Source organism: Agromyces bracchium, from assembly GCF_009709675.1.
Lineage (GTDB): Bacteria > Actinomycetota > Actinomycetes > Actinomycetales > Microbacteriaceae > Agromyces > Agromyces bracchium.
Genome location: NZ_WMLB01000010.1, coordinates 55,346 through 110,596, shown reverse-complemented (window position 1 = coordinate 110,596; position 55,251 = coordinate 55,346). Strand labels below are relative to the sequence as shown.

At 72.2% G+C, this 55,251-nt stretch carries 53 protein-coding genes (2 of these 53 only partly in view); 34 read left to right on the top strand and 19 right to left on the bottom strand.

Annotated elements, in window-relative coordinates; all coding sequences use genetic code 11:
- Positions 1-707, top strand: partial view of an alpha/beta fold hydrolase gene (locus GJ743_RS03625; protein WP_155050574.1) — the 3' portion only. Its footprint begins 118 nt before the window's first position; 707 of the gene's 825 nt are visible here — the last part of the coding sequence; its start codon lies off the left edge, out of view; it ends in the stop codon at positions 705-707.
- A 32-nt stretch (positions 708-739) separates the two neighbouring features.
- Positions 740-1,585, top strand: coding sequence for an alpha/beta hydrolase (locus GJ743_RS03620; protein WP_155050573.1), 846 nt, complete (start codon positions 740-742; stop codon positions 1,583-1,585).
- Here GJ743_RS03620 and GJ743_RS03615 read toward each other — a convergent pair whose 3' ends face one another.
- Positions 1,586-3,127, bottom strand: coding sequence for a multicopper oxidase family protein (locus tag GJ743_RS03615; RefSeq protein ID WP_155050572.1), 1,542 nt, complete (start codon positions 3,125-3,127; stop codon positions 1,586-1,588).
- Positions 3,111-3,599, bottom strand: coding sequence for a hypothetical protein (locus tag GJ743_RS03610; protein WP_155050571.1), 489 nt, complete (start codon positions 3,597-3,599; stop codon positions 3,111-3,113). The genes GJ743_RS03615 and GJ743_RS03610 overlap by 17 nt, the downstream gene beginning before the upstream one ends.
- 199 nt (positions 3,600-3,798) lie before the next feature.
- On the opposite strand from GJ743_RS03610, the gene GJ743_RS20080 reads away from it, so the two are divergent.
- From GJ743_RS20080 to GJ743_RS03595, 3 genes are all read left to right on the top strand, one after another.
- Positions 3,799-5,943 carry an ATP-binding protein gene (locus tag GJ743_RS20080; RefSeq protein WP_155050570.1) on the top strand — a complete coding sequence of 715 codons (2,145 nt, stop codon included), beginning with the start codon at positions 3,799-3,801 and terminating at the stop codon, positions 5,941-5,943.
- Complete coding sequence (locus GJ743_RS03600) at positions 5,936-6,625, top strand: response regulator transcription factor (RefSeq protein WP_155050569.1); 690 nt, start codon at positions 5,936-5,938, stop codon at positions 6,623-6,625. Before GJ743_RS20080 ends, GJ743_RS03600 begins: the two co-directional genes overlap by 8 nt.
- A 165-nt stretch (positions 6,626-6,790) precedes the next feature.
- Entirely contained in the window at positions 6,791-11,386 is a 4,596-nt protein-coding gene (locus tag GJ743_RS03595) for a family 43 glycosylhydrolase (protein WP_155050568.1), read from the top strand.
- An 84-nt stretch (positions 11,387-11,470) separates the two neighbouring features.
- Here GJ743_RS03595 and ectB read toward each other — a convergent pair whose 3' ends face one another.
- The gene (gene ectB, locus GJ743_RS03590) at positions 11,471-12,745 is read right to left on the bottom strand and encodes a diaminobutyrate--2-oxoglutarate transaminase (protein WP_155050567.1); all 1,275 of its coding nucleotides are present in this window, start codon (positions 12,743-12,745) and stop codon (positions 11,471-11,473) included.
- 124 nt (positions 12,746-12,869) lie between these two features.
- Entirely contained in the window at positions 12,870-13,478 is a 609-nt protein-coding gene (locus GJ743_RS03585; RefSeq protein ID WP_155050566.1) for a GNAT family N-acetyltransferase, read from the bottom strand.
- Positions 13,479-13,648: 170 nt separating this feature from the next.
- Between GJ743_RS03585 and GJ743_RS03580 the strand changes: the two genes are divergently transcribed.
- Positions 13,649-15,139 carry an HNH endonuclease signature motif containing protein gene (locus GJ743_RS03580; protein ID WP_155050565.1) on the top strand — a complete coding sequence of 497 codons (1,491 nt, stop codon included), beginning with the start codon at positions 13,649-13,651 and terminating at the stop codon, positions 15,137-15,139.
- Positions 15,140-15,206: 67 nt separating this feature from the next.
- Here the strand turns inward: GJ743_RS03580 and GJ743_RS03575 are convergent, their stop codons facing one another.
- The 3 genes from GJ743_RS03575 to GJ743_RS03565 all read right to left on the bottom strand — a co-directional run bounded on the left by GJ743_RS03575 (position 15,207) and on the right by GJ743_RS03565 (position 17,591).
- A complete protein-coding gene (locus GJ743_RS03575; protein ID WP_155050564.1) occupies positions 15,207-16,148 on the bottom strand; it encodes a hypothetical protein in 942 nt (313 codons plus the stop codon).
- Between the two features lie 217 nt (positions 16,149-16,365).
- The gene (locus GJ743_RS03570; protein WP_155050563.1) at positions 16,366-17,037 is read right to left on the bottom strand and encodes a hypothetical protein; all 672 of its coding nucleotides are present in this window, start codon (positions 17,035-17,037) and stop codon (positions 16,366-16,368) included.
- 98 nt (positions 17,038-17,135) lie between these two features.
- Positions 17,136-17,591, bottom strand: coding sequence for a hypothetical protein (locus tag GJ743_RS03565; RefSeq protein WP_155050562.1), 456 nt, complete (start codon positions 17,589-17,591; stop codon positions 17,136-17,138).
- 150 nt (positions 17,592-17,741) lie between these two features.
- Here GJ743_RS03565 and GJ743_RS03560 point away from each other — a divergent pair, with 150 nt between their 5' ends.
- Both GJ743_RS03560 and GJ743_RS03555 read left to right on the top strand, forming a co-directional pair.
- Positions 17,742-18,323, top strand: a complete 582-nt coding sequence (locus GJ743_RS03560) for an SRPBCC domain-containing protein (RefSeq protein ID WP_155050561.1) — start codon at positions 17,742-17,744, stop codon at positions 18,321-18,323.
- Positions 18,320-18,637 carry an ArsR/SmtB family transcription factor gene (locus GJ743_RS03555; protein WP_155050560.1) on the top strand — a complete coding sequence of 106 codons (318 nt, stop codon included), beginning with the start codon at positions 18,320-18,322 and terminating at the stop codon, positions 18,635-18,637. Before GJ743_RS03560 ends, GJ743_RS03555 begins: the two co-directional genes overlap by 4 nt.
- Before the next feature lie 39 nt (positions 18,638-18,676).
- Here the strand turns inward: GJ743_RS03555 and GJ743_RS03550 are convergent, their stop codons facing one another.
- A complete protein-coding gene (locus GJ743_RS03550) occupies positions 18,677-19,369 on the bottom strand; it encodes a TetR/AcrR family transcriptional regulator (protein ID WP_155050559.1) in 693 nt (230 codons plus the stop codon).
- A 101-nt stretch (positions 19,370-19,470) separates the two neighbouring features.
- Between GJ743_RS03550 and GJ743_RS03545 the strand changes: the two genes are divergently transcribed.
- Complete coding sequence (locus GJ743_RS03545; protein ID WP_230386426.1) at positions 19,471-20,523, top strand: NAD(P)-dependent alcohol dehydrogenase; 1,053 nt, start codon at positions 19,471-19,473, stop codon at positions 20,521-20,523.
- 102 nt (positions 20,524-20,625) lie between these two features.
- Positions 20,626-21,372 carry a DUF4386 domain-containing protein gene (locus GJ743_RS03540; protein ID WP_155050558.1) on the top strand — a complete coding sequence of 249 codons (747 nt, stop codon included), beginning with the start codon at positions 20,626-20,628 and terminating at the stop codon, positions 21,370-21,372.
- A 21-nt stretch (positions 21,373-21,393) separates the two neighbouring features.
- Here GJ743_RS03540 and GJ743_RS03535 read toward each other — a convergent pair whose 3' ends face one another.
- On the bottom strand, positions 21,394-21,774 hold the full coding sequence (locus tag GJ743_RS03535) for a YciI family protein (RefSeq protein ID WP_155050557.1): 381 nt from the start codon (positions 21,772-21,774) through the stop codon (positions 21,394-21,396).
- Between the two features lie 7 nt (positions 21,775-21,781).
- Complete coding sequence (locus GJ743_RS03530; protein ID WP_155050556.1) at positions 21,782-22,249, bottom strand: VOC family protein; 468 nt, start codon at positions 22,247-22,249, stop codon at positions 21,782-21,784.
- 82 nt (positions 22,250-22,331) lie between these two features.
- Between GJ743_RS03530 and GJ743_RS03525 the strand changes: the two genes are divergently transcribed.
- Both GJ743_RS03525 and GJ743_RS03520 read left to right on the top strand, forming a co-directional pair.
- Positions 22,332-22,841, top strand: coding sequence for a recombinase family protein (locus tag GJ743_RS03525; protein ID WP_328288742.1), 510 nt, complete (start codon positions 22,332-22,334; stop codon positions 22,839-22,841).
- 19 nt (positions 22,842-22,860) lie between these two features.
- Complete coding sequence (locus tag GJ743_RS03520; RefSeq protein ID WP_155050555.1) at positions 22,861-23,949, top strand: winged helix DNA-binding domain-containing protein; 1,089 nt, start codon at positions 22,861-22,863, stop codon at positions 23,947-23,949.
- Between the two features lie 15 nt (positions 23,950-23,964).
- Here the strand turns inward: GJ743_RS03520 and GJ743_RS03515 are convergent, their stop codons facing one another.
- Entirely contained in the window at positions 23,965-24,720 is a 756-nt protein-coding gene (locus GJ743_RS03515; protein ID WP_155050554.1) for a FadR/GntR family transcriptional regulator, read from the bottom strand.
- A 200-nt stretch (positions 24,721-24,920) separates the two neighbouring features.
- Here GJ743_RS03515 and GJ743_RS03510 point away from each other — a divergent pair, with 200 nt between their 5' ends.
- The 11 genes from GJ743_RS03510 (at position 24,921) to GJ743_RS03460 (ending at position 37,320) form a co-directional block, all read left to right on the top strand.
- Positions 24,921-26,231: an ABC transporter substrate-binding protein gene (locus tag GJ743_RS03510; protein WP_196216902.1), complete on the top strand. Its 1,311-nt coding sequence runs from the start codon at positions 24,921-24,923 to the stop codon at positions 26,229-26,231.
- Between the two features lie 82 nt (positions 26,232-26,313).
- Complete coding sequence (locus GJ743_RS03505) at positions 26,314-27,177, top strand: carbohydrate ABC transporter permease (protein WP_155050552.1); 864 nt, start codon at positions 26,314-26,316, stop codon at positions 27,175-27,177.
- Complete coding sequence (locus GJ743_RS03500) at positions 27,170-28,075, top strand: carbohydrate ABC transporter permease (RefSeq protein WP_328288741.1); 906 nt, start codon at positions 27,170-27,172, stop codon at positions 28,073-28,075. Before GJ743_RS03505 ends, GJ743_RS03500 begins: the two co-directional genes overlap by 8 nt.
- A gap of 9 nt (positions 28,076-28,084) precedes the next feature.
- The gene (locus GJ743_RS03495) at positions 28,085-29,236 is read left to right on the top strand and encodes a mandelate racemase/muconate lactonizing enzyme family protein (RefSeq protein ID WP_155050551.1); all 1,152 of its coding nucleotides are present in this window, start codon (positions 28,085-28,087) and stop codon (positions 29,234-29,236) included.
- A gap of 19 nt (positions 29,237-29,255) precedes the next feature.
- Positions 29,256-30,218 (top strand): MBL fold metallo-hydrolase, encoded by a 963-nt coding sequence (locus tag GJ743_RS03490; RefSeq protein ID WP_155050550.1) that lies wholly within the window; start codon positions 29,256-29,258, stop codon positions 30,216-30,218.
- Complete coding sequence (locus tag GJ743_RS03485; protein WP_155050549.1) at positions 30,215-31,312, top strand: Gfo/Idh/MocA family protein; 1,098 nt, start codon at positions 30,215-30,217, stop codon at positions 31,310-31,312. Before GJ743_RS03490 ends, GJ743_RS03485 begins: the two co-directional genes overlap by 4 nt.
- Positions 31,309-32,580, top strand: a complete 1,272-nt coding sequence (locus GJ743_RS03480; RefSeq protein WP_328288740.1) for a CaiB/BaiF CoA transferase family protein — start codon at positions 31,309-31,311, stop codon at positions 32,578-32,580. Before GJ743_RS03485 ends, GJ743_RS03480 begins: the two co-directional genes overlap by 4 nt.
- Positions 32,580-33,737 carry a type 2 periplasmic-binding domain-containing protein gene (locus tag GJ743_RS03475; RefSeq protein ID WP_155050548.1) on the top strand — a complete coding sequence of 386 codons (1,158 nt, stop codon included), beginning with the start codon at positions 32,580-32,582 and terminating at the stop codon, positions 33,735-33,737. The genes GJ743_RS03480 and GJ743_RS03475 overlap by 1 nt, the downstream gene beginning before the upstream one ends.
- Positions 33,737-34,516, top strand: a complete 780-nt coding sequence (locus tag GJ743_RS03470) for an enoyl-CoA hydratase/isomerase family protein (RefSeq protein WP_155050547.1) — start codon at positions 33,737-33,739, stop codon at positions 34,514-34,516. The genes GJ743_RS03475 and GJ743_RS03470 overlap by 1 nt, the downstream gene beginning before the upstream one ends.
- Positions 34,517-34,564: 48 nt before the next feature.
- Positions 34,565-35,749, top strand: coding sequence for a fumarylacetoacetate hydrolase family protein (locus GJ743_RS03465; protein ID WP_155050546.1), 1,185 nt, complete (start codon positions 34,565-34,567; stop codon positions 35,747-35,749).
- 65 nt (positions 35,750-35,814) lie between these two features.
- On the top strand, positions 35,815-37,320 hold the full coding sequence (locus tag GJ743_RS03460; RefSeq protein WP_155050545.1) for an aldehyde dehydrogenase (NADP(+)): 1,506 nt from the start codon (positions 35,815-35,817) through the stop codon (positions 37,318-37,320).
- A 59-nt stretch (positions 37,321-37,379) separates the two neighbouring features.
- Here GJ743_RS03460 and GJ743_RS03455 read toward each other — a convergent pair whose 3' ends face one another.
- From GJ743_RS03455 to GJ743_RS03440, 4 genes are all read right to left on the bottom strand, one after another.
- Positions 37,380-38,324 carry a sugar kinase gene (locus tag GJ743_RS03455; protein ID WP_328288739.1) on the bottom strand — a complete coding sequence of 315 codons (945 nt, stop codon included), beginning with the start codon at positions 38,322-38,324 and terminating at the stop codon, positions 37,380-37,382.
- A 104-nt stretch (positions 38,325-38,428) separates the two neighbouring features.
- Positions 38,429-39,040: a bifunctional 4-hydroxy-2-oxoglutarate aldolase/2-dehydro-3-deoxy-phosphogluconate aldolase gene (eda, locus tag GJ743_RS03450; protein WP_230386422.1), complete on the bottom strand. Its 612-nt coding sequence runs from the start codon at positions 39,038-39,040 to the stop codon at positions 38,429-38,431.
- Positions 39,037-39,795 carry an SDR family oxidoreductase gene (locus tag GJ743_RS03445; protein ID WP_155050543.1) on the bottom strand — a complete coding sequence of 253 codons (759 nt, stop codon included), beginning with the start codon at positions 39,793-39,795 and terminating at the stop codon, positions 39,037-39,039. Before GJ743_RS03445 ends, eda begins: the two co-directional genes overlap by 4 nt.
- Complete coding sequence (locus GJ743_RS03440) at positions 39,792-40,841, bottom strand: zinc-dependent alcohol dehydrogenase (RefSeq protein ID WP_155050542.1); 1,050 nt, start codon at positions 40,839-40,841, stop codon at positions 39,792-39,794. Before GJ743_RS03440 ends, GJ743_RS03445 begins: the two co-directional genes overlap by 4 nt.
- A gap of 148 nt (positions 40,842-40,989) precedes the next feature.
- Here GJ743_RS03440 and GJ743_RS03435 point away from each other — a divergent pair, with 148 nt between their 5' ends.
- Positions 40,990-41,961, top strand: a complete 972-nt coding sequence (locus tag GJ743_RS03435) for an aldo/keto reductase (RefSeq protein ID WP_155050541.1) — start codon at positions 40,990-40,992, stop codon at positions 41,959-41,961.
- Positions 41,962-41,965: 4 nt separating this feature from the next.
- Here GJ743_RS03435 and GJ743_RS03430 read toward each other — a convergent pair whose 3' ends face one another.
- Positions 41,966-42,682: a FadR/GntR family transcriptional regulator gene (locus GJ743_RS03430; protein WP_155050540.1), complete on the bottom strand. Its 717-nt coding sequence runs from the start codon at positions 42,680-42,682 to the stop codon at positions 41,966-41,968.
- 65 nt (positions 42,683-42,747) lie between these two features.
- Between GJ743_RS03430 and GJ743_RS03425 the strand changes: the two genes are divergently transcribed.
- The 5 genes from GJ743_RS03425 (at position 42,748) to GJ743_RS03405 (ending at position 46,176) form a co-directional block, all read left to right on the top strand.
- Positions 42,748-43,611, top strand: a complete 864-nt coding sequence (locus GJ743_RS03425) for an amidohydrolase family protein (protein ID WP_155050539.1) — start codon at positions 42,748-42,750, stop codon at positions 43,609-43,611.
- On the top strand, positions 43,608-44,462 hold the full coding sequence (locus GJ743_RS03420) for a fumarylacetoacetate hydrolase family protein (RefSeq protein ID WP_155050538.1): 855 nt from the start codon (positions 43,608-43,610) through the stop codon (positions 44,460-44,462). The genes GJ743_RS03425 and GJ743_RS03420 overlap by 4 nt, the downstream gene beginning before the upstream one ends.
- A complete protein-coding gene (locus GJ743_RS03415; RefSeq protein ID WP_155050537.1) occupies positions 44,459-45,226 on the top strand; it encodes an SDR family NAD(P)-dependent oxidoreductase in 768 nt (255 codons plus the stop codon). Before GJ743_RS03420 ends, GJ743_RS03415 begins: the two co-directional genes overlap by 4 nt.
- On the top strand, positions 45,223-45,612 hold the full coding sequence (locus GJ743_RS03410; RefSeq protein ID WP_155050536.1) for an L-rhamnose mutarotase: 390 nt from the start codon (positions 45,223-45,225) through the stop codon (positions 45,610-45,612). The genes GJ743_RS03415 and GJ743_RS03410 overlap by 4 nt, the downstream gene beginning before the upstream one ends.
- A gap of 129 nt (positions 45,613-45,741) precedes the next feature.
- Positions 45,742-46,176 carry a hypothetical protein gene (locus GJ743_RS03405; protein ID WP_155050535.1) on the top strand — a complete coding sequence of 145 codons (435 nt, stop codon included), beginning with the start codon at positions 45,742-45,744 and terminating at the stop codon, positions 46,174-46,176.
- Between the two features lie 210 nt (positions 46,177-46,386).
- Here the strand turns inward: GJ743_RS03405 and GJ743_RS03400 are convergent, their stop codons facing one another.
- Positions 46,387-48,402, bottom strand: a complete 2,016-nt coding sequence (locus GJ743_RS03400) for an acyl-CoA dehydrogenase family protein (RefSeq protein WP_328288738.1) — start codon at positions 48,400-48,402, stop codon at positions 46,387-46,389.
- Positions 48,403-48,564: 162 nt separating this feature from the next.
- Here GJ743_RS03400 and GJ743_RS03395 point away from each other — a divergent pair, with 162 nt between their 5' ends.
- Positions 48,565-49,155, top strand: coding sequence for a carboxymuconolactone decarboxylase family protein (locus GJ743_RS03395; protein ID WP_155050534.1), 591 nt, complete (start codon positions 48,565-48,567; stop codon positions 49,153-49,155).
- A gap of 10 nt (positions 49,156-49,165) precedes the next feature.
- On the top strand, positions 49,166-50,077 hold the full coding sequence (locus tag GJ743_RS03390; protein ID WP_155050533.1) for an RNA polymerase sigma-70 factor: 912 nt from the start codon (positions 49,166-49,168) through the stop codon (positions 50,075-50,077).
- 25 nt (positions 50,078-50,102) lie between these two features.
- On the opposite strand, the gene GJ743_RS03385 is transcribed toward GJ743_RS03390, so the two are convergent.
- Positions 50,103-50,807 (bottom strand): TetR/AcrR family transcriptional regulator, encoded by a 705-nt coding sequence (locus tag GJ743_RS03385; RefSeq protein ID WP_155050532.1) that lies wholly within the window; start codon positions 50,805-50,807, stop codon positions 50,103-50,105.
- A 101-nt stretch (positions 50,808-50,908) separates the two neighbouring features.
- On the opposite strand from GJ743_RS03385, the gene GJ743_RS03380 reads away from it, so the two are divergent.
- Complete coding sequence (locus GJ743_RS03380; RefSeq protein WP_230386421.1) at positions 50,909-51,925, top strand: NAD(P)-dependent alcohol dehydrogenase; 1,017 nt, start codon at positions 50,909-50,911, stop codon at positions 51,923-51,925.
- Between the two features lie 57 nt (positions 51,926-51,982).
- Here the strand turns inward: GJ743_RS03380 and GJ743_RS03375 are convergent, their stop codons facing one another.
- On the bottom strand, positions 51,983-53,575 hold the full coding sequence (locus tag GJ743_RS03375) for a PucR family transcriptional regulator (protein WP_155050531.1): 1,593 nt from the start codon (positions 53,573-53,575) through the stop codon (positions 51,983-51,985).
- Positions 53,576-53,670: 95 nt separating this feature from the next.
- On the opposite strand from GJ743_RS03375, the gene lysA reads away from it, so the two are divergent.
- Together lysA and GJ743_RS03365 are read left to right on the top strand one after the other, a co-directional pair.
- A complete protein-coding gene (gene lysA, locus GJ743_RS03370; RefSeq protein ID WP_155050530.1) occupies positions 53,671-54,981 on the top strand; it encodes a diaminopimelate decarboxylase in 1,311 nt (436 codons plus the stop codon).
- 116 nt (positions 54,982-55,097) lie between these two features.
- A protein-coding gene (locus GJ743_RS03365) for a transporter substrate-binding domain-containing protein (RefSeq protein WP_155050529.1) crosses the window boundary here: on the top strand, positions 55,098-55,251 show its 5' portion. Its footprint extends 797 nt past the window's final position; the window shows 154 of its 951 coding nt (coding positions 1-154); its start codon is at positions 55,098-55,100; its stop codon lies beyond the right edge, outside the window.

The window sequence follows — 55,251 nt, the reverse complement described above, 5'->3', positions numbered from 1 at the left end:
CCGCACGGTTCCTCGCCGAGCACGGCCACCGCGCGATCGCGCACGACCGCCGCGGCCACGGGCGCTCGAGCCGCACGTGGGACGGCAACGAGATGGACACGTACGCCGACGACCTCGCGTGCCTCCTCGACCACCTCGAGCTCTCCGACCTCACGCTCGTCGGCCACTCGGCTGGCGGCGGCGAGATCGTGCACTACCTCGGCCGGCACGGCAGTGCGCGCGTCGCGAAGCTCGTGCTCGTCTCGGCCGTGCCGCCGCTGATGCTCCGCACCGACGACAACCCGGAGGGCCTGCCGATCGACGTGTTCGACGGCATCCGCGCGGACGAGGCATCCGACCGCGCGCAGTTCTACCGCGACCTCGCCGACGGGCCGTTCTTCGGCCACAACCGCAACACCGACATCTCGCAGGGCACGCGCGACGCGTTCTGGCTGCAGTCGATGGCCTGCGGGCACCGCGCCGCGTACGAGTGCGTTGCGGCGTTCTCGGCGACCGACTTCCGCGACGACCTCGCGAAGGTCGACGTGCCGACCCTCGTGATCCACGGCGACGACGACCAGGTCGTGCCGTTCGAGGTCGGCGGCAGGCGCTCGGCCGCGATGGTCGACGGCGCCACCCTGCTCGTCTACGAGGAGGGCGCGCACGGCCTGCCCGACACCGATCGCGACCGGTTGCACGCCGACCTGCTCGCGTTCATCGACTCCTGAGCACCCGACACCATCCCGGAAAGGAACCCATCATGACCGACCAGACCACCCCCGCACCCGACGCCCCCGACACGGTCGTGCTCGTGCACGGCCTCTGGATGACCCCGCGCAGCTGGGAGGGCTGGAAGGCCCACTTCGAGGCGAAGGGCTTCACCGTGCTCACCCCCGGCTACCCGGGCTTCGAGATCGAGGTCGAGGCGCTCCGCGAGAACCCCGACGTCATCGCGAACCTCACCGTGCCCGAGACCGTCGACCATCTCGCCGGCGTCATCGAGGCGCTGCCGAAGCCGCCGATCATCATGGGGCACTCGTTCGGCGGCACGCTCACCCAGTTGCTCCTCGCACGCGGGCTCGGCGCCTCGGCCGTCGTGGTCGACTCCGCGCCCACCGAGGGCGTGCGGGTCACCCCGCTCTCGCAGGTGAAGTCGCTCTTCCCCGCGCTGAAGAACCCCGCGAACCGGCACAAGGCCGTCGCCTTCACGCCCGAGGAGTTCCACTACGCGTTCGCGAACACGCTCACACGCGAGGAGTCCGACGCGGTGTGGCAGAAGTACGCGATCGCGGCGCCGGGCAACTGGGTGTGGGCGTACGGCCTCATCGCGAACTTCAAGCCCGGTATGCAGGAGACCTGGGTCGACTACGCGAAGGACCGGGCTCCGCTGCTCTTCATCGGCGGCGAGAAGGATCACATCATGCCGCCGTCGGTGAACCGGTCGAACGCGAAGCACTACGCGAAGTCGCCGGCGGTCACCGAATACGTCGAGTTCCCCGGCCGCTCGCACTGGATCTGCGCCGAGCCCGGTTGGGAGGAGGTCGCCGACCACGCGCTCGAGTGGGCGCTCGCGCACGCGCGGCCGGTCACGGTCGCGACGGCCTAGTCAGTCCGGCCGATTGCCGGACTCGGGGCCGATCGTGAACGGGGTCGTGACGCCCTCGTACATCACGTGCGCGATGAGCCCGTCGACCGCGTGCTGCAGCGTGTGGCAGTGGTCGCTCCAGATGCCGGGGTTGTCGGCGATGAACGCGATGTCGTAGCTCTCGCCGGGGTGCACGTCGAGCGAGTCGACGATCCACGGGCTGCCGGATGCCGCGACGCCGTCGCGCGCGAGCACGACGACGTGGTGCCCGTGCAGGTGCATAGGGTGCACCTCGCCCGAGTCGTTGCGGATCCGCATCGCGACCACGTCGCCCTCGGCGACCTCGAACATCGGCACGTCGGGGAACAGGCGGCCGTTGATCGTCCAGAAGTAGCCCGGGCGACCGTCGATGAGGCCGGGCCGGCGGCCGATGGCGTACTCGTAGCTGCGGTCGGGCGCGGTGGGGTCGAAGTCGATCGCGCCCGGGTCGGGCGTGCCGTAGCCCAGCAGGTCGAGGGTCTCCGACGGCTGCGGGGCGGATGGCTCAGGGGCGGTCGGGTCCCCGATGAGGAGGCTCCGCGCACCGCCCGTGCGCAGGCGCAGCACGCTGCCGTCGGGCGGCGCCGTGACCGCGACATCCGCTCGCCCGCCGGCCGGCACCAGCAGGCGCTCGCCGTCGACGTCGGTCGGCCCGTTCACCTCGCGGCCGTCGATCGCGACGACGCGGAACGGCGACGACGCCCAGACGGCCGCCGTGCCGGAGTCGGTGTTGATCACCCGGACCCGGACGGTCGTGCCGGGCGCCGCCGCGACGCGCTCGTCGAGGGCGCGGCCGTTCAGCGTGTGCTGCCCGCCGTAGACGTGCAGCAGTGCGGTCACGTCGAGGTCCGCCGGGGCGGCGTCGGCCGGGTCGGCGCCGGCGGCATCCGCCGGATCGGCCGAGTCGGCCGGGTCGACCACGATCGCGCCCAGGAGCCCGCGGACGACCTGGTCGTGCGAGACCTGGTGGGAGTGGTACCAGTAGGTGCCCGCGTCCTCGACGACGAAGCGGTAGGTGAACCGGCCGCCGATGGGCACCGCGTCCTGCGTGATGCCCGCGACGCCGTCGGCCGCGTTCGGCACGTCGATGCCGTGCCAGTGCAGCGTCGCGCCATCCGCCACCGACTCGTTCTCGAGCGTCACGTCGACGAGGTCGCCCTGCGTGGCCCGGATCTCTGGGCCCGGCGAGGTGCCGTTCACGGTGAATCCCTCGACGGGGTGTCCGCCCTCGACCTCGATGGTCTCGGCGCGCGCGACGAGGTCGACGTGCACGTCGGCCGGGCGGTCGGGATCCGCCACGAGCTCCGTCACGTCGACCCCGCCGCGGGTTCCGAGGTCCGAGGCGGTTCCGGATGCCGCGGCGCCGTGCGCGTGCGCGGCGCCGCCGTGCGCACCGGCGCCCATGTCCATCACGGAGTACTCGCCGAGCAGCGTGGAACTCCACGCGAGCGCGCCGGCGCCGAGCGCGGTCACGACCGCGACGGCGACGACGCCGCACCGCAGGCGGTCACGCCGCGACGGCATCGGTGGTCGCCCCCTCGTCGGCGACCGGTGCGTCGGCGGCCGTGGCCGGGCGGCCGGCTCGCGCGCGCAGCGCCGCGATCGACGCGGCCGCGACCACCGCGAGCGCGTTCGCGCCGTGGATGAGCCCGAGGTAGGGCACGTCGGTGATCGAGAACCCGAGCGTGACCTGCAGCGCGACGAGGCCGAACGTGATCGCCGCCCAGAGCTTCGCGCCGCGCACGCGGACGAAGAACGAGACCACGAGCAGCACGAGCGCGACCAGCGGGATCACGATGCCGCCGACGAGGCCGTGGATCAGGAACCCCATCTCGCCGACCCCCGCGGCCTGGAAGCTCTCGAGCAGCGCCTTGTCGACGACGCCGCCCTCCGAGACGAGGTTCAGCATGCCGCCGAACGCGAACGCGATCGCGGCGGCCTGGACGACGACGGCGCCCGCGACGGTCCAGGCGAGGCCGGTGTAGAGCTTCTGCATGGTTCGACTCCCTGTTCGTGCGGGCCGCCCGGTCGCGGCATCCGCTCGAAGGACAGGGTTCTCGCACAGGCCGCACGCCGGATCGCGGGGAACCGGAGCCTGCCTGGCGGCGGCCCGCAGAACGGGTGGGGGCCAGCCTCCAAGGGCGGACGCGGAGGACCCCCTCCCGTGGAGGCGCCGACAGGAGGACCATGGAGTCGTGGAGCGCAGGTGGGTGTGCCTTGCCGTACTCGGCCCGATCGGCGTCGCGTCGCTGGTGTACGTCGTCGTCGTGCGCGGAGTCATCGAGGCGAACGTCGATCACGGCCTCGGCTGGCCGCTGCTCGGCATCCTCCCCTTCTTCGTCTTCGGGATGTGGCTGCTCACGGTGTCGTCGTCGCGCACGGCGGTGTTCATCGCGCTCGCCGCGACGGCGCTGCTCGCGGGTTCGGCGTACGAGACGTTCGTGCAGCGGAACGCGGAGATCGTCGCCGAGCCCTGGTTCCCGCTGTTCAACGTGCTCGGGCTGACGGCCGACGGGCTGGCCACGGCGGCGTTCCTCGTGGTGTTCGCGACCTTCCCCGACGGCGTTCCGGAGCAGCGGTGGCAGCGCGCGGTGATGCCCCTCCTGTGGCTGCCGGCCCTGGCCGGGGTGCTCACGCTCGTGACCAGTCCGTACGTGGTGACGTCGCCGTACCTCGGCATCAGCGGCGAGGCGATCCCGAACCCGTTCGCCGTTCCGTGGCTGGAGTGGGCGGCACCCGTGGTGTTGGCCGCATCGGTGCAGGCGTGGGTCGCGATGGCGCTCGGGCTCGCCGTCATCGGGACGCGCGCGCTGTTCGGAACCCCGGACGTGCGAGCCCGGACCCGCGTGATGGCGCTCACCATCGCGGCCTCCGGGGTCGCGTTCGCCCTCTGGACGTTCGTCCCGGGCTTCCCCGGCGTCGAACTGCTCGTGTACGCCTCGCTCATCGCCCTCCCGATCGCCGCGATCCACGGGATCTTCCGCTACGGCGCGTTCGAGATCGCGCCCGGCGATCGCGGCCGGCTCGTCGCGCGATCGTCGAACCTGCTCATCACCGTGGTCTACGCGGCCGCGGTCGCGACGCCGGCCGTGCTGCTCACGCCTCCGCTCCGCGCCGCCCCGGCGATCCTGCTGACCACGGCGGTCGCGGTCGCGCTGCTGCCCGTCCGCAGCTGGCTCCAGCGCCGCCTCCACCGGGCCCTGTTCGGCGACCGCGATCGCCAACTCGCGATGCTCGCCGACCTCGGCACGCAGCTCGAGCACGCCGGCGAGCCGCGCGACCTCCTGGCCAGGCTCGCCGAGGCGGTGCGCCTCGGGCTCGACGCGTCGTGGGTGCGCATCCGCACGTCGACGACGGATGCCGCGGCCGACCCGGACGCCGTCGGAACCGGCTACGGCGTCGCCGAGGCCCTGCCCGACGTCGTCGCAGGAGACGCCGAGGCCGGGACGCCGGGCCCGGTCGAGACGTGCGACCTCCTGCACGGCGACGAGGTGCTCGGGCGCATCGAGGTCGGTCCGCGCCGGCGCGGCGACTACTCGGAGGACGAGCGGACGCTGCTGCGCACGGTCGCCGGCCAGGCCGCGGCATCCGTCGCCACCCTGCGCCTGACCGCGCAGCTCGCCGCGCAGCTCGACGAGCTGACCGCTTCGCGCGAGCGGCTCGTCGCGGCGCAAGACGACGAGCGGCGCCGGCTCGAACGCGACCTGCACGACGGGATCCAGCAGGACGTGGTCGCGCAGATCGCCGGCCTCCGGCTCGCCCGCAACCGGCTGCAGCGCGGTGAGCTGACCCCGGCCGAACTCACGGAACTGCAGGACCAGGCCCGTGCCACGCTCACCGACCTGCGCGAGCTCGCCCGCGGCATCCACCCGCCCGTGCTCAGCGACAACGGCCTCGTCGCGGCGGTCGAGTCGGGCGTCGCGCGGTTCCCGATCCCGCTCGAGGTCGAGGCGGATGCGGCGCTGCGTGCGGAGCGGTTCCCCGACGACGTGGAGACGACGGCGTACTACGTGGTGCGCGAGGCGCTCGCGAACACCGCGAAGCACGCGCACGCGCGGCATGCCAGCGTCGCCCTGAGCCGGAAGAACGGCACGCTGCGCATCGCCATCAGCGACGACGGGTGCGGGATCGACGAGGCGGCGGGTGGGGGTGCAGAGGGAGCGAGCGGCGGACCCCCTGCGGCGGTGCTGCGCGCGTCGCACGGCGGACTCGCGAACATCCGCGACCGGGTCGCGGCGCTTCGCGGCACGGTGCGCGTCGGTCCGAACGACCCGGCGGGCACGCGCGTGCTCGTCGAACTGCCGGTGACCGACCGGGGCGCAGGGGCATCCGATGGATGAGGCCGGCACGCTCCGCGTCGTGATCGCCGAGGACAACTACCTCGTGCGAGAGGGCGTGCGCCGGCTCCTGGAGGACTCGGGCGAGGTCGACGTCGTCGCGTCGGTCGGCAACGGCACGGAGCTGCGCGATGCGGTGCGGCGGATGTCTCCCGACGCGGTGCTCACCGACATCCGGATGCCGCCGGGCCATCACATGGAGGGCATCGAGGCCGCGCACGACATCCGAGCCTCCTCGCCGGAGACGGGCGTCGTCGTGCTCTCGCAGCACGCCGACGAGAGCTACGCGATGGCGCTGTTCGCCGACGGATCGGCGGGGCTCGGCTACCTGCTGAAGGACCGCATCGGCGACCTCGAGGACCTCGTGCACGCGCTGCGCGAGGTGCGCGCGGGCGGTTCGGTCATCGACCCGCAGATCGTCGACACGCTCGTGCGGCGCCGCAGCGCGGCCGCGTCGAGTCCGCTCTCGGCGCTGTCGCCGCGCGAGCTCGAGGTGCTGCGCGAGATGGCGCGCGGCCGCACGAACGCGGGCATCGAGCAGGCGCTCTTCCTCTCGTCGTCGACCGTCGAGAAGCACGTCAACGCGATCTTCACGAAGCTGCGGCTGCCCGAGACGGGCGTGCACCGACGGGTCGCGGCCGTCCTCGCGTTCCTGCAGGACGGGAACGACTCGCCCGACGCCTGATGTGAGGGTTCACATCCGTCGTGCAAACCGGACGGATCTCCCCGGTCGCATCGCTTGTATTTTCGGGCTTCGCCCGTTGTGCAGGTCAATTGTGAGCGATAACATCACGCACTGACACTGTCTGCGACCCGGCCGCGATGCCGGGACCGTCCGGAGGAATGCGCGATGAAGCTCACCGTTCGACGAACACTGGCGGGGGTGACCGCGGCGCTCATGGGCGCCTCGGTCGCGATCGCCTCGACCCCGCCCGCGCTCGCCGCGGTCGACGACCGACTGGTCGCCCACTACGCCCTCGACGAGACCGCCGGCACCGTCGCGGCCGACCTCTCCGGCAACGGTCGCGACGCGACCTTCGCCGGCGGCCCGACGCTCACGGGCGGAGAGGGCGTGCGGCTCGACGGCGTCGACGACCACGTCCGGCTCCCGAACGACCTCCTCGCGGGCCTCACCTCGATCACCGTCAGCACCGACGTGCTCATCCGGTCGTCGCAGGCCACGCCGTACTTCATCTACGGCCTGGGCAACACCACCTCGGGTGCGGGCAACGGCTACCTGTTCTCGACGGGCAACGCGTACCGCTCCTCGATCGCCTCGGGCAACTGGTCGACCGAGCAGACGGTGAACAGCGGAGCGAACCTCGCTCGCGGGGTGTGGAAGACCATCACGTACACGCTCGACGACGCGACGAACACGGCCCGCATCTACCTCGACGGCGTGCAGGTCGCGCAGAACACGAACGTGACCATCACGCCCGGCTCGATCGGCGGCGGCGTCACGACCGCGAACCACCTCGGTCGCTCGGTGTACACCTCCGATCGGACGCTCGCCGGAAGCCTCCGCGATTTCCGGATCTACGACACCGCGCTCTCGGCGTCCGAGGTCGCCGCGCTCGCGCCGAGCGCCCAGACCCGGGTGGACCGCGACCTCGCCGTGCTCGACCTCGGCGACCTGTCGGCGGTCGAGGCGGATGTCGCGCTGCCGACGAGCGGCGTCAACGGCTCCGCGATCTCGTGGGAATCGAGCGACCCCGCGGTGATCTCCGCGACGGGTGCGGTCACCCGCCCCGCGGCATCCGCCGGCGACGCCGCCGTCACCCTCACGGCGACGCTCTCGTCTGGTGATGCGACGGCCACCGCCGCCTTCGAGGCGACCGTGCTCGCGGAAGCCGACGACCAGGGCATCGTCGACGAGGCCGCCGCCGCACTCGAGGTCGTCAACCTCGACGACGTGCGCGGCAACCTGACGCTCCCCGGTGCCCCGGCCGGTACCGGGATCGCGTGGTCGTCGTCCGACCCGTCCATCGTCGCGATCGACGGCGTCGTGGACCGGCCCGCCGTCGACACCGAGGTCGTGCTCACGGCGACGCTCACCCGCAACGCGGCATCCGCCACCCGCGAGTTCACCGCGACCGTGCGCGCGGCGATCGACCTCGACCCGCTCGAGGGCTACGCGTTCGCCTACTTCACGGGCAACTCGCTGGCGGGCGAGAACATCTACTTCGCCGCGAGCGAGGGCAACGACGCACTCGACTGGACCGAGCTCAACGGGGGACAGCCGGTGCTGACGTCGAAGTACGGCACGAAGGGCCTGCGCGACCCGTTCCTCATCCGCTCGCCCGAGGGCGACACGTTCTACCTCATCGCGACCGACCTCTCGATCGGCAGCGGCACGAGCTGGGATTCCTCGCAGCGCCAGGGATCGCAGTACATCGAGGTGTGGGAATCGCACGACCTCGTGAACTGGTCGGAGCAGCGGCACGTGAAGGTCTCGCCCGACACCGCCGGGAACACGTGGGCGCCCGAGGCGTACTACGACGGGTCGATCGGCGCGTACGTCGTGTTCTGGGCGTCGAAGCTCTACGCCGAGGACGACCCGGGCCACACCGGGAACACCTACAACCGCATGCTGTACGCCACGACGCGCGACTTCGTCACGTTCAGCGAGCCGCAGATCTGGCAGGACGGCATCTCGCGCATCGACTCGACCGTGATCAAGGCCGGCGACACGTACCACCGGTTCACCAAGGACGAGGGCGCGGGCACCACGGGCTGCAGCGACATCATCCAGGAGACCTCGACCGAGCTGCGCGCACCGCTGACCTCGTGGACCATGATCGACTCCTGCATCGGCCGTGACGCCGGCACGAGCGCGGTCGAGGGTCCGACGGTGTTCCAGTCGAATCCCGGCGACGTCAACGGCGAGAAGACCTACCTCTTCGTCGACGAGTACGGCGGCCGCGGGTACATCCCGCTCGAGACCGCCGACCTCTCGAACCCCGACTGGCAGGTCTCGCCGCAGTACGACCTGCCCGCGAGCCCGCGCCACGGCACCGTCGTGCCGATCACCGCGGCCGAGCTCGAGCGGCTGCACGACGGCCCGCCGCCCGTCGAGTCGAACGAGGAGGGCGAGATCGTCCGCTACGACTTCACCGACGGCTCGGGCACGGTGCTCGCCGACCGCTCCGGCAACGGCAAGGACGGAACGATCGTCGGCGGCGCCGCCTGGCAGGACGGCGGCTCGCTCCGCCTCGACGGCTCGGACGACTACGTCGACCTGCCCGACCACCTGCTGACCGGCGTCGAGGATGCCACGATCGAGGCCGAGGTTCGGATCGACCCCGCGCAGTCGGGCAACTACTTCATCTACGGCCTGGGCAACACGGATGCCTCGGGCGTCGGCAACGGCTACCTGTTCACGACCGGTGACTCGGCGTATCGCACGAGCCTCGCGACGGGCAACTGGTCGACCGAGCAGACGGCGAACGCAGGGACGGCGCTGCCGCGCGACCGCTGGGTGCACCTGACCTGGACGCTCGAGGGCACGACGGCGACGCTGTACCTCGACGGCGTGCAGGTGGCCAGGAACCCGAACGTGACGAGCGACCCCGGCGACATCGGGGGCGGCAGCACGTTCGCGAACTACCTCGGGCGCTCGATGTATGCCGCGGACGGGCGATTCCGCGGCGAGTTCCGCGAGTTCGCGCTCTACGACCGCGCGCTCTCGCCGAGCGAGGTGCTCACCCGTTCGGGCAACACCGGGGCGCTCGCCGGCGTGACCCTCGCCGAGCCCGACGCGCTGAAGATCGCCCCGATCGTCGACGCGACGGCCCGCACGGTGGTGTTCCCGGTCGTGCCGGGTACGGATGTCTCGGCGCTCGCCCCGGTCTTCGACACCGCCGACGGCGTGACCGCCTCGCCCGCCGCGGGCACCACGGTCGACCTCGCCGATCCCGTCGAGGTCGTGCTCACGGCGGCGGACGGCTCCGCCGCGACCTGGACGTTCGAGGCCCGCGTCATGGCGAGCCCCGTGCTGCCGGGCCTGTACGCCGACCCGAACATCGCGGTGTTCGGCGACACGTACTACCTGTACGCGACGAGCGACGGCTACGCGGGCTGGGGCGGCAAGGACTTCTACGTGTGGACGTCGAAGGACCTCGTCGACTGGGAGCGCTCGGCGGAGCCGATCCTCACGCTCGACGGCGCGAACGGCGACGTGCCGTGGGCGACCGGCAACGCGTGGGCGCCGACGATCATCGAACGGGACGGGAAGTACTACTTCTACTTCTCGGGTCACAACGCCGAGCTCAATCGCAAGACGATCGGCGTCGCCGTGGCCGACGACCCCGCGGGCCCGTTCGTCGCGCAGCCGACGGCGATGATCACCAACGGCGAGGCGGTGAAGTCGGGCCAGGCCATCGACCCGGCCGCGTTCCGCGACCCCGTCACCGGGAAGCACTACCTGTTCTGGGGCAACGGCAGCCCGGTCTACGCCGAGCTGAACGACGACATGGTCTCGATCAAGCCGGAGACGATCCGGACGATGACCGGGCTCACGTCGTACCGCGAGGGCTCGTTCGTGAACTACCGCGACGGGCTGTACCACCTCACGTACTCGATCGACGACACCGGCTCGGAGAACTACCGCGTCGGCTACGCGACCGCGACGAGCGTCGACGGTCCGTGGACGTATCGCGGCGTCATCCTGCAGAAGGACCTGTCGCTCGGCATCAAGGGAACGGGCCACAACTCGGTGCTGAACATCCCCGGCACCGACGACTGGGTGATCGCCTACCACCGGTTCGGCATGCCGGGCGGTGACGGCACGCACCGCGAGACGACGATCGACCGGCTCGAGTTCGGCGCCGACGGGCTCATGCAGGTCGTGACGCCGACGCTCGAGAGCGTCGCGCCGCAGGCCGTCGTCGACCCGGAGCCGCTCGGCGTCGCGATCGGCGGGCTCGCCGAGGTCGGGCAGACGCTCGAGGCGGCGGTGTCGGAGCCATGGTCGGCGACGGCGTATCGCTGGCTGCGCGACGGCGAGGCGATCGAGGGGGCGGATGCCGCGACATACGCGCTCACGGCGGACGACCTCGGTGCGACCGTCTCGGTCGAGGTGACCGCGTCGAAGCCGCTGTGGTCGCCCGCGACGGCGACCGCCGAGGTCGGACCGATCGAACCGGAGCCGACGGCGCCGGCGCAGCCCGACGCCCCGACGGTCACGCGAGGCGCGTCATCCGTCACCGTGCACTGGACCGCACCCGGCGACGGCGGCCGGGCGATCACCGGCTACACCGTGACGCTCACGCCCCGCGGAGACGACCAGCCCGTGGTCGTGAAGGAGGTCTCAGGCGCCTCGGTGATGGTGACCTTCAGCGACCTGCAGACCGGTGCGAAGTACCGCGCGACGGTCGTGGCGCACAACGAGATCGGGTCCTCGCCCGAGTCGGCGCCGTCGGAGGAGGTGCAGGTGCGGAAGAAGTAGCGGATGCACGAAGGGAGGGACGGGCCGGCGGGCCCGCCCGCCCTTCGGCGTTCGGCGTTCGGCGTTCGTTGCTCGGGCGCCCGATCAGCCCGCGAGCACCGCGGCGAGGCTCTCGCGCACGATCGCGAGGCCGCGTCGGAGCTCCTCCTCGGTGATCGTGAGCGCGGGCAGGAACTTCAGCACCTCGTCGTGGGCGCCGGAGGTCTCGATCACGAGGCCCCGCTCGAACGCCGCCTTCGAGACGCGGCCGGCGAGGGTGCGGTCGCCGTCGCAGGCGATGCCGTAGAACAGGCCGCGACCGCGGACGACGAAGCCCTGCTCGGGGTGCTCGGCGGCGATCGCGTCGAGCTCGGCGCGGAGGAGCGCCGACTTCGCCGCGACGCCGTCCATGAACGCGCCGTCGGCCCAGTAGGTCTCGAGTGCGACACGTGCCGAGACGAACGCGAGGTTGTTGCCGCGGAAGGTGCCGGTGTGGGCGCCCGGCTTCCAGACGTCGACCTCGGGCCGCAGCAGGACGAGCGACATCGGCAGGCCCGAGCCCGAAATGGACTTCGAGACCGTCACGATGTCGGGCACGATGCCCGACTCCTCGAACGCGAAGAATGCGCCCGTGCGGCCGACGCCGGCCTGGATCTCGTCGAGGATGAGCAGGATGCCGCGGGCCTCGGTGATCGCGCGCAGGCGCTGGAGCCAGCCGGGGCTCGCGACGTTGATGCCGCCCTCACCCTGGACCGCCTCGACGATGACGGCCGCGGGCAGGTCGAGGCCCGAGCCCGGGTCGTCGAGCATGCGCTCGAAGAGGTCGAGCGTGTCGACGTCGGGGCCGAGGTAGCTGTCGAACGGCAGGCGCGCGACGTCGTCGAGGCCGACGCCCGCGGCGGCGCGGTAGTGGCTGTTGCCGGTCGCGGCGAGGCCGCCGAGGCTCAGGCCGTGGAAGGCGTTCGTGAACGCGACGACGTTCGAGCGGCCGGTCGCCTGGCGGGCGACCTTGAGGGCCGCCTCGACGGCGTTCGCACCGGTCGGGCCGGTGAACTGCAGCTTGTGGTCGAGGCCGCGCGGCGCGAGCACGAGGCGCTCGAACGCCTCGATGAACGCCTTCTTCGCCGAGGTCGCCATGTCGAGTCCGTGGATGATGCCGCCGCGTTCGAGGTACTCGATGAGCGCGGCCGTGAACGCGGGGTTGTTGTGCCCGTAGTTCAGCACGCCGGCGCCGGCGAAGAAGTCGAGGTACTCGCGGCCGTCGGCGTCGACGAGCGTCGAGCCCGCGGCGCGGTCGAACACGGTCGGGAACGCGCGGACGTACCCGCGCACCTCGGACTCGCGACGGTCGAAGACATCCAGGGCGGTGGCGCTGCTCATGGCAGGGCGACTCCTCTCGAGGAACGGGACGGTGAGATGAGACTACGTGCTCCGCCCGGGAGTCCCGTGCACGGGGCATCCGTCGTCATCGCGGGCGACTCGACGAGCCGGCTCGCACCCGTCGTCAGATGTCGATGCGCACGACCGCGCGGCGGGTCGTCGGGCGGCCGACCTCCCGGAAGCCGGCGTCGCGGAACATCCCCTCGGTGCCGGGGTGGAACTCCTCGAGCAGCGCGTTCGCGGTGGTGATCGGGTACCCCTCGATCGCGCGGGCGCCGCGCTCGCGAGCGAAGTCGACGGCGGCGCGCGCGAGCGCGGACGCGACGCCCCGCCGGCGGTGCCCCGCGCGGGTCACGAAGCACGTGACGGCCCAGACGCCCTCGTCGGCGCGGTCCTCGTCGCGCGCCTCCCACGGCACCTTCTGGTTGCGCAGCATGCCGTGGTACGCGGGTCGTGGCTCGACGGCGCACCAGCCGACGGGCTCGCCGTCGAGGTACGCGAGGAGACCGGCGGTCGTGGGGGAGTCGGGCCGGTCCGAGCACGCCTGGACCCTCAGCCGGTCCGCGCGCTCCTCGGCGGGGAACTTCGCGAAGGCCTCGCCGGGGTTCAGCTTGTACCGCTGGCACCAGCAGCGGCGGGATGCCGCGGCGCTGCCGAGCACGGCCTCGAGGTCGCGCCACGGCGCCTCGTTGGCGGGGATGACGGTGATGCCGTCGTCGTCGGTCTCGGCCATGCGCCCAGTGTGCTCCGGTGGTGCGGAGGCGCGCCACCGGGCGGCGCAGGTCCGGTCGGATGCGTCCTGCCGGATGCCCTGGAGTGAACTCCTGACGGCGTGCGGAAACCATCCGCGGCCTGCGGTTTTCCACGCGCCGGAATGTCGGAGGGTGCTGCTTGACTGGTCGCATGACGCCGCCCCCGATCGCCGCTCTCGAGCGCAGCGCGGTCGGCGCTCCAACCGCCGCTCCGTTCGCCGACGGACCAGCCGACGGACCAGCCGACGCACCAGCCGGCGACCAGCTCGGCGACGCGCTCGCCGACATCGCCGCCCTCGAGCGGATGATCCGGTGGGCGCAGGCGCAGCAGTACCGCGCGGTCGAGGCGGCGCGGCGGTTCCATGCCGAGGTCGAGGGCCTGACCGGTTCGAGCAGGTCGGCCGAACGCGAGATGGCGACGCGCTCGTTCGTCGCCGAGCTCGCGACGGTGCTCGTCGCGCCCGAGGCGACCGCGGGTCGGCTCGCAGCTGATGCCGGCAGGCTCACCGGACCGCGATCGGCCACGCTCGCCGCGCTCACCGCCGGGTCCGTGAGCGTGCCCCACGTGCGGTCGATGCTCGAGCTGACGAGCGACCTGCCGGCCGGCTCGGCCGACGAACTCGAGCAGCGTGCGCTCGACGATGCCGGGCACCGGACGAGCAGCGCCTTCCGGCAGCGGGTTCGCCGGCTGCGCGAGCGGCTGCACCCCGAGGCGCTCGCGACCCGTCGCCGGCGTGCGGCCGACGAGCGGCGCATCCAGGTCGATCCGGCGCCCGACGGCATGGCCTGGCTCAGCCTCTTCATGGAGGCCGAACGTGCGGTCGCGATCGTGGACCGGCTCGACTCGCTCGCCGCGGCATCCGTCGCTCGTTCGGCCGGATCTCGCGCGGTCGGGCCGAGCGACGTGCGGACACCCGCGCAGCGCTGCGTCGACCTCGCCGCCGACCTGCTCATGTCGGGCATCCTCGACGAGGGCGATGTCGCCCCTGCGACGCGTCGCATCGCTCCACGCGTGACGGTGACGGTTCCCGTCCTCAGCCTGCTCGGCGTGACCGACGAGCCGGCCGAACTCGACGGTTACGGGCCGATCGACGCCGAGACCGCGCGCATCATCGCCGCCCATGCGCCGAGCGTGCGCCGCCTGCTCGTCGATCCCGAGACCGGTGCCGCGCTGTCGTACGGTCGCACCTCGTACCGCGTCGGCGCCGATCTCGCCGGGTACCTGCGGGTGCGCGACGGCCGCTGCCGCTTCCCCGGGTGCACGCGCCGCGCCGTCCGTTCCGACATCGACCACACGACCGCCTGGGCGCACGGCGGCGGCACCGATGCCGACAACCTCGCCCACCTGTGCCGCACGCACCACCGACTCAAGCACGAGAGCGGATGGCGCATGGCCAACGAGCCCGGAGGGGTCATCCGCTGGACATCGCCCGCGGGTCACGTGCTCCGGACGTACCCCGAGGTGCCGTTCGATCCCGTTCCACGCAGTTCGCGGGTGTGCGCGCCACCCCCGACGGGCGTGATCGATCGATCCGGTCCGGAAGCACCGCCGTCGCCCGAACCTGTCTTGCCGACGGCGGGCCCCGTCGAGATCGGCGACGACGTCGAACCGCCGTGGCTGCACGCTGCGCCGGCGGCGTGAGTCGAGGGAGCCGCGAAGGCCTGCCCGGCGCGACCGCCGACCCGCCCGCGCCCGCGCGCCGCGCGCGTCAGGCGGGCACCGTCTCCAGCCGCTGCGCGCGCAGCGCCGCGACGTAGGCGCGCGCCTGATCGACGCTTCGCGGTCGCCGGATCCGCATCGCGTAGCGGAAGCGCTCGCCCGGGGTGGCCGGGATCACGTTCGGATGCGCCGCGCACGACGGCCCGCCGAACCGGATGCTGATGCTGCCGTCGCCGTTCCTGGCCAGGTCGCGGCCCGGGTAGCCGCCGAGGACGGGATCGAGGCGACCCGCGTCGTCGAACTTCAGCACCGAATAGGAGCCGCTGGCAGGATCGACGGGCGGAGGCTCGAACGTCCAGATCTCGCATCCGCTGCTCGTCGCCGACGCCTCGAAGTACACGCCGTGCTCGGCCGGCAGGCTGCCCCAGCCGATCGCCGTGCCGACGAGGTGGGCATCGCGATCCGTCTCGCGCTTCGCACCGAACGCGCGCGTCAGGTCGACCTCCTCGACCCGGCGGGCGAGGCTCGCGGCGACCGACCGACGGGATGCGTCGTCGTAGGTCCTCGCGCGGTACGGGTGCGAGGTGGCCGCGCTGATCCGCCTGGAATCCTGCAGCTCCCGGGCGCGTGCGAGCCCGCCCTCGATGCCCGTGCGCCCGAGCACGTACAGGTGCGTCCCGCGCGTGAGGTCCGCAGCGGCCACGGTCACCGACTCGCCCGGGCTGACGACGGCGAGCACGTAGTGCGCCTCGTCGACGAGCACGTCGGCCTGGTACTCGTCGGACGGCGCGAGCGCGACCGTCGCGCGCTCGCTCACGTCGACCACGGCGTACGAATGGAGCACGTCGGGGTCCGGGCGGATCGCCGACGACTCCGCGAGCGGCACGCGCTCGTGGTGGAAGCGGTTCACCGGCGTCCGACGCGCCTGCGCGGCGAACCGGTGAGCCGACTGGGCCCGCGTGAAGTTCCGGGTGGTGACACGTCGCGGCATCGGCGGCCTCCCTGCCTGGTGGGCTCGCGTGCAGTCTGGCAAGAATGCCGTCGAACCGATAGGCCTTGCGGTCTGGTCGGAGACGAGGCGCGCCGCCGGCCGGGTACGCCGGCCGCCGGGTGTGCCCGCGGCCGGGTCGGCGGGCGCCGCGCAGACGGATGCCGCGGGGATCCCCCTCCCCGCGGCATCCGTGGCCTGCGACTGCGCGACGCGCGACTCAGTTCGCGATGCCGCCGCAGAGCACCGGCACCGTCGCCTCGAGCGGGATGCCCGCGCCGAGCGACGACGAGCGACTCGAGAACGGGTCGGCAGCATTGAAGGCGTACATGCCGTTGCGGTCGAAGTCGATGCCGTGCACGACCACCTGCACCGTGCCCGCGTCGACGTAGCCCGGCATGTCGGTGAACGTGCGCTGGAAGTACAGGTAGCCGTTCGCGTCGGACATCGCGAACCGGTCGAGCGCGAGCGCGCTCGCGGGCGAGACGTCGCCCGTCGAGGTCAGCGAGGTCAGGATGCCGCCGTAGAAGGGCGCACCGTCGAGCACGGTGACGACCCCGTCGGCGCCGGCCGCGGCCGGGCCGGGGCAGCCCATGTCGGGCGCGTCGCCCGGCACGCCGTGCAGGTGCATCGCGTGCGGGAGGTTCGGCGAGAGTCCCCATGCCTCGACGGTGACCTGCAGCTTGCCGTTCGGCAGGGCCTTGATGCGCGTCGTGCCGCTCGCACGACTCTCGGGAACGTCGGCCGGCTGCACCGCGTTCAGGTCGTAGCTGTAGCTCGCGACCTTGTCGGAGGGGTTGGAATCGTGCCCGGCGTAGGCGGCAGTGGCCCCGCCGAGCGCCAGGGCGAAGCTCGCCGCCGTGGCGGCGATGATGCGTGGTGCGTTCCTCATGTCGTACTCCCTCGTACCGTGGGCGGCGTCGGGTCGGCGCCTGTGCACGGAGTTCGGAGCGGACATGATTCCGGATGGGTCCGGATCGAGGGCGCGCGTCAGTCGAAGAAGCGCACGCTCGCGAGGGTCGCCTGATCGCCGTCGACCCGGATGACGCAGCGGACCTCGGCGTGGTGCGTCGCGCCGGCGCCGTCGACGAAGGTGACGGTTCCCGAGACGCGCTGCGCGCCATCCGCCTCGACCTGCTGGAGCGACCTCGCGAGTTCGATATCGGTGTGGCCGCGCCCCTCGAGCCGGCTCGTGGCGGCGTCTCGGCACAGGTCGCCCGCGTCGGCCGGTCCGGATGGACCCACCGCGACGGCTCCGGCGACGATCGCCGCGCCGCCGACGACGATCACGGTGGGCACGGTGACCCGGGCCCACATCGGGACCCTGGCGAACCATCCGGGCCGCGAGGCGTCCCGTTCCGGTGCGGTGGGTGCGTCTGCGTCGGGTGCGACGGAGTGCGGTGCTTCGGACTGCGGCGCATCTGAGTGCGGTGCTTCTGAGTTCATGGCGCGAACGTACGCCCGGCGGAAACGGCACCGCATCCGTGCGCCGCACGGAGTTCCTGCGAGGGTCGACCCTGAAATGCAACCGCAAGGTTGCGTAACTCCAGAGTTAATGCAACTCTAAGGTTGCATGTCGATTCGAAAGGAACCATCATGGTGAACATGACCGACAACCCGCCCTCCGTCGTCGACGAGGGCACCTACACCGTCCGACGCACCATCCGCATCGCCGCACCGGTCGAGAAGGTCTGGGCCGCCGTCACCGAGCCCGAGCACATCTCCCGCTGGTTCGGGCGCACCGTGCTCGAGGGCTCCGGCGTCGGCGCCGAGGGCACGATGACGTTCGACGGCTACGGCGACGTGCCGATCCGGGTCGAGGCGATGGACGCCCCGCGATCGATCACGTACCGCTGGGGCAACGACGACGCCCTCGGGCATCTGCCTGACCGAGTCGACGAGGCCACCTCGACGGTGTTCACCTTCACCCTCGAGCCGGTGGACGTCGGGCCCGTGGCCGGCGGCGCGGTCGACGGCGGGGTGAACAGCGCCACCGAGCTCACCGTCGTCGAGAGCGGGTTCGAGCTGACGTCCGACCCGGCCGCGAACCTGCGCGCGCACGGCGAGGGCTGGGTCTCCGAGCTCGACAAGCTCGTCGCCCTGTTCGACGGCGACGCGCTCGGCAGCGACGTGCTCGGCAGCGACGTGCTCGGCAGCGCCCGCGAGGGCGCCGCATGACCACGGGGACGCTGGTCCCGGTGTTCGCCGCACTCGGAGACGAGACCCGGTGGAGCATCCTGGCGGCACTCGGCGAGGGCGACGCATCCGCGTCCGCCCTCGCCGGCCGCCTGCCCGTCACTCGGCAGGCGATCGCGAAGCACCTCGCCGTGCTGCAGGAGGTCGGCCTCGTCGAGCCGATCCGCGTGGGCCGCGAGGTGCGCTACCGCGTGCTCGGGTCGCGGCTCGGCGAGACCGCGCGGCGGCTCGAGGCGATCGGCGCCGAGTGGGACCGCCGCCTCGCCGCGATCAAGGAGATCGCGGAGGGGTTGTAGCCCGGGTCCTCCCGTCTGCGCCGCGCTCGAGGCGGCCCGTCACCGTGCGTCCTCATCCCGCCGCGCGGCCGCCTCCAGACCGTCGAGGATCAGGTCGAGCCCGAAGTCGAAGGACCGCCCGAAGTCGTAGCCCGGCTGGAGCACGTGCTCCTGCGTGAAGCGGACGAGGTTCGGGTGCTCGCCCGTCGGGAGCGGGAGGATGATCTCCTCGGCCGCCTCGGTGAGGTCGCCCTGGTGGTCGCCGAACGGCAGCGCCGCCTCCTGCAGCGCGAATCCGTAGACGAAGGCGTCGACGACCGCCAGGCCGTGCGCGATGAGCTCGAGCGGGAGTCCGGAGCGGTACCAGCAGGCGAGCACGGCGTCGTGGTGACCGAGCGTCGCGGCGCCCGGGTTCGTGCGGGACTCCATGAGCGGCGTCGCCCAGGGATGGCGTCGCAGCACCTCGCGGAGCGAGGCGGCACGGGAACGGATGCCCGCTCGCCAGGCGCCGTCGGCCGGCGGGCGCTCGATCTCGTCGAAGACGAGGTCGATCATGCCGTCGATGATCGCCTCCTTGTTCGCGACGTAGTGGTAGATCGTCATCGGCTTCACGCCGAGGTGGTCGGCGAGCCGACGGATGGTGAGGGGCTCGATGCCCTCGCGGTCGGCGAACTCGAGCGCGCCGTGCAGCACCCGGTCGCGGTTCAACGAGCCGCGGACGTGTGAGCGTTCGGCCGTCGTCGTATCGGTCATGGCATCCATTCCATCATTCGGTCTTGACTCATCGTACTAAGTACGAGTAGTGTCTCACACCAAGTCGTACTAAGTACGAATCAACTCCCGAGGAGAAGGGCATGCAGGCCTGGACCGGAACCACGACCACGACGACGCGCACCGCCGCCACGGAGGCCGGCCGCGTCGCACCCGAGACCATGACCGCCGTCGTGCAGCGCGCCTACGGCGACGTCGACGTGCTGGACGTCGACCGCATCGACGTGCCGAGCCCCGCGGCCGGCCAGGTGCTCCTCGAGGTCCGCGCCGCCGGCCTCGACCGCGGCACCTGGCACCTCATGACGGGGCTGCCGTACCTCACGCGCCTCATGTTCGGCCTCCGCCGTCCGACGCAGCCCGTGCCCGGGTTCGACGTCGCGGGCGTCGTCGTCGCCGTCGGCGAGGGCGCCGACCGGTTCGCCGTCGGCGACGAGGTGTTCGGCATCGCCGACGGCAGCTTCGCCGAGTACGCGCTCGCCGAGGCATCCACCCTGGCCCGCAAGCCGCAGTCGGTCTCGTTCGACGAGGCCGCCGTTGTGCCGGTCTCCGGGCTCACGGCCCACCAGGCGGTGCACGGCAGCGGCCGCGTCGCCGCCGGCCAGCGCGTGCTCGTGATCGGCGCCTCCGGTGGAGTCGGCGGGTACGCCGTGCAGCTCGCCGCGCAGGCGGGCGCAGAGGTGACCGGCGTCGCGAGCGCCGAGAAGGCCGAGCACGTCCGCTCGCTCGGCGCCGTGCGCGTCATCGACTACCGCGCGACCGACGTCTCGCGTGGCACGGAGCGGTACGACCTGATCGTCGACATCAACGGCCGGCTGCCTGTGCGACGCCTGCAGCGGATCCTCACCCCGACCGGGACCCTCGTGATCGTCGGCGGCGAGGGCGGTGGCCGGCTCACGGGCGGCCTGCAGCGCCAGCTCAGCGCCCCGCTGCGCTCGCTGTTCACCCGCAAGCGCCTCACGTTCTTCATCTCGAGCCACGAGCAGGACGCGATCGAGCGGCTCTCCGACCTGCTCGCCGCCGGCGAGCTCACCGCGACCGTCGGCCGCACCTATCCGCTCGCCGACGTGCGCCGCGCCATGGGCGACCTCGTGGCCGGGCGCATCGCCGGCAAGGCCGTCATCAGCATCGGCCGCTGATCACCCGATCCGCCCGACGATACGACCATCCGACCCATACGACCGTCCGACCCACACGACCGTCCGACCCACACGACCGTCCGATCCCACCTGGAGGACCCCATGCCCACCACCGAACTCACCCGGCCCGCCGTCGCCGACATCGACGACGCGCAGGCCCGCCGGCGCGCCGCCCGCATCGCGGGCCTCGGCTACGTCGCCATCTTCGTGCTCGCGATCTTCGCCAACTTCGTCGTCCGCGAATCGCTCGTCCACCCCGGCGATGCCGCGGCGACGGCGGCGGATGTCGCGGCATCCGAGTCGCTCTTCCGCGGCGGACTCGCCGCGTTCGTCGTCGTGTTCCTCATCGACGTGCCCATCGCCTGGGCGCTGTACGTGCTGTTCCGCCCCGCGGGGCGCGACCGCTCGCTGCTCGCCGCCTGGTTCCGCCTCGTGTACACGGTGATGCTCGGCGTCGCCGCGGTCTTCATGTTCCTCGGCCTGCAGTTGGTCACCGGCGGCCCGGGTACCGGCACGATGGGCCCCGAGGCGGGCCTGCTCATGTTCGAGGCGTTCGACTACGCGTGGCTCGTGGGCCTCTTCGCGTTCGGCGTGCACCTCGTGCTCCTCGGCCGGATGATCGTCGCCTCGCGCATCGCGCCCGTCTGGCTCGGCTGGACCCTCATCGTCGCCGGAACGGCGTACGGCCTCGACACGCTGGCCGTGACCCTCCTTCCGGACTACGCCGCGATCGCCGACGTCATGCTCATGATCGTCCTGATCCCGTCGGTCGTGGCCGAGCTGTCGTTCACCGTGTGGCTGCTGGTCACCGGATGGCGCCGGCCGCGCGTCGCGGCCGAGGTCGCGTAGCCCGGAGCGGCTCGCGGCGGGTCAGTCCGGCATGGCCCGCCGTTCGCCGACGGGCCCGTCGGCCCCGGGGAACGCGAGCGAGCCCGCCGCGACCCACCACTCCATGACGTCGAACGCGAGTCGTCCCGCCACGACCGACGGGTCGCCGGCCGAGAGCCGCGCGGCTTCGGCCGGGTCGCACGCGAAGATCGACATGCCCCGGTACGACGGGTCGGTCTGCTCGCCGAACGGGCCGTTCGCGACGATCACGCCGCTGCGGCGCAGCTCGGCCCGGTACGCGAGGTGGCGCGCCTGCAGCGCGTCGAGCTCGGCCTCCGACATGTCGGGTGCGTCGGCCGGGCGCCGCAGCACGACGAGCGTCACGACGTCGAACGCGTCCGGGATGTCGGGGCTCCGCGGCATCCGTCGCTCACGCGTGCTCGAGCTCGGAGATCACGATCTTCTTCTGCTGCATCATCACCTGGATCTGCTCAGGCCGGCGCGTGAGTTCGCCCATGTTCGCGGGGATGATCTGCCAGCTGACGCCGAACCGGTCCTTGCACCACCCGCACGCCTCCGCGTCGGGCACGTGCGAGAGCCGCTCCCAGTAGTGGTCGATCTCGGCCTGGTCGGCGCACGCGACGATGAACGAGATCGACTCGTTGAACGTGAACAGCGGGCCGCCGTCGAGGCACGTGAACGGCACGCCGTTCAGCGTGAACTGCCCGTTCAGCACCTTGCCCGACATGCCGCGGAAGTGCTCGTCGAGCGACTCGTCCGGGTACTCGTCGATCCGGTCGATCGAGGAATCCGGGAACACCTCGACGTAGTACGCCATCGCCTCGCGGGCCCGGTCGTCGAACCACAGGCACGGCTGGATCGGTGCGAGCTCGGCCATCGGAACCCCCTCGTCCGCATCGCGCGCGGCGCGCGATCGGGGTCAGCGTACGCCGATGCCGTGCGGTCGGCGACAATGGAACGTGACGCAGACGGTGACGACGAGGGTGATCGACATGGGTGAGCAGCAGGCGGATGCGACGACGGGTGCCGCGACGGCCGCGACGGATGCCGCTGCCGGCATGCACACTCCCGGGCACCACGCGATCGGCTGCCCCGAGTGCTTCGTCGAGCTCCAGCAGAACCACGACTGGTGGAAGGCGCGGCCGGAGGGATCCCGGCTCGTCGGGCTCGTCGTGCCGCGCGAGGACATGCCGCCGATCCTCGAGCAGCGCACCGCGCTGACGCGGTTCGGCGTGCAGATCCTCGACTTCCGCTACCCGACGCCCGACATGCCCGAGACGTGGGAGCAGCGCCTGGGCCGGCTGTTCGCGACGCTGCAGGCCGGCGACGTGCTCGTCGTCGTCAACGAGCTGGCCCTCGGTCGGTCGCCCGAGGAGGTCGCCCGCACGATCCGCACGCTCCGCCGCCACAACCTCGTCGTCAAGGTGCTGAGCCGCGGCGCGCCGCACCTGGAGGACGCGCGCGGCTGACCGCGCAGGCGGAGCCGGCATGACCACGGACCGTGAGATCGCGCGCCGGCGACTGCGATCGCAGCTGCTCGCCGCCCCGGTCGCCGACGCCGAGACCGTCGTCCGCACGCTCCTCGGGGTGCAGGCCGAGAACCCGTCGCAGTCGGCCTGGGCGGTCGCGACCCGCACGACCTCGCCGCGGCAGGAGGACCTCGCGGGGGCGCTCGCCGAGGGCCGGGTGATCCGCACGCACGTGCTGCGCCCGACCTGGCACTACGTGCACGTCGACGACCTCCGGTGGCTGCTCGAGGTGACGTCGCCGCGCGTGATCCCGGTCGCGGTGCAGCAGTTGCGGCCGCTGGTCGAGCGGATGACGCGGCTGACGGATGCGGTGACGTCGATGCTGGCCGAGACGCCGGATCGCACGAGGGCCGAGGTCGCCGCCGGGCTCTCGGAGCGCGACCAGCCGCTCAGCAGCTTCGAGCTCATGCTCTTCCTCGCCCACCTCGAGCTGCACGGCATCGTCTGCGGCGGCGTGCCCCGCGACGGCGAGCACACCTACGCGCTGCTCGACGACCGGGTTCCGGCCGCGGCGCCGCGCGATCGCGACGAGGCGCTCGCCGAGCTCGCCCTGCGGTACCTCTCGTCGCACGGCCCCGCGACCGATCGCGACCTCGCGTACTGGGCGACGCTCACGCTGACCGACGCGCGGCGCGGCATCGCCGGTGCGGCTGGCGGCCTCGACTCGTTCGAGCACGACGGGCGGACGTTCTGGCACGCGACCGGCGAGCCGGAGGCATCCGTCGCCCCCTCGAGCGAGCCGCCGGGCGCCCACCTGCTGCAGGTGCTCGACGAGATGTACCGCGGCTACCAGGACTCGCGCTGGGTGATCGACGCCGACGGCCTCGTTCGGCGCACCCGCGAGACGGCGATCGGCATGGCGCTCGTGGACGGGCAGATCCTCGCGAGCATGCGGCGCCGGATCGGCGCGAACCTGGTGACGTTCGAACTGAACCCGTACCGGGCGCTCGCCGCCGACGAGGTGCGAGAGCTCGAGGCTGCGGCGGATCGGTACGGCGCGTTCCTCGGGCTGGAGGCGCGGGTCGCGTTCGTGGAGGAGTCCGCGTAGCTCAGCGCTCGGGGCTCAGCGCTTGGGGCTCGGCGGCCGCCGACGTTCCCACGCGTCGGCGATGTGCGAGCGCATCGACTGCTCCGCGGCATCCGGGTCGCCTGCCTCGATGGCGGCGAACACGTGTTCGTGTTCCTCGAGCGTCGTCTCGAGGCGGCTGTGCAGGTGGAAGCGGGCGCTCTCGCGCGCCTGCCCGAAGAGGATGTTCACGAGGTTGACGGCGAGCCGGTTCGTGCTCATCTCGCCGACGGTCGCGTGGAAGACGACATCCGCCGCATTGAACGCCGGCTCGTCGTCGATGGTGTCGCGCATGAGCTGCAGGGCCTCGCGGAGCCGCTCGAGCTCCTCATCGGATCGGCGCGCTGCCGCGTCGCGCGCGATCACACCCTCGAGCGAGGCGCGAACGACGCTGAGGTCGTCGAGGATGCCGAGCGTCGCGTCGTTCGCGACGAGGGCCGAGAGCACGGTGCCGTCGACCATGTTCCACGACTCAGCGCCGAGGACCTGCGTGCCGCGGCCCTGCGCGACGGTGACGAGGCCCTTCTCCTCGAGCCGCTTGACCGACTCGCGGATGACCGTGCGGCTCACGCCGAACTGCTCGCAGAGCACCGCCTCGGGCGGGAGTGAGGTGCCGGGGGCGAGGTCGCCGCGCACGATGGCGTCGACGAGGTCGGCGACGACGGTCACGCCCAGGCGAGGCGTGCGGGGGCGCGCGGCGATCGTGGGGTAGGGGGCGGATCGCTCCGCGCCGGCGCGGGTCTCGATGGACATGCGGAAAGCATAACCGCCGTAAGTGGTAATACCTATGATCTTCTCTTGCATCTTTGTAAGACGTATGATGTACTCGCTTTCAAGCCCACCCCGGGCGTGCCCAGTCGTCAGAGACGCCGACCAGAACAGGAATGCGCGACATGTCACAGCACTCGTCCTTCCGACGCCGAGCCACTCGGCTGATCACCTCCGGGGCCGTCGTGGCCACCGGACTCCTCGTCCTGAGCGCATGCTCGACGGGCGCCGAAGAGGGGGGTGACAGCGAATACGGCTTCGCCGCGGCGGAGCAGGTCGCCGACAGCCCCATCACCGTCTGGGTCGACGCCTCGCGCGAGCCCGCGGTGACCGCCTTCCAGGAGGCGTACCCCGACATCGACGTGGTGCTCGAGACCTACGACGGCAACGCCGGCGGCAGCGGCTCGTTCCAGAGCAAGATCTCGCTCATGGACCAGGCCGGCGACGGCTGGCCCGACGTCGTCTTCTCGACGCAGCAGAACGACGCGATCTGGGCGTCCAAGGACACCCCGAACGGCGAGGCCGGCTTCGCGGCGCCGCTCAACAAGGGCTTCATCGAGCAGGACTTCCTCGACGGCTTCGCCGCCGGCTCGCTCGACTACGCCACGATCGACGACACGGTCTACGGCCTCCGCAACGACCTCGCCCAGACGGTCTTCTACTACAACCAGAAGCTGCTCGACGAGTTCGGCTACGAGGTGCCCACGACGTGGGAGGAGTACGCGGAACTCGGCGACCAGCTCGCCGCCGAGCACCCCGGCTACATCCTCGGCAGCATGGGCGACAGCTTCATGACCTACGTCTACTACGGCGGTTCCGAGTCGCCCGTCTTCCAGTCGCCCGAGGCCGGGGTGTTCCACTCCGACACCTCCGACGAGAACGCCCAGAAGATCTCCGAGATCATCGACGGCATGCTCGAGAACGGCACGCTCGTGCAGGACAGCTTCTTCAGCGCCGAGTTCGCCGCGAACTACGCCGACAAGCTCGTCGGCGTCCCCGGCCCGGTCTGGTACACCGGAGCGATCTTCCAGGGCGGCCTCGCGACGCCCGCCGGTGAGATCGGCGTCGCGCCCCCGCTCTCGTGGGAGGGCGGCGACGTCGCGGCCGGCAACGTCGGCGGCGGCATCTGGTACGCCTCGCGTCACTCCGAGAACCTCGAGGCCGTCAAGACCTTCCTCGAGTTCGTGACGAGCGCCGACGAGTTCCAGGTCGAGGCCTCCTCGGGCTACCCCGCCTACACGTCGGCCGCCGAGAAGTGGCTCGACAAGCAGGCCGAGGCCGGCTACTTCGTCAACGACGACTTCAAGACCGTCATGTCGGATGCCGCGAACCAGATCTGGAGCGGCTGGAACGTGACCCCGTGGAGCCCCGAGACCGCGTGGGCCAAGGTCGTCATCCCCGGCATGGCCGAGGGCGAGACGGTCGTCTCACTCCTTCCCGCCTGGCAGACGGAGCTCGAGAACGAGGCCACCGTCAACGGATACACGGTCGAGTAACGTGACCGTCACCGCTCCTCCGGCTCCTGCCGGCGTCGCCCCCTCGGGGCGGCGCCGGCCGGAGCGCCGGCGCGCGAGCCGCATGAGCGCCGGCCAGTCTCGATTCGGCTACGTCTTCGTCAGCGGCTACACGCTCCTCCTGGTGGCGTTCGGCCTGCTGCCCACGCTCTACGCGCTCTTCCTCTCCTTCACCCGCAACGGCGTGTTCGTCGGGTTCGACAACTTCGTCAGGGTCTTCAACGACTACCGGTTCCTCCCGGCGGTCGGCCATGTCGCGTTGTACGTCGTCTTCTGGCTCATCAGCCTCATCGTCCTCGTCGTGGTCCTCGCCATCGTCGTGCACGGCATCCGCGTGCGCTGGCTCGGCGACACCGCCCGGTTCCTCTTCTACATCCCCGGCGCCATCGCCGGCGCGTCGAGCGTGCTGCTCTGGCTGTTCGTGCTCGACCCCTCGGTGAGCCCCGTCTCGGCGCTCCTGCGCGCCATGGGCTACGAGTCGCTCGTCAACGTGGTCGCCGTCGGCAACCTCCCCGTGGTCTTCACGGTCATCGCCTTCTGGGCCGGCGCCGGCGGATGGATCGTCATCATGTACGGCGCGCTCAACAACATCAGCGCCGACATCATGGAGGCCGCGCGCATCGACGGCGCCGGTGCCCTGCAGGTGGCCTGGCACATCCAGCTGCCCATGCTCACCAAGTGGATCAGCTACATGGGCATCATGTCCCTCGCCGCAGGCACCCAGCTCTTCGTCGAGCCCAAGGTGCTCGCGCAGGCCACGAAGAACGTCGTGCCCGAGGACTACTCCCTCAACCAGCTGGCCTACCTCTACGCGTTCCGCCAGGGCGACTTCTCCGGATCCGCCGCGATCTCGGTCATGCTCCTGGTCGTGGCGTTGGGCCTGTCCACCATCTTCATCTTCCGCGGAAAGCTGTTCGAACGTGACTGACCTCGCCGTGCGCCGCAGGCGGCGCGCACTCACCCCAGGGCAGTGGATCGGCCGCGCGTTCGTGGCCGTCGTACTGCTCGCCTTCGCCGCCTTCTTCATCCTGCCGATCATCTGGCTGCTGCTCGCGCCGACGAAGACCAACTCCGAGCTGCTGCTCAGCGGTCCCTTCGCCTTCGGCTCGTTCGAGCAGCTGGCCGCCAACTGGAACGAGCTGTTCGCGTTCGGCAGCGGCGTCTTCGCCGTCTGGCTCGGCAACTCGGCGTTCTACTCGTTCACGGCGCTCGCGATCACGCTCATCGTGAGCGTCCCCGCCGGGTACGCACTCGCGCTCATCGAGTTCAAGGGCCGCCGCATCCTGCTCGTGACGACGCTCATCGTCATGCTGATCCCGAACACGGCGCTCGTGCTGCCGATCTTCCTCGAGCTCTCGGCCGCACGCCTCATCGGCAGCCCGCTCGCGGTGATCCTGCCGTTCTCGTTCTTCCCGTTCGGCGTGTACCTCACGTACATCTACTTCTCGACCGCGGTCTCGCGCGACCTGCTGAACGCCGCCCGCATCGACGGCGCCGGGGAGTTCCGCGTGTTCGCACAGGTGGCGATGCCGCTCGCGACGCCCGTCATCGCGCTCGTCGGCTTCTTCAGCTTCGTCGCGAACTGGAACAACTACTTCCTGCCGTTCCTCGTGGTCGGCGGGCAGAAGATCCCGGTCCAGGTGGGGCTCGCGAACCTCCTCTCGAACGTGCCCGCGTTCAACCCGACGACGGCGTCGAGCATCGTCATCCAATTGCCGACGCTGGCCCTCGCGACGCTCCTCTCGGTCGCACCGATCCTGCTCATCTTCCTGTTCGCGCAGCGCTTCCTCGTCGAGGGCATGACCGCCGGCGGAACCAAGGAGTAGGGGGACCCCATGAAGATCACCGGGTACCGCACCCTCACCGCCCAGCAGCACTGGCGTCGCGCCATCGGCGACGTCAACGGCCACATCGTCGAGGCCGTCACCGAGGTGCCCATCGTCATCATCGAGACGGACGCCGGCATCGAGGGCGTCGGCATCGGATCGCACGCCGACCTCGCGCGCCTGTTCCCGGCCCTCGACGGCGAGGACCCTCGTGGCGTCGCCGCGCTCTTCGACCGCATGCTCGCGCAGGTGTTCAAGTCGGGCCACGCCGGCGCCACGTACGGCGGCGTCGCGACGCTCGACGCCGCGCTCTGGGACCTCAAGGCGAAGGCCGCGGGGGAGCCGCTGTGGCGGCTGCTCGGCGGCCGCGACCGGTTCGTGCCGGGCTACGCCTCGGGCCTCGACATCGCGCTCGGCGACGAGGAGCTCGCCGCCTTCTACGCCGAATTCGCCGATCGAGGCTTCGTCGCGGGCAAGCTCAAGGGCGGCCTCGACTTCGACGCCGACCTCCGCCGCCTCGGCATCCTCACCGATGCCCTCTCCGCGAACACCTCTCGGCCCGGCCTCATGCTCGACGCGAACGAGTCGTGGCAGGTCAAGCAGGCGGTCCGCTACGTCAGCGCCCTCGAGGAGCAGGTCGACCTGCTCTGGGTCGAGGAGCCGCTGCGCCGATGGGACGCCGAGGGCCACGCGCGCCTCAGCACGGCCATCCGCGCGGCTGTCGCAACGGGGGAGAACCTCACGGGCGTCGACCAGTTCAAGCCGTTCTTCGAGGCCGGAGCGCCCGATGTGGTCCAGGCCGGCGCCATCTGGGGCGTCAGCCACATGCACCGCCTCGCGCTCGCGGCGGCCGCACGAGACCTGCCGATCAGCCCGGTCGGCTACAACGCCAACCCGGCTGTCGCGCACGTCATGACCGCGGTGCCGAACCACCTCACGACCGAGGTGCAGGCGACCGAGTTCGCCGACGGCGTGCACGTCGACCACGAGTTCGGCGACGGTGGGATCGTCCTCAGCGACGAGCCCGGTGCCGGCATCCGGGTCGACGAGGCCGCGATCGAGGGCGCCCGCCGCGGCGAGGGCTGGGCGAACCCCGCCGGCCCGCACATGCGGCCTGTGCGCGCGGGCCTGCGCGTCGTGCTCGACGGCGTCGAGCGCTGAGACGGACGGGAAGGTTCCGATGGAGATCAGGAAGGGCCTGCACCGGCTGCAGGCACCGCTCGGCGAGCGCTTCGTGGCGCTCTACCTGCTCGTGGGCGACGACGCCGCACTGCTCGTCGACACGGGAATCCGCGAGAGCATCACGGAGACGCTGCTGCCGTACCTCGACGAGGCGGGCATCCCGCGCGAGAAGCTGCGCTGGACGGTCAACACGCACTGCGACTTCGACCACACGGGCGGCAACGGCGCGCTGAAGGCCGCGATCCCGTCGGTCGAGATCGTCGCGCACGACCTCGACACCGACCTCGTCGAGGACATCCAGCGGCTGATCGACGTGCGGTACGGCGAGTTCCGGGAGACCGACGGGTTCGACGACCCGCCCGAGACGACCGCCTACCTCCGGAGCGTCTCGGACCTCGTCCCCGTCGACCGCCGGGTCTCGGGCGGTGAGGAGTTCGACCTCGGCGGCCGGTCCGTGCGCGTGCTGCACGTGCCGGGCCACAGCCCCGGCCACGTCGCGGTGCACGACCCTGCGAACCGCGCGCTGATGATCGGCGACGCGACCCTCGGCACGACCGTGCCCTACGCCGACGGCCGTGCGGCGTTCCCGCCGACGTACCGCGACGTCGATCCGTACGTCGCGAGCCTCTCGGCCTTCCGCGACCTCGACGCGGACCTCCTCCTCACCGCGCACTACCCGGTCTACGAGGGCCGGGGCGTGCGGGAGTTCCTCGACGAGAGCGAGGCGTACACTGAGCGCATCGACGAGGTGCTCTCCGACGTGCTGGATGCCGCCGACGGCCCGCGCACCACGCTCGAGCTGGTCCGCACGGCGGGCGCCGAGCTCGGCCCGTGGCCGGCCGACGCGCTCGACTACGCGGTGTTCCCGGTTACGGGCAACCTCGAGCGGCTCGCCGCGCGCGGGGTCGTGACCGAGCAGACGGATGCCGCGGGCCGCCGTCGCTGGAGCCTCGTCCGATGAGCGGGCGGGTGCGCCTCGGCGCCGTCGGCGCCGGCTGGTGGGCGACGAGCAACCATTTCCCGATCTTCGCCGGCCGCGACGACGTCGAGCTCGTCGGCGTGTGCGGTATCGGTCCCGAACTCGACGACGTCCGCGAGCAGTTCGGGTTCGGCATGGCCACGAACGACTACGACGAGCTCCTCGACCAGGGCCTCGACGCCGTCGTGATCACGACCCCGCACGACCTGCACCACCCGCAGGCGGTCGCCGCGATCGAGTGCGGCCTGCACGTGCTCGTCGAGAAGCCCGTGACGCTCACGGCCGAGCAGGGCTGGGACCTCGCCGACCGGGTGCGCGAGGCCGGGGTGCACTTCCTCGCGCCGTACGGCTGGAACTACAAGCCCTTCACGATCGAGGCGAAGCGCCTGGTCGAGGCCGGGCACCTCGGCGAGATCCAGCACGTGCTCTGCCACATGGCCTCACCGACGCGGGGGCTCTTCGCGGGCGACACCAACCACATCCGATCGTTGTGGGACTCCAAGACCAGCGGGCCCGACCCGCGCACCTGGCAGTCGCCGTCCCGCGGCGGCGGCTACGCGCACGGCCAGGTCACGCACTCGAGCGCCCTCCTGTTCTGGCTGAGCGAGCTGCGCGCGGCATCCGTCATGGCCAAGGTCTCGAACGGCGGCGCGGCCGTCGACCTGTTCGACGCCGCCGTGATCACCTTCGACGGCGGGGCGCTCGGCTCGCTCTCGGGCGCGGCCACGCTGCCCGACGGCAACCCGTACCAGGTCGACCTCCGCATCTTCGGCACCGAGGGCGTGCTGCTCCTCGACACCGAGCGCGAGCGCGTCTCGCTGCACCGCTACGACGGGCAGCAGTGGGACCTCGACATCGAGCCCGGGGCCGGCGCCTACGAGTGCATCGTCCCGCCCAACCGCTTCATCGACCTCATCACCGGCGCGAGCACCGAGAACAACTCGGACGCCGACGTTGCCGCGCGCTCCGTCGAGCTCATCGACGCGATGCTGCGGAGCGCCGCCGTCGGCGGCGCCGAGGTCTCCGTCCACCACCCGGCCGATGCCGGCGCCGACCAGAACGAGGAATCAGCGTGACCCAGACGCCTGCGACCCAGACCACCGAGTCCCGGAAGCCCGGAGTGCTCGCGGGCTACCGCGTGCTCGACTGCTCCATCGCCATGGCGGGGCCCTTCGCGGCCCAGCGTCTCGGCGACCTCGGCGCCGACGTCATCAAGGTCGAGCCGACGACGGGCGAGTGGCAGCGGCACGCCGCCGCGGGCGGCGCGGCGGGCAACGAGATCAACGTCTCGTTCCTCTCCCTGAATCGCAACAAGCGCTCGGTCGCGCTCGACCTCAAGGCCGCTGAGGGCAAGGCCGCGCTGCGCGAACTCGTCGCGGGCGCCGACGTGTTCCTGCAGAACTACCGACCGGGCGTCGCCGCGCGCCTCGGTGTCGACTACGAGTCGCTGCGCGCGATCAACCCGTCGATCGTCTACGTGTCGATCTCGGGCTACGGCGAAGACGGCCCGTACCGCGACCGCCCCGGCCAGGACCTGCTGCTGCAGGCCATGTCGGGCGCCATGTACTCGGCGGGCCGCGACGGCGACGAGCCCTCGCCCGCCGGACAGTACCTCGCCGACGCGATCACTGCGTCGACGGCCTTCGAGGGCGTGCTCGCCGCGCTGCTGCACCGCGAGCGCACCGGCGAGGGCCAGCTCGTCACCGTCAACATGCTCGACGCCCTCACGACCCTGCAGATGCAGGAGCTCTCCGTGTTCACGGTCGGCCGCAAGGCCCAGCAGCGCTCGGCCGAGCCTCACGCGCACGTCTACATCCGCGCGCCCTACGGCGTCTTCGAGACCAATGACGGCTACGTCGCGCTCGCCTTCGCCGACCTGCACGAGCTCGGGCGCCTCATCGAGGAGCCGTCGTTCGAGGGCTGGTCGAGCGAGGTCGAGGGCTGGACCCGCCGCGACGAGATCCACGCCAAGACCGCCGCGAAGCTCAAGCAGAACACCGCCGCGTACTGGATCGACCTGCTCGGCGGGGCCGGGATGTGGATCGGCCCCGTGAACGACTACGCCGGCCTCGTCGACGACCCGCAGATCGTGCACAACGGCACCTTCATCGAGTACGAGCACCCGACCGAGGGGCTCGTGAAGACCCCCGGCTTCCCGTACCGGTTCTCGGCGACGCCCCCTCGCGTCGACCGCGGCGCGCCGCGGGTCGGTGAGCACACGCGCGAGGTGCTGCGCGAGGCCGGCTTCGAGGATCCCGCGATCGACGCGCTGCTCGCCTCGGGCGCCGCCCGCGCGACCGAGGCGGCGGCGGCCGCGTCGGAGTCGCTCGCCGCGAGCGCCTGATGATCGGGGCGACCAGCTCGACGGCCCGCTACCGGGGTCTCACCTGGGACCACCCGCGCGGGCGGCTCGCCCTCGAGCGCGCGGCAGAGACGGCGACGGATGGCGCGGGCGCACCCCTCATCGAATGGGACGTGCACTCGCTCGAGGGCTTCGAGTCGGCACCCATCGAGGAGCTCGCGGAGCGGTACGACGTGATCGTGCTCGACCACCCGCACCTGGGCGACGCCCTCGCGGGCGACGCGATCCGGCCGCTCGACGAGGTGTTCCCGCTGTCGTTCGTCGACGAGGTCCGCGCGGGAGCGGTCGGCCCGAGCACGGCGTCGTACACGCTCGACGGCCGGCTCTGGGCGCTGCCGCTCGACGCCGCGACGCAGGTCGCGGTTCGCGTGCCCGAGCTCGTCGCGGCCCCGCCGCAGACGTGGGACGAGGTCGTGGAGCTCTCGAAGACCGCCCCGGTCGCGCTGAGCCTCGCGGGCCCGCATGCGTTCCTCTCGTTCGCCTCGATCTGCGTCGCGCTCGGCGCCGAGCCGGCCGTCGAACCGGGCGGCAGCCTCGTCGACCGCGTGGTCGGCGCGCAGGCGTTCGGCCTCATGGCCGAGCTCGCGGCGCGGGTGCCCGAGGGGTCCGCAGACCTCAACCCGATCGGCCTGCTCGAGCGGATGCGGCGCGATCGCGACGTCGCGTACATCCCGCTCGTGTACGGGTACGTGAACTACGCCTCGGCCGAGGGCGCGCTGTGCTTCGACGACGCCCCTGCGGCCGTCGCGGGCGGGCGCCGCGGTTCGACGATCGGCGGCACGGGCATCGCGATCTCGACGCGCTGCACGCCCGACGCCGCCCTCATCGCGCACCTCGCGGGGCTCCTAGCGCCCGACGCCCAGCGCACCTTCATCCCCGACAACGCCGGCCAGCCGGGCCTGCGGAGCGCCTGGGTCGACGACGCCGTCAACGCGGCATCCGGCGACTTCTACCGCGGCACGCTCGCCACCATCGAGGACGCCTGGGTGCGCCCGCGCGTGCCCGGGTACATCCCCTTCCAGTCCGAGGCCTCGGCCGTCCTGCGGCGGGCCCTGCTCGAGGGCGGTTCGGCCGAGGCCGCACTCGCCGAACTCGACCGCGCGTTCGACGCGCTCGCCCGCGAAAGGAGCGTGCTCTGATGGAGCCGTCCAGCCCGAACATCCGCCTCGAGGTCGACGGCCATGTCGCGATCGTCACGATCGACCGGCCCGCGAAGCTCAACTCGGTCACGCCTGAGATGTCCTACGCGCTCGTCGAGGTCGTCGAGTGGGCGGATGCCGCGGACGAGGTCCGTGCGATCGTCCTCACCGGCGCGGGGGAGCGGGCCTTCTGCGCCGGCTCCGACATCCGCACCCTGGACGGGTACGCGAACCCGTGGGAGTTCCGCAACCGCACCGACTACTGCGACGCGATCCGGGATGCGCGCAAGCCCGTCATCGCCGCGATCAACGGCTACGCGTTCGGCGGCGGACTCGAGACCTCGCTCATCTGCGACATCCGCCTCGCCTCGACCACCGCGAGCTTCGCGGCGCCCGAGATCAAGCTCGGCTGGATCGGCGGCGGCGGCATGTCGACGTTCCTCGCGCACTCGATCGGCCCGTCGAACGCGGCCGTGATGCTCATGACGGGCGACCCGATCGACGCCGAGACCGCGCTCCGGTGGGGACTCGTGAGCGACCTCGTCGAACCCGAGCGGCTGCTCGAGCGTGCGGTCGAGCTCGCGCGCGTCATCGCGTCGCGCCCGCCCATCGCGGCCGAGACCGCGAAGGCGAACCTGCGCGCGGCGTTCAACATGACCCAAGACGAGGCCATGCGCTACGAGCGCGACCTGCAGACCGTGACCTTCGCCACCGAGGATGCGCACGAGGGGCGGGCGGCCTTCGCCGAGAAGCGCGCGGGCGTCTTCCACCGGCGCTGAACGCGCACCAGACCGAACCGGACCGACGAGACAGGATCCACCGGAACCATGACGAGCACCACCACGACCTGGCCCGAGGCCCGCGGCATCCTGCCCGACGACGCCGAGACCGCGACCCTCGTCGGGCGCGCGTGGACAGCCGACGGCCCGAGCGTCGTCGCGCTCCGCCCGGAGGGTGTCGTGGACATCTCGCGCGCCTTCCCGACGATGCGCGCGCTCACCGAGCACGCCGACCCGATCGTCGCGCTCACCGCGGCCGACGGCCCCGTGCTCGGCAGCCTCGACGACCTCGTCGCGAACACGCCGCCCGAGACGCGCAACCCGTCGCGGCCGTGGCTGCTCTCGCCGATCGACCTGCACGTCGTGAAGGCAGCGGGCGTCACCTTCCCGGTGTCGATGCTCGAACGCGTCATCGAGGAGCGGGCGCGCGGCGACCAGGACGCCGCGGCCGCGATCCGCGCCGAGATCCTCGGGACGATCGGCGGTTCGCTCGACTCCCTGAAGCCGGGCTCGGAGGAGGCGGCCGCCCTCAAGGCGCTGCTCATCGAGCGCGGCTGGTGGAGCCAGTACCTCGAGGTCGGCATCGGCCCCGACGCAGAGGTGTTCACGAAGGCGCCTGTGCTCGCCACGGTCGGCCCGTGCGTCGACGTCGGCGTGCACCCCGCCTCGCAGTGGAACAACCCCGAGCCCGAGGTCGTGCTCGTCGTGAGCTCGACCGGTCGCATCGTCGGCGCGAGCCTCGGCAACGACGTGAACCTGCGCGACGTCGAGGGGCGCAGCGCGCTGCTGCTCGGCAAAGCGAAGGACAACAACGCATCGGCCTCGCTCGGGCCGTTCATCCGCCTCTTCGATGACGGCTACGGCATCGACGACCTGCGTGCGTCGGTCGTGCGCCTCTCGATCGACGGCGAGGAGGGCTATCGCCTCGACGGCACGAGCGAGCTCGCCCGCATCAGCCGCGACCCCGTCGACCTCGTCGGCCAGGTCGTCGGCGCGCACCACCAGTACCCCGACGGCTTCGTGCTCTACCTCGGCACGATGTTCGCGCCCGTCGACGATCGCGACGTGCCCGGCCGCGGCTTCACGCACAACGACGGCGACGTCGTGCGCATCGCCGAGCCGCGCCTCGGCGCGCTCGTGAACCGGGTGCGCTCGACGGATGCCGCTGAGCCCTGGACCTTCGGCATCGACGCCCTCTACCGATCGCTCACCGCGCGCGGCCTGCTCGGCTGACCCGCTGCGCCGGCGACACCCGGCCGTCCGCCCGCCCGCCCTCCCGAACCGACCCCGGAGACGAAATGCTCACCAGCACCGACCCCCGCACCGGCGAGAGCCGCCCGACCGGCATCGCCGCGTGCACGCCCGACGAGGCCGACGCCGTGATCCGGGCAGCGGATGCCGCGTTCGCCGCGGCATCCGCCCACGACCGCCTCTGGCGGGCCGGCCTGCTCGACGCGCTCGCCGACGCGCTCGACGCGAACCGCGACGAGCTCGCCGCGATCGCCGACCGGGAGACCGGACTCGGCCTGCCCCGCCTCACGGGCGAGGTCGGCCGTTCGAGCTTCCAGTTCCGGATGTTCGCCGAGGCCCTCCGCGACGGCGGGTACCTCGAGGCGACCATCGACCACGCCGGCGCGACCGCGCTCGGCCCGCAGCCCGAGATCCGGCGAATGCTCGTTCCGCTCGGCGTCGTCGCGGTGTTCGGCTCGAGCAACTTCCCGTTCGCGTTCTCGGTCGCGGGCGGCGACACGTCGTCGGCGCTCGCTGCGGGCAACGCCGTCGTGCTGAAGGCGCACTCGTCGCACCTCGAGACCTCGCGCGCCACGCACGCCGTGCTGCGCGACGCTGCCGCGGCGTACGGCGCGCCGACGGGCCTCATCGGCATCGTCTACGGCACCGAGGCCGGCCGGGTGCTCGTCTCGCACCCGCTCGTGCAGGCGGTCGGCTTCACCGGTTCGCTCGGCGGCGGGCGCGCGCTCATGGAGATCATCGACGAGCGCCCGCGCCCGATCCCGTTCTACGGCGAGCTGTCGAGCCTCAACCCGCTCATCATCACGCCCGCCGCGGCCGCGACGCGCGGCGAGGCGATCGCCGACGGCCTCTACGGCTCGTTCACGCTCGGCAGCGGCCAGTTCTGCACCAAGCCCGGCGTGGCCTTCGTGCCCGCGGGCGAGGCGGGCGACGCGCTCGTCGCGCGCATCGCGGCGAAGGCGGCGGATGCCGCGGCCTCCGTGCTCCTCAACGAGCGCATCGCGACCTCGTTCGACGAGATCCTCGACCGCGTCGTCGCGGACGGTGCGGTCGAGGTGCTCGCGCAGGGCGTCGTCGACGCCGGTGCCGGATTCGCGGCGGCGCCGACCGTGCTCGCGACGACCGCGGCCGCGCTCACCCCGGAGGCCACCGAAGAGGTGTTCGGCCCGCTCATCGTCATCGCCCGCTACGACGACGACGGCGAGGTCGTGCGGGCGCTCGACGCCGTGCCCGATTCGCTGACCGCGACCGTGCACAGCGAGGCATCCGACACCGACGCGGTCGCCGCGCTCGTGCGCGAGCTCTCGCCGCGGGTCGGGCGGCTCGTGTTCGACGGCTACCCGACGGGGGTGCGCGTCTCGTGGGCGCAGCACCATGGCGGACCGTGGCCCGCGACGAACTCGCAGCACACCTCGGTCGGCGTGAGCGCCATCCGCCGGTTCCTGCGCCCCCTCGCCTGGCAGGACGCGCCCGTGTCGCTGCTGCCGGCCGAGCTCCGCGACGACTACACGGGCATCCCGCGTCGGGTCGACGGCGTGCTGCAGCTGGGCTGACTCACGTCGAAGAGCGGGCGGCGCGTGCCGTCCGCCCTTCGGCGCTCAAGAGACGTGGCTCAGCGCGAGACCGGGTCGTCGCCGAGCCGCCGCTCCAGCTCGCGACGGGTCGGGAAGCCCTCCCAGTCGCCCGGATGGGTGCAGGCCGCAGCACCGGTGCGCACCGCGAGGTCGAGCCGCGCATCGTCGTCCTCGCCCGCGAGCCGCGCCGCGAGGTAGCCCGCGACGAACGCGTCGCCCGCTCCGACGGTGTCGACGACCGTGACCGGCACGGCCGCGCGTTCGTGCACCTCGCCGTCGACGAGCGCGATCGCACCCGCCTCGCCGAGCTTCACGACGACCTCGACGGGTCCGAGCTCGGCGATCGCGCGCGCGAGGTCGGCGGGGGAGGCATCCGTGCCGGCCCGCCCGGTGACGAGCTCGGCTTCGTCGACGCCCGCGAACACGAGGTCGGCCCGCGCCGCGATCGAGCGGTACGCAGCGGATGCCGCGGCGGGGTCCCCCCAGAGCGTGCTGCGATGGTTCACGTCGAACGAGACCGGCACGCCCGCCGCCCGGGCGAGGTCGACGACCGCGTCGATCGCCTCGTGCGTGGTCGCGGAGAGCGCGGGCGTGATCCCGGTCACGTGCAGCAGGTCGAAGTCGCCGACGTCGACGAGGTCGAGGTCGGCGGGGGAGAGCCGGCTGCCGGCGCTGCCGGCGCGGTGGTAGGTCACGGCGGTTCGCCCGGGAGCGGGTGTCTCCTTGATGAGGAGGCCCGTTGCCGCGGCATCCGTCGGCGCGATCACGGTGACGCCTTCGGCGCGCAGCTCGCGCACGACACGCGTGCCGAGCCCGTCGTCGCCGACGCGGCCGAGCCAGGTCACCGGCGCGCCGAGGCGCGCGAGGCCGATCGCGACGTTGCCCTCGGCGCCGCCCGTTCCGACGACGAGGTCGGACTCGTGCGCGAGCGTGCCCAGCCCCCGCGTGCGGAGCACCCCGAGGCCCTCGCCGAGGGTCAGCACGCCGCCCGAGTGTCGCGTGCCGGCCGGCGCTGCCGCATCGGCGACGCCAGCAGCCTCGCTTGCTCCCGCGGCGGCGTGCCGTCCGCCAGCTCCACCCGCCGTGCTCACGGCGCCACCGCCGCGACGGCCTCGCGGCTCAGGCGCTCGATCGCGTCGACGTCGCCCGACGCGATAAGCTCGCGGGTCGCCATCCAGCTGCCGCTCACCGCGAACACGTTCGGATCGGCGAGGTAATCGGCCGCGTTGGCGGCGCTCACCCCGCCGCTCGGCAGGAACCGCACGTCGGGGAACGGGCCGGCGAGCGCGCGGATCAGGCCCAGCCCGCCGAGCGGGCCGGCGGGGAAGAGCTTCAGCCGGTCGAGCCCGAGGCGCACCGCGCGCTGCACCTCGGTCGCCGTCGCGACACCGGGCACGATGTCGACGTCGTGGGCGAGTGCGCGGTCGACGACGTCCTCCGCGAGGCCGGGGCTCACGACGAACCGGGCGCCGGCGTCGACCACGCGGTCGACGTCTTCCGGCGTGAGCACCGTGCCCGCGCCGACGGTGAAGTCGGGCAGGTCGCGAAGCGCGGCGATCGCGTCGACGCCCGCCGCGGTGCGCAGCGTGATCTCGGCGCAGCGGATGCCGCCGCGCCGCAGGGCCTCGGCGACCGGGACCGCCCGGTCGGCATCGTCGAGGACGATCACCGGGACGAACCGCTCGCCGTCGAGGATCATCGGCCGAGCCATCCGCCGTCGACGGGGAGGATGACGCCCGACACGTAGTCGGCCGCGGGCGACGCGAGGAAGACCGTCGCGCCGGCGATGTCGTCGGCGCGGCCCCAGCGCCCGGCGGGGATCCGGTCGAGGATGGCCTTCGACCGGTCGGGGTCGTCGCGCAGGGCCTGCGTGTTGTCGGTCGCGATGTAGCCCGGGGCGACGCCGTTGACGGTGACGCCCCTCGCGGTCCACTCGTTCGCGAGGGCCTTGATGAGCCCGGCGATGCCGGACTTCGCGGCCGCGTACCCGGGCACGTTGATGCCGCCCTGGAAGCTCAGCAGGCTCGCCGTGAAGATCACCTTGCCGTGGCCGCGCTCGAGCATGCCCTGCGCGACGGCCTGCGTGAGCACGAACTGGCTCGACAGGTTCACCTCGACCACGCGGTCCCACAGTTCGAGCGGATGCTCCGCCGCGGGCGCCCGCTCGATCGTGCCCGCGTTGTTCACGAGGATGTCGATGCGGCGCCCGCGGAGCGACTCGGCGAAGGCGAGGACCGCGTCGCGGTCGGCGAAGTCGACCGCGTGCGCCTCGAAGCTCCGGCCCTGCGCCGCGACGGCGGCCGCGACCGCGCTGCCCTCGGGCTCGAGGGTCGCGCTCACGCCGATGACGTCGGCGCCGGCGGCGGCGAGCGCCTCGGCCATCGCGAAGCCGATGCCGCGCTTGGCACCCGTGACGAGCGCCGTGGTGCCGGTGAGGTCGAAGCTGATGCTCATGCCACGGCCTCCTCGCCGTTCGCGGGCTGGCCGGCCTGCACGTCGACGAGCACCTTCATGGCGCGGCCGCCCTCGAGGTCGTCGAACGCGGCGCGCGTCTCGGCGAGCGGCACGACCTTCGTGATGAGCAGGTCGCTCGGGATGGTGCCGTCGGCGACGAGCTCGACGGCCTTCTCGAAGTCGGTGCGCTGGTAGACGCGGGCGCCGAGGATGCGGAGCTCGCGCCAGAACACGCGCTGCAGGTCGATCTCCCGCGGCGTCGGGTGGATGGCGACGACGACGAGCGTGCCGCGCACCTTCGCGAGCGAGGTGGCGCCGAGCACGGCGGCTGCCGCGCCGGAGACCTCGAACACGACGTCGGCTCCGGCGCCGCCCGTCCACTCCTCGACCCAGGCGACCTGGTCGACCTCGCGCGGGTCGAGCGTTGCGAAGCCGAGACCGGCGATCTGCGCGCGGCGGTTCGCGTCGAGCTCGATCACGGCGACCTCGGCGCCGAAGGCGCGCGCGACGGTCGCGATGAGCACGCCGATGGGGCCGCCGCCGATCACGACGGCCTTCTCGCCGGGCGCGATCTCGGAGCGGCGCACGTCGTGCACGGCGACGGCCACGGGCTCGACGAGCGCTGCGGCGTCGAGGGCGGTGCCCTCGCGGAGCGCGACGAGCACCTCGGCGGGGACGTTCCAGTACGCCTGCAGCGCGCCGGGCGAGTCGATGCCGATGAAGTCGAGGTTCTGGCAGATGTGCTCGTTGCCCGCGAGGCACGCGGGGCACGTGCCGTCCCACGCGAGCGGCATGACGGTCACGGCGTCGCCGACGCTCCAGCCCGAGACGCCGTCGCCCAGCGCGGCGATCTCGCCGCTCATCTCGTGGCCGAAGACCAGCGGGGTCTGCACGCGGGCGTCCATGCTGCCGTGCAGGATGTGCAGGTCGGTGCCGCAGAGGCCGACGTAGGCGACGCGGATCTGCACCTGTCCGGGTGCCGGGAGGCGCGGCTCCGCCTCCGAGACGGTGATGGTCGATTCGCCCGTGTACGCGGCGGTCAGCATTGATCCTCCAAGCGGATGTCCGTGGTTCGACGCGCCGAATTGAGAAGACCTTTGCGCCGTGCTGCCGTCCATTCTGACAGAGAAATGGAATCTCGGCATCAAATCATCTAACCTTTACGGAGTCTTGTCGTCCCATGGAGGTTCCTCGATGTTGAGTCGCACCCTGCGGTCCGGCGCTGCCCTCACCGAACTCGGATTCGGCGCCGCGCAGCTCGGGAACCTGTACCGCCCGACGACCGACGATGAGGCGCGCGCGGCCGTCGACGCGGCGTGGGCGAGCGGCATCCGCTACTTCGACACGGCGCCGCACTACGGCCTCGGGCTCTCCGAGCGGCGCCTCGGCGAGGCGCTCCGCGAGCGCCCGCGCGACGAGTTTGTGCTCTCCACGAAAGTCGGACGACTCCTCGTGCCGAGCGGGTATCCCGAGGGCACGATGGACGACGGCGGCTTCGCCGTGCCGGCGACCCTCCGTCGCGAGTGGGACTTCAGCCGCGACGGCGTGCGGCGCTCGGTCGAGGAGAGCCTCGAGCGCCTCGGCCTCGACCGCATCGACATCGCCTACCTGCACGACCCCGACCACCACGGCGAGCAGGCGCACGCCGAGGCGATTCCGGCGCTCATCGAGCTCCGCGAGGAGGGCGTCGTCGGCGCCGTCGGCGCCGGCATGAACCAGTCGGCCATGCCCGCCGAGTTCGTCGCCCGCCACGACGTCGACGTGATCATGCTGGCCGGGCGCTACACGCTCCTCGAGCAGGGCGCGCTCGACGACCTGATGCCGCTCGCCGCCGAGCGCGGCGTCGGCATCGTCGCCGCGGCCGTCTACAACTCGGGCCTGCTCTCCAGGGCCCGCCCGGCCGCCGACGCCACGTACGACTACGGCCCCGCCACGGCCGAGGTGATCGCGCGCGCGAACGGCATCGCCGACGTGTGCGAGGAGTTCGGCCTGACGCTGCCCGAGGCCGCCGTGGCGTTCCCGCTGCGGCATCCGGCCGTCGTCTCGGTCGTGGTCGGCATGCGCACGGCCGACCAGGTCGTCGGCACCGTCGATCGCTACGGCGCCGAGATCCCCGAGGGGTTCTGGCAGGCGCTCTCCGACCGAGGACTCGTGCGCGATGCCTGAGACGTCAGACCCCGTCGACGGGCTGCTCGTCGACGTGCCGCTCCGTGTAGTCCTCGACGCCGAGCACGTGCACGCTCATGCGGATGCGCGCGCGGTCGGGGTCGTGCGCCTCGAGCGCATCGAGGATGGCGCGGTGCTCTCGCTGGGTGTCGTGCACCGCCCCGTGCTGGTGGATGGCGCGCCAGAGCCGGGCGCGCGCCGTGCGGCCAACGAGCGCGTCGATGAGCGCCGCGAAGGCGGGGTTTCCGCTCGCGTTCGCGATGAGGCGGTGGAACTCGGTGTCGACGTCGATCGTCCCCTCGAGGTCGATGTCGTCGCCGGCCGCGAGGATCGCCTCGCCGCGGTCCAGGATGCGACGCGCCTCTGCGAGTTCGTCGTCGGAGATGCGGAGCGCCGCGTGCGCGGCGGCCTCGGGCTCGAGCACGCGTCGCACGCCGAGCAGGTGCACGCTGTTCTCGGGGCTCTGGAGCTCGGCGAGCATGCCGAGCGGTTCGAGGAGCTGACCCGGCTCGAGCGAGGTCACGTACGTGCCGTCGCCCTGGCGGGTCTCGAGCACCCCGAGCACGACGAGCGCGCGGACGCCCTCGCGGAGCGGCCCGCGCGAGACGCCGAGCCGCGCCCCGAGCTCGCGCTCGACCGGCAGTCGCGAGCCCGCGACGAGCTCGCCGCTGGTGATCATCTGGCGGATTCCGTCGATGACGACGTTCGAACGCGATCCCATGCGCACAGCATAGGTGCTCTGCGCGAAGTCATCAGACCTTTCAGCACCAACCGCGAGGAGGCGGCATGAGCGGCATCATCGACACCCACCAGCACGTCTGGGACCTCGAACGGGCGACGTACTCGTGGCTCACCCCGGAGGCCGGCGAGCTGTACCGGTCCATCGGCATGGACGAGGTGCTCCCGTCGCTCGCCGCGACCGGCGTGACCGGAACCGTGCTCGTGCAGTCGGCCGACAACGACGAGGACACGGACCTCATGTTCGAGGTCGCGGCGAGCGAACCCGTCGTCGTCGGCATCGTCGGGTACGTGCCCCTGCACGAGCCGGAGCGCGCGGCCGAGCGGCTCGAGGAGCTGCGCCGGCGTCCTCTGTTCCGCGGCATCCGCAACCTCATCCACGACCGGCCAGATCCGCGCTGGCTGCTGCGCGACGACGTCGACGCCGGCCTCGGCGTGCTCGAGGCCGCGGGCGTGCCGTTCGACGTCGTCGGCGTGCTGCCCGAGCACCTCGAGGCGGTGCTGCAGGTCTCGGAGAAGCACCCGGACCTCGACCTCGTGCTCGACCACCTGAACAAGCCGCCGATCGGCGCGGCCGACCACGAGCCGTGGGCCTCGCTCATCGCGGAGGTCGCCGCGAACCCCCGCGTGCACGCGAAGGTCTCCGGGCTCTACTCGGCCGTCGGCGACCCCGGCGACTGGACCGTCGAGACCGTCCGGCCGGTGTTCGACCACGCGCTCGACGTGTTCGGCCCCGAGAGGCTCATGTACGGCGGCGACTGGCCGGTCTCGCTCATCGCGGGCGGCTACGAGCGAGTGTTCGCCGGCATCGCGGCGCTCGTCGGCGGACTCGACGCGCACGACCGCGACCTCATCCTCTCCGGCACCGCACGCCGGTTCTACTCGCTCCCCGACACGGAAGGCACACGATGACCGACAGCTTCACCCTCGCCCGCCTGGGCGTCCCCGGCCAGGAGGTGCCCGTCGTGCGCGTCGGCGACCGCGTGCTCGACGCCCGCGGCGTCACGGCCGACTACGACGGCGCGTTCTTCGCCGCCGACGGCGTCGCGCGCATCCGCGCGGCGATCGACACGCTGCCGGAGTTCGACGGCGACGGCTCGCGCGTCGGCGCCCCAATCGCCCGCCCCGGCAAGATCGTGTGCATCGGCCTGAACTACCGCGACCACGCCGAGGAGACCGGCGCGGCGCTGCCCGCCGAGCCCGTGATCTTCATGAAGGACCCGTACACGATCGTCGGCCCGAACGACGACGTGCTGATCCCGAGGAACTCGACGAAGACCGACTGGGAGGTCGAGCTCGGCGTCGTGATCGGGTCGACGGCCCGCTACCTCGACTCGCCCGACGACGCGCTCGCCCATGTCGCCGGCTACGCCGTCTCGCACGACGTCTCGGAGCGGGAGTTCCAGCTCGAGCGCGGTGGCCAGTGGGACAAGGGCAAGAGCTGCGAGACGTTCAACCCGTTCGGCCCCGACCTCGTGCCCGCCGAGCAGGTCGCCGATCCGCAGCAGCTGGGCCTGCGCCTCTGGGTGAACGGCGAGCTCCGCCAGGACGGCTCGACCGCGAACATGCTCTTCTCCGTCGCGCACGTCATCTGGTACCTCAGCCAGTTCATGGTGCTGCAGCCGGGCGATGTCATCAACACGGGCACCCCCGCGGGCGTCGCACTGGGCCTGCCCGGCACGCCGTACCTCCGCGACGGCGACTCCGTCGAGCTCGAGATCGACGGCCTCGGCCGCGCCGGCCAGAAGCTGGTGCAGGCATGACCGCCCCGGAGTTCGACGGCCTCGTCGCCGTCGTCACCGGCGGCGCGTCGGGCATCGGCCTCGCCGCGGCGCAGGAGCTCGCGGCGCGCGGTGCGCGCGTCGCTATCCTCGACCGCAGCGTCGAGGGCCTGCCCGAGCCGCTCGTCGGGTTCACCGCGGATGTGACCGACCGCGCCTCGATCGCGGAGGCGGTCGCGGCGATCGCCGAGCGGCTCGGCGGCATCGACGTGGTCGTGAACAATGCGGGCATCAGCGCGGTCGGCACCGTCGAGGACAACGACGACGCCGAATGGGCGCGAGTGCTCGACGTCAACGTCACCGGGATGGCCCGCGTCACCGCGGCTGCGCTGCCGTGGTTGCGGCGCTCGGAGGCGGCATCCGTCGTCAACCTCTGCTCGATCGCGGCGCTCAACGGCCTGCCGCAGCGCGCGCTCTACTCGGCGTCGAAGGGCGCCGTGCTCGGGCTCACCTACGCGATGGCGACCGACCACGTCGGCGACGGCATCCGCGTGAACTGCGTGAGCCCCGGTACCGTGTCGACCCCGTTCGTCGAGCGGATGCTCCAGGGCTTCGCTGACCCGGTCGCCGAACGCGCAGCACTCGACGCCCGTCAGGCGACCGGCCGCATGGTCACGCCCGAGGAGGTCGCCGGAGCGATCGCCTACCTCGCGAGCCCGCGCTCAGGCTCCACCACGGGCACGGCGCTCGAGGTCGACGGCGGCGTCACGCACGTCCGCGCGCGCGCGGCCGGAGCCCGGGCATGAGCGGCGAGCAGGGCGCCGGCGCGGCACCCACCGGCCCGACCCGTGACACCGGCGTCACCCGAGTACGCCGCATCGCCTCGGTGATCGGCCTGCCGGCCGAGCACCGCGAGGAGTACGAGCGCCTGCACGCCGACGTCTGGCCGAAGGTGCTCGAGCGGCTCACGCTCAGCAACATCCGCAACTACTCGATCTACCGGCACGGCGACGTGCTCTTCGCGTACATGGAGTACGTCGGCGACGACCTCGAGGCCGACATGGCGGCGATCGCCGCCGACCCGACCACCCGGGAGTGGTGGTCGGTGTGCGAGCCGCTGCAGCGCCCGTTCGCCGAGCGCGCGGAGGGCGAGTGGTGGATGGAGCTGCCGGAGATCTTCCACCTGGACTGAGCGCGTGAGCGCGCCGGTCTGCTTCCGGTCCGCCGATCCGGCGCCGTAGGCCGACGTGGCGGTGAGACTGTGGGATGCTGACGACTGCGGCCGTGCTCCGTGCCCGAGAACCGGCCATGGAGGTTGAGCATGTCGACCGATTCGCCACACGGGGCAGTTCCCCACGTGCTTCGTGAATCAGAGCCATCGCGCGACACGGACTCGATCGCGAGGCGGATCTCCCGGCTCGAATTCGGCACCAGACGCTGCGTCTACGTCAGCGCCGGATTCGGAGGCATCGTCCTTCTCCTCGGGTCAGGCGAGATCCTCGGCGGACTCGACGTCCTCGTTGCGGCCATCGTCACCTTGGTCGTCCTGGGCGTGTTCTGCATCGCGATGGCCTATGTGGCCTTCCTGCGGGAGTCGTCACGGCTTTCGGCGAAGCTCATCGAGGGCCGCGACGAGACGGAGCCTGCAGGCCAGTACGACCCGCGACCGCACCACTGGTACGTCGCGGGATCGCTTGCGCTCATGCTGAACGGTGCGGCCCTGGTGGTCGGCGTCTGGGTCGCGGCCTTCGCATGAGGCGATCCGGCGCTATGGATGGCAGAGGATGTGGCACACGCCGGACGCGCAACTCTGCGGCACAGCGGTGACGACGATGACGAGCATCGTCGCGCCGCCGATACGGACCCAGTTCTTCAGCCTGGAGAAGGTTCCCATGAGCGTCCCCGCCTCGCCTCGGTTGCCTTGAGTCGAAGGTAGACCCCGCCGAGCCGCTACGGCGTCGGAGATTCAGTCCCGGTCGGCCCCCAATTCGGGGGAGACCGAGCCGATCACCCGCCGGTGCACGTCCGCCATGGCGTCCGCCGGGATCGCCTCGGTGATCCACGGGCCGGTGCCCTCGCTCGGGTCGAGGATCCCCTCCTCGAGCCACGCGTAGTCGCCGTCGAGCACGCGCGAGGCGAGGCGCTCGTCGGTGGCATCCGTGTTGTCCCAGAGTTCGGCGAGCAGCCGGTCGGTGCGCTGCCGCGACTGCTCGGCGAACGCGTGGGCGAGCTGGGTCGCCGACCTCCGGTGCTCGGGGGAGTCGGCCGCGATCATCGCCGCCCGCACGCACGACGCCGAGACCGCGAAGAGCTCGGCGCCGACGTCGACCACGCGCCCGAGGAAGCCCTGCCTGCGCTCGAGGGCGCCCTGCCAGCGGGCCATGCCGTAGAACGTGGCGCGCGCGAGCTTGCGGCTCGTGCGCTCGACGTAGCGCAGGTGCGGCGCGAGCGCGCCGAACTCGTCGTAGGCGGTGGGCAGGTCGCCCCGGCCGGCGACGAGCTTCGGCAGCCAGCGCGCGTAGAACCCGCTGGCGGATGCCGCGGCCCTGAGCTTGTCGGCGATCTCGAGCTTCGGGTCGATGAGGTCGCCCGCCGCGGTGAGGTGCGCGTCGACGGCCTCGCGCGCGATGAGCAGGCGCATGATCTCGGTCGAGCCCTCGAAGATGCGGTTGATGCGCAGGTCGCGGAGCAGCTGCTCGGCGCCGACCGCGCGCTCGCCGCGGGCCTGCAGCGACGCGGCCGTCTCGAAGCCGCGGCCGCCGCGGATCTGGACGAGCTCGTCGGCGATGCGCCATCCCATCTCGGACGCCCAGAGCTTGGCGAGCGCGGCCTCGATGCGGATGTCCTTCCGGTCCTCGTCGGCGAGCATGCCGGAGAGGTCGACGACGGCCTCGAGTGCGAACGTCGTCGCGGCGATGAAGGCGATCTTGTGCGCGACCGCCGCGTGCTCGCCGACCGGGCGACCCCACTGCACGCGCGCCGTCGACCACTCGCGCGCGATCTTCAGGCTCCACTTGCCGGCACCCGCGCAGATCGCCGGGATGGCGAGTCGGCCGGCGTTCAGCGTGGTGAGCGCGATCTTCAGCCCCTGCCCCTCCTGGCCGACAAGGTTCGCGGCCGGCACCCTGACGCCCTTCAGCGAGGTGAGCCCGTTCTCGAGGCCGCGGAGGCCCATGAACGCGTTCCGTCGGTGCACGGTGATGCCCGGGGCATCCGCCTCGACGATGAAGGCCGTGATGCCGCCGCGGTGCCCGTCCGACTTCGGCACTCGGGCCATCACGACGAGCAGCTCGGCGACGACGCCGTTCGTGGTCCAGAGCTTCGTGCCGTCGAGCACGTACTCCGAGCCGTCCTCGCTCGGGATCGCCGTCGCCTGCAACCGTGCCGGGTCGGAGCCGACCTCGGGTTCGGTGAGCAGGAACGCGCTGACCGCGCCCGCCGCGCAGCGCGGCAGCCAGCGCCGCTTCTGCTCCTCGGTGCCGGCGAGCATGAGCGGCTCGGGCACGCCGACCGACTGGTGAGCGGACAGCAGCGCGCCGATACTCGCATTCACCGAGCCGATCATCACGAGCGCACGGTTGTAGAAGAACTGCCCGAGCCCGCGCCCGCCGTACTCGACCGGGATCTTCATCCCGAACGCGCCGAGTTCGGCGAGCCCCTGGAACACGTCGTCGGGGATCGTCGCCTCGCGCTCGATCCGGGCGACGTCGACCGTGCGGAGGAACGTCTCGAGGTCGGCGAGGAACGCCTCGCCGCGTTCGACGCGTTCGGCGGTGGGCCGTGGGTGCGGGCTGATGAGCGACAGGTCGAACTGCCCCAAGTACAGGCCCTTGGCGAAGCTCGGCTTCCGCCACTCCTGTTCGCGGGCGGCTTCGGCGACCGCGCGGGACTCCTGCTCGCCGACGGCGGCGGGCTGCGGCGCGGATGCCGCGGCATCCGCTCGGGAAACGGGGGTGACGGCGGACTCTCGGGTGGCGCTCACGCGAACCTCCTCGTTCTGCCACCAACGTACGCCCGGGGTTCGGGGTCGGCCAGCCCTTGCATCGCGTGTGCGGATGTCGCAGTCGCGAGCGGATGTCACAGGCGCGCCGCCGCCGGTGTCTCCATGTCGAACGCATCCGAACCCCGGACATCGGAGGAGACCATGAGCAACACCGCACGCATCCCGGCGGCCGACGTCGACGGCATCATGGGCGCCGTCGTGAAGGCCGCCAGCCGCAGGATGACCGGGCAGGTTCCCGACTCGCTGGGCGTCCTGTGGCACAACCGCCGCGTGATGATGGACCTGATGGGCGTCGGCCGCAAGTCGGAGAAGTGGGACGCCCTCGACCCGCAGCTCAGCACCTTCGCGCGCATGGCGACGGCGGCGTACGTCGGCTGCAGCTTCTGCCTCGACCTGCACTACTTCATGGCGCACACGCACGGCCTCGATGAGGCGAAGGCGCGCGAGGTGCCGCGCTGGCGACAGTCGTCCGTGTTCTCGCCGCTCGAGCGTCGGGTCATGGAATACGCCGAGGCGGTCTGCCAGGACCCGCCTACCGTCACCGATGAGCTCTCGGACGCACTGCTCGCGGAACTCGGACCGGCCGCCCTGCTCGAGCTCGCAGCGAAGGTCGCACTGATGGACGCGACCGCACGGATGAACCTCGCACTCGGCATCCGTTCGGCGGAGTTCGCGGATGCCTGCGGCCTCCCGCCGTTCGCGACCCCCTCGGCCGTCGCCGGGGCGGCGTAGGGTGGCGCGCATGAGCCCGCACCCCGGAGCCGGCACCGACGCCCGCGCCGACATGGACCCGTTCGTCGAGCACCGCAACCTGCTCTTCACGGTGGCCTACGAGCTGCTCGGCTCGGCGGCCGACGCGGAGGACGTGCTGCAGGAGTCGTGGCTCAGGTGGTCCGACGTCGACCGGGCCGAGGTGCGCGACCCGCGCGCCTACCTCGTGCGCATCGTGACCCGGCAGTCGCTCAACCACCTCCGCACGCTGTCGCGGCGGCGCGAGGACTACGTGGGGGAGTGGCTGCCCGAGCCGCTGCTCACGAGCCGGGATGTCGCGGAGGACGTCGAACTCGCCGAGTCGCTCTCGATCGCGACGCTCACGGTGCTCGAGACGCTCGGCCCAGCGGAGCGCGCGGTGTTCGTGCTGCGCGAGGTGTTCGACCTCGGCTACGACGAGATCGCCGAGGCCGTGGGCAAGACGCCGGCCGCGGTGCGGCAGATCGCGCACCGGGCGAAGGAGCACGTCGCGGCGAGGCGCCCGCGCATGCAGGTCGAGCCGACCGAACAGGAGCGGGTCGTCGAGCGGCTCATGGTCGCCTTCAACACCGGTGACGTGCAGGGGCTCATGGATGTCCTGGCGCCCGACGTCGTCTCGATCGGCGACGGCGGCGGCAAGGTCAAGGGTGCTGCCCGTCACCCGATCCGCGGTGCGCGCAAGCTCGTGTCGTACCTCATGGGTGCGACCGCGAAGTGGGGGTTCCACCCGGTCGCCTCGGTGATCTGGATCAACGGTGCCCCCGCGCTGCGGGTCGAGGTCGACGGCGAGCTGGCCGGCGTGATCAGCGTGACCATCGACGACGGCCTCGTGACGCACCTCTACTCGGTCGCGAACCCCGACAAGCTCGCGCGGCTCGATGCGGAGGCGCGGCTGGCTCGGTGAGCACCGCCTACGCGGCGAGCACCGCCTACGCGGCGGCCTCGGTGACCCGCCGCCGCTCGATCCCCTCGAGCAGCAGGTCGAGCCCGAATTCGAACTCGACCTGGTCGTCGCACCAGCCGAGCGTCGACTCGGGGTCGACGTGCGCAACCTCGGCGAGCATCGCGGCGAGGTTCGGCGCGAATGACTGCATCTGCTCCAGCTGCCCGGGCGGCGGCGCCTGCCCGTCGTCGGAGAGCTCCTGCACGTACCCGTAGATCCGGTTGCCGATGGCGTGCAGCGAGTGGTGGATGAGGTCGTGCGACATGCCGGCCTCGCGCATGATGCCCACGATGCCGTCGACGTGCCGCACCATGGCGGGTGAGAACGACTTGCGCTGGTCGATGACGACGGGGGCCCACGGATGCCGCAGCAGCACGCGGCGCGCCCCGAGGATGCGTTCCCGCACGGCGGCGGCCCAGCCCGCGGCATCCGCCGGCGACCCGCCAGCGCCCTGGCCCTGCGCCTCGGTCGCGACCTCGGCGAACGTGAGTTCGACGACACCGTCGAGGATCGCGTCCTTGTTGGGCAGGTGGTAGTAGATCGACATCGCTTCGACGCCGAGCGAGTCGGCGAGGGCGCGCATGGTGAGGGCCTCGAGGCCGTCGCGGTCGGCGAGATCGGAGGCGGCCTGCAGCACGCGCTCGCGGGTGAGCGGCGTGCGCGTGCGCGTTTCGGCGGCCCTGGGTCCCATTCGTTCACCTTACAACGTGAGGCTTCTTCCTCGGAGGTATGGACACGGCGAGGCCGCGGGCGTATCTTACCACGTAAGACTTACACGGTAAGGGAGCGATCATGACCACCACCGAGACCCTCACGATGCGCGCCGCGGTCATCGACCGGTTCGGCGGCCCCGACGTCGTCGCCGTGGTCGACCGCCCGCGCCCCGAGCCCGCCGACGGGGAACTGCTCGTGCGCGTGCACGCCTCGACGGTGAGCATCGCCGACCATCGCCTGCGCACGCGCGAGGTCCCGCGCGGGCTCGGCCTGGTCGTCGGACCCGCGATCGGGTTCCGCCGCCCGAAGCACGCGGTGCTCGGCATGGAGGCCGCGGGCGTCGTGGAGGCCGTCGGCTCCGCGGTCACGCGCTTCGCGCCGGGCGACGAGGTGATCCTGATGCGCGGCGCGCGTTTCGGCGGCCACGCCGAGTTCGTCACGGTGCCCGAAGACGGCGAGGTCGCGCGCAAGCCCGCGAACCTCTCGTTCGAGGAGGCCGCCGCCATCGTCTTCGGCGGCCACACCGCGCTGCGCTACCTCGACCTCGTCGAGGTCGGGCCGGGCACCGAGGTGCTCGTGAACGGCGCCTCGGGCGCGGTCGGCACGGCCGTCGTGCAGCTCGCCGCGCGCCGCGGCGCGCGAGTGACCGCCGTGACGAGCGGTCGCAACGCCGAGCTGGTCCGCTCGCTCGGCGCCGCGCACGTCATCGACTACACCCGCGAGGACTTCGCCGCGGCCGCGCCGGACTCGTCGGGTGCCGAGCCCCGCTACGACGTGATCGTGGAGTGCGTCGGCAACGCGCCCTTCGGCCGGGTCGCGCACCTGATCCGCCCGGGCGGCGCGCTGCTACTCGTGATCGCCGACCTGCCCGGCATGATCGGTGCCGCGCTGCGGCCGCGTCGTCGCGGCATCCTCGTGAACCAGGCCGGCGGCCGCATGGGCGCCGAGGGGATGGAGCGGCTCACCGCGCTCGCCGAGGCCGGCGACCTCCGCCCCGTCATCGACTGCACGTATGACCTCGACGACATCGTCGAGGCGCACCGCTACGTCGACACGGGCCGGAAGCGGGGGAGCGTGGTGCTGCGGATCGCGTGACCTGCTTGGCCCGCCGGCTCGCCGGCCCGCCTGGCCCCGGCCGACCCGCGTGGCCCGTCAGCGCACCCGCAGCTGCACCCACGCGGCGAGCCGCTGGTCGGCTCGCTCGAGGCGGATGCCGTGCTCCTCGCTCGCGCGGCGGAGCCGGTGCCGCACGGTGTTCTGGTGCACGCCGAGACGGTCGGCGGTCTGCGCGACGTTGCCGAACGACTCCAGCCACACGAGCAGGGTCTCGGCGATGGGACGGGTCGCCTCGCGCTCGAACAGCGCATCGATCGCCGGGTCGCGCAGTTCGTCGTTGCCGGCGAGGAGTTCGGCGACGCGCGTGACGACGAGGCGCGGCCGGACGGAGTCGACCGTCACGATCCGCGGGGCGCGCGTCGCGTCGTCGGCCGCGGCGACCTCGAGCAGGCGGTCGGCGAGGTCGCGGGCCCCGGCGACGTCGCCCGAGCGGTGCGCGGGGCCGACGACCGCGATCCGCACGCCGTCGCCGACGAGGCGATCGACGAGGGGGAGCATCGGCTCCGCGATCGTGACCGCCTCGTCCACGCTGCCGGCGGCGAACAGTGCATAGACGCGCCCGCGGTGGGCGACCGCGACGGTGTCGGGTCGGTGCAGGACGAGGTGGCGGATGACGGTCGAGCGGAGCTGGGCCACCGCGGTGGGCCCGGCGGCGGGCACGTCGAATCCGAGGAGCGCGGCGCCGCGCTCCTCCGGGATGCCGAGCTCGGCGAACTCGGTGCCCGTGAGGTCGATGCCGGTGAGCAGCGTGCGCAGGCGATCCTCGCGCGGGCGCTGGTTCGTCGCGTGGGTGCGCAGGTCGTCGAGCAGGTGGGCCCCGGCGAGGGCGCTCGCGCGACGCATCCGCTCCTCCTGCTCATCGGTGATCGGCCCGTCACCGGATGCATCGATCGCCCAGATCGTGCCGAGCGGCAGCGCGCCCGCGCGGATCGCGAACGCCACCCGCGGCTCCTCGTCGCCGAGCCGCGGGTACTTGATCGGCCGGTCGGCGCGCAGCACCGTGCGGTACTGGTCGTCGTTGTACGGCGAGGCGGGAACCTGCCGCGCCAGGATGCCGTGCGTGCGCAACTCGTCGATGAGCTGCCCCGGCACCGACGAGTAGGCGAGGATGTTACGGCTCAGGTCCTCCACCGCGACCGAGCCGCCGAAGTGCTCGGCGAGCTCGTTGGCGATCGCGAAGAGCGGTTCGGCGCCGCGGTCCTGCGGCCCGGCGAAGCCGGCGTCGGCCTCGCCGAGCAGGTGCGTGAGCTGCGCGTCGAGCAGGCGCCAGCTGATCCGCTCGGCGACGCGGAGGACCGCGAGCCCGCTCGACTCGGCGATCGCGGCGAGCGCCGGCACACGGTCGGCGCTGCACTTCACCACGAGGCCGACGGCGCCGCGATCGGCCGCGGACGACGCGAGCGCGGCGATGCGGGCCGTGCTGAGCGAGGCCGTCGACGGGGCGAGCAGCAGTGTGCCCGCGGCATCCGTCACCTCGTCGGCGATGTCGAGGAACTCGGTGCCCGTCACCGCCTCGTGCCCGGGGATCGGGCCGAGCGCGGTCATCGTCGCCGGGCCGAGCTGGTCGACGAGCTCCGCGACGGTCACGCGCGGGAGCACGGATGGGGATGGAGGGATCGCTGCATCCATAGGGCAAAGCTATACGGAATCTCCAACCACAGGCCGCATCGATCTTCCTAGGCTGGCCCCGCGACGGCGCACCAGGGCCTCGCGAAGGAGGAACGATGATCGCGAACCGGCCGGCCCCCGCGGGCACCCGCCTCGGCGAACTCTGGCGCATCCTGCCGGAGGAGGCGACCGCGACCGACGACGGCGTGCTCGAGATCGGCGGCGTCGCCGTCACCGAGCTGGCCGAGCGCTTCGGCACCCCGCTCCACGTCTACGACGAGGTGGGACTGCGCCGCCAGATCCGCCGCTTCGTCGACGGGTTGCACGCCCGATGGGCGGACTCCGACGTGCTCTTCGCCTCGAAGTCGCTGCCCGCCGTCGGCATGTACCGGATCGCGCAGGAGGAGGGCCTGTCGGTGGACGTCGCGGGCGGTGGCGAGTTGCGACTCGCGCTCGCCGCGGGCGTCGACCCCGCGCGCATCCACATGCACGGCAACGCCAAGACCGACGCCGAACTGCGGATGGCGCTCGAGGCCGGCATCGACACGATCATCGTCGACAACGAGGACGAGCTCGACCGCCTCGAGCGGCTGCTCGATCGTCCGCAGAAGCTGCTGCTCCGGGTCATCCCCGGCGTCGAGGCGAAGACGCACGCGTCGCAGGCGACGGGTGGCGCGAGCTCGAAGTTCGGCCTCCCGCTCGACCAGGCCGAGCGCGCGATCGCCCGCATGCAGGCGCACCGGTTCATGCGCTTCGAGGGCGTGCACCTGCACATCGGGTCGCAGATCCTCGACACCGCCCAGTTCGCCGAGGCCGTCGCGAAGATCTCGTCGGTCGGCTCGTTCGGCACCTACGACGTCGGCGGCGGGCTCGGCATCGCCTACACCTACGACGAGCAGGCGCCGGCCGTCGAGGACTACCTCGACGCCGTCGTCGCCGCTGCGCGGGCGAACCTCCCCGCCGACGCGCGACTGCTCATCGAGCCCGGGCGCTCGATCGTCGGCCGGGCGGGGGTCACGCTCTACCGCACGACGACCGTCAAGCGCACCGGCCGCACGTTCGTCGCGGTCGACGGCGGCCTCGCCGACCAGATGGACATCGCGCTCACGCAGCAGCGCTACGAGGCGATCCTCGCCGACCGACTGCTCGAGCCGTGGACCGAGACCGCGCAGGTCGTGGGTCGCCAGTGCGAGTCGGGCGACCTGCTCGTCGACGGCGCTGCGATGCCGCCCGCCAGGGTGGGCGACCTCGTCGTCATGCCCGCGACCGGCGCCTACGCGTACACGATGTCGAACAACTACAACGGGGCGCTGAAGCCGGCGATCGTCTTCGTGGCGGATGGCGCAGCGCGCCTCGTCGCGAGACGCGAGACCTACGACGACCTGCTCGCGACGCATGCGCCGGCGATGGCGCCCGCGTTCGCCTGAGCACGGAGCCATCGGCCCACCCCGTCGCCCAGCCCGGCGGCCCTGCCCGCTCCGCGAACCACCCCACCCCGAACCACCCCACCCCGAACGCCACACCCTCCAACGAAGGAGCCACCATGGCACTGCGCACCACCCTCACCACCACGGGCCTGCTCGGCGCGACCGCGGTCCTCGCCTCGCTCGCCCTCACCGGATGCTCAGGCTTCGGCACGGCCGCGGCGGGCGCCGCCGACGCCGGCGGGCCGGATGTGCCGATCGGCGATGAGGTCT

What these genes read in the sequence shown, in the direction of transcription:
- GJ743_RS03565 (WP_155050562.1), bottom strand. Translation starts at nt 17,591, where the DNA reads ATGAACTCAGAAGCACCGCACTCAGATGCGCCGCAGTCCGAAGCACCG.
- GJ743_RS03545 (WP_230386426.1), top strand. Translation starts at nt 19,471, where the DNA reads ATGCAGGCCTGGACCGGAACCACGACCACGACGACGCGCACCGCCGCC.
- GJ743_RS03550 (WP_155050559.1), bottom strand. Translation starts at nt 19,369, where the DNA reads ATGACCGATACGACGACGGCCGAACGCTCACACGTCCGCGGCTCGTTG.
- GJ743_RS03410 (WP_155050536.1), top strand. Translation starts at nt 45,223, where the DNA reads ATGAGCGGCGAGCAGGGCGCCGGCGCGGCACCCACCGGCCCGACCCGT.
- GJ743_RS03465 (WP_155050546.1), top strand. Translation starts at nt 34,565, where the DNA reads ATGACGAGCACCACCACGACCTGGCCCGAGGCCCGCGGCATCCTGCCC.
- GJ743_RS03415 (WP_155050537.1), top strand. Translation starts at nt 44,459, where the DNA reads ATGACCGCCCCGGAGTTCGACGGCCTCGTCGCCGTCGTCACCGGCGGC.
- GJ743_RS03560 (WP_155050561.1), top strand. Translation starts at nt 17,742, where the DNA reads ATGGTGAACATGACCGACAACCCGCCCTCCGTCGTCGACGAGGGCACC.
- GJ743_RS03435 (WP_155050541.1), top strand. Translation starts at nt 40,990, where the DNA reads ATGTTGAGTCGCACCCTGCGGTCCGGCGCTGCCCTCACCGAACTCGGA.
- GJ743_RS03580 (WP_155050565.1), top strand. Translation starts at nt 13,649, where the DNA reads ATGACGCCGCCCCCGATCGCCGCTCTCGAGCGCAGCGCGGTCGGCGCT.
- GJ743_RS03505 (WP_155050552.1), top strand. Translation starts at nt 26,314, where the DNA reads ATGAGCGCCGGCCAGTCTCGATTCGGCTACGTCTTCGTCAGCGGCTAC.
- GJ743_RS03515 (WP_155050554.1), bottom strand. Translation starts at nt 24,720, where the DNA reads ATGTCCATCGAGACCCGCGCCGGCGCGGAGCGATCCGCCCCCTACCCC.
- GJ743_RS03395 (WP_155050534.1), top strand. Translation starts at nt 48,565, where the DNA reads ATGAGCAACACCGCACGCATCCCGGCGGCCGACGTCGACGGCATCATG.
- GJ743_RS03405 (WP_155050535.1), top strand. Translation starts at nt 45,742, where the DNA reads ATGTCGACCGATTCGCCACACGGGGCAGTTCCCCACGTGCTTCGTGAA.
- eda (WP_230386422.1), bottom strand. Translation starts at nt 39,040, where the DNA reads ATGATCCTCGACGGCGAGCGGTTCGTCCCGGTGATCGTCCTCGACGAT.
- GJ743_RS03390 (WP_155050533.1), top strand. Translation starts at nt 49,166, where the DNA reads ATGAGCCCGCACCCCGGAGCCGGCACCGACGCCCGCGCCGACATGGAC.
- GJ743_RS03610 (WP_155050571.1), bottom strand. Translation starts at nt 3,599, where the DNA reads ATGCAGAAGCTCTACACCGGCCTCGCCTGGACCGTCGCGGGCGCCGTC.
- GJ743_RS03430 (WP_155050540.1), bottom strand. Translation starts at nt 42,682, where the DNA reads ATGGGATCGCGTTCGAACGTCGTCATCGACGGAATCCGCCAGATGATC.
- GJ743_RS03585 (WP_155050566.1), bottom strand. Translation starts at nt 13,478, where the DNA reads ATGGCCGAGACCGACGACGACGGCATCACCGTCATCCCCGCCAACGAG.
- GJ743_RS03530 (WP_155050556.1), bottom strand. Translation starts at nt 22,249, where the DNA reads ATGGCCGAGCTCGCACCGATCCAGCCGTGCCTGTGGTTCGACGACCGG.
- GJ743_RS03575 (WP_155050564.1), bottom strand. Translation starts at nt 16,148, where the DNA reads ATGCCGCGACGTGTCACCACCCGGAACTTCACGCGGGCCCAGTCGGCT.
- GJ743_RS03520 (WP_155050555.1), top strand. Translation starts at nt 22,861, where the DNA reads ATGACCACGGACCGTGAGATCGCGCGCCGGCGACTGCGATCGCAGCTG.
- GJ743_RS03570 (WP_155050563.1), bottom strand. Translation starts at nt 17,037, where the DNA reads ATGAGGAACGCACCACGCATCATCGCCGCCACGGCGGCGAGCTTCGCC.
- GJ743_RS03445 (WP_155050543.1), bottom strand. Translation starts at nt 39,795, where the DNA reads ATGAGCATCAGCTTCGACCTCACCGGCACCACGGCGCTCGTCACGGGT.
- GJ743_RS03380 (WP_230386421.1), top strand. Translation starts at nt 50,909, where the DNA reads ATGACCACCACCGAGACCCTCACGATGCGCGCCGCGGTCATCGACCGG.
- GJ743_RS03385 (WP_155050532.1), bottom strand. Translation starts at nt 50,807, where the DNA reads ATGGGACCCAGGGCCGCCGAAACGCGCACGCGCACGCCGCTCACCCGC.
- GJ743_RS03555 (WP_155050560.1), top strand. Translation starts at nt 18,320, where the DNA reads ATGACCACGGGGACGCTGGTCCCGGTGTTCGCCGCACTCGGAGACGAG.
- GJ743_RS03490 (WP_155050550.1), top strand. Translation starts at nt 29,256, where the DNA reads ATGGAGATCAGGAAGGGCCTGCACCGGCTGCAGGCACCGCTCGGCGAG.
- lysA (WP_155050530.1), top strand. Translation starts at nt 53,671, where the DNA reads ATGATCGCGAACCGGCCGGCCCCCGCGGGCACCCGCCTCGGCGAACTC.
- GJ743_RS03540 (WP_155050558.1), top strand. Translation starts at nt 20,626, where the DNA reads ATGCCCACCACCGAACTCACCCGGCCCGCCGTCGCCGACATCGACGAC.
- GJ743_RS03475 (WP_155050548.1), top strand. Translation starts at nt 32,580, where the DNA reads ATGATCGGGGCGACCAGCTCGACGGCCCGCTACCGGGGTCTCACCTGG.
- GJ743_RS03375 (WP_155050531.1), bottom strand. Translation starts at nt 53,575, where the DNA reads ATGGATGCAGCGATCCCTCCATCCCCATCCGTGCTCCCGCGCGTGACC.
- GJ743_RS03620 (WP_155050573.1), top strand. Translation starts at nt 740, where the DNA reads ATGACCGACCAGACCACCCCCGCACCCGACGCCCCCGACACGGTCGTG.
- GJ743_RS03470 (WP_155050547.1), top strand. Translation starts at nt 33,737, where the DNA reads ATGGAGCCGTCCAGCCCGAACATCCGCCTCGAGGTCGACGGCCATGTC.
- GJ743_RS03440 (WP_155050542.1), bottom strand. Translation starts at nt 40,841, where the DNA reads ATGCTGACCGCCGCGTACACGGGCGAATCGACCATCACCGTCTCGGAG.
- GJ743_RS03595 (WP_155050568.1), top strand. Translation starts at nt 6,791, where the DNA reads ATGAAGCTCACCGTTCGACGAACACTGGCGGGGGTGACCGCGGCGCTC.
- GJ743_RS03485 (WP_155050549.1), top strand. Translation starts at nt 30,215, where the DNA reads ATGAGCGGGCGGGTGCGCCTCGGCGCCGTCGGCGCCGGCTGGTGGGCG.
- GJ743_RS03460 (WP_155050545.1), top strand. Translation starts at nt 35,815, where the DNA reads ATGCTCACCAGCACCGACCCCCGCACCGGCGAGAGCCGCCCGACCGGC.
- GJ743_RS03535 (WP_155050557.1), bottom strand. Translation starts at nt 21,774, where the DNA reads ATGCCGCGGAGCCCCGACATCCCGGACGCGTTCGACGTCGTGACGCTC.
- GJ743_RS03495 (WP_155050551.1), top strand. Translation starts at nt 28,085, where the DNA reads ATGAAGATCACCGGGTACCGCACCCTCACCGCCCAGCAGCACTGGCGT.
- GJ743_RS03420 (WP_155050538.1), top strand. Translation starts at nt 43,608, where the DNA reads ATGACCGACAGCTTCACCCTCGCCCGCCTGGGCGTCCCCGGCCAGGAG.
- GJ743_RS03425 (WP_155050539.1), top strand. Translation starts at nt 42,748, where the DNA reads ATGAGCGGCATCATCGACACCCACCAGCACGTCTGGGACCTCGAACGG.
- ectB (WP_155050567.1), bottom strand. Translation starts at nt 12,745, where the DNA reads ATGAGCAGCGCCACCGCCCTGGATGTCTTCGACCGTCGCGAGTCCGAG.
- GJ743_RS03600 (WP_155050569.1), top strand. Translation starts at nt 5,936, where the DNA reads ATGGATGAGGCCGGCACGCTCCGCGTCGTGATCGCCGAGGACAACTAC.
- GJ743_RS03615 (WP_155050572.1), bottom strand. Translation starts at nt 3,127, where the DNA reads ATGCCGTCGCGGCGTGACCGCCTGCGGTGCGGCGTCGTCGCCGTCGCG.